The organism is Yersinia vastinensis (genome assembly GCF_902726565.1).
Taxonomy (GTDB): domain Bacteria; phylum Pseudomonadota; class Gammaproteobacteria; order Enterobacterales; family Enterobacteriaceae; genus Yersinia; species Yersinia vastinensis.
Map to the genome: position 1 here is coordinate 57,672 of NZ_CACVAF010000008.1, position 57,671 is coordinate 115,342.

Genomic DNA, 57,671 nt, shown 5'->3' on the forward strand with positions numbered 1-57,671 from the left:
TCGCTTTTGTAAACTCCCACTAAAGGTGTTTTCTTTGTTTTGCTCGCTGCGAGCGAAATCCATACTGTAACTTGCAGATTGGTCATCGCCCATAACACCCGATAATGAGGTCTGATAGCTGGCACCGCTGGCTTTACTGTTGACGGCACCTGCAGAGATATAAGGTGCCTGTGGGCTGCCTCCCAGCGGGAATGAAATAGACATCTGCACCACGGTTTCATTAATGGCGAGTAAATTTGCACCGTTTGCTGCAGGCATGCCGCTACCGGGATCGACAAAGTAGGTTTCATTGCTCCCCCCCGTTTTTTGTTGTGAAACCGCAAGGTTGAAACTGGTATTGCGCCACAGGGTGTTGGCATAGCCTAACTGCAATTGGGTATCCCGTTTGCGGGCATTGCGATAATCCTGTGAAGAGGCAGTTAAATACAGTGAGCCGTAATCATTGAAGTTCTGATTCAGGGATATCTCGGCCCGGCTGCGTTGTTGATAGGTGCCAGAGGTCCAGGCTTTGCCATTGCTGGCGGCCCTTATCCCCAAAACATCACTTAAATCACGATAACCTTCAGTTGAATAGCGGTAACCTGCCACGGATAACGTGGTGTTGGTGGCTTCAAATGTACGGCTAAATGAGGCGCGTGCCATCCAGCCGTGCTGTTCATCATCCGGTAAACGGGCATTTGAATAGGTCGCATCTAGTCCGAAAGCCCCAATATAGTGGGTGAAAACGCCACCAAGCATCATGGCTTGATAGCCAGAGGCCACACGTAGGCCACTATTGGCAGTAATGACGTTGTTAATCCCCCGCTGGTAAGTGAGTTCACTGAACACTTCATGACTACTGAGATCACGGACCTGTCCCGCGGCGAAGTTATAGCGAGAATAGCCGGGACGTAATGACTCAGGAACCGAGGAGAATGGCACTTGAAAGGTACTTATGCTGCCATCGGCTTCCTGAATCTCAACCGTCAAATCACCACCAAAATTGGTGGCAGATAAATCGGTGAACTCAAAAGGCCCCGGTGAAACCGTGCTTTGGTATATTGGCCGGTTATTTTGATATACCGTGACTTTGGCATTGGTTCTGGCAATACCTCGAACGATTGGCGCATAGCCGCGCAGTGACTCAGGTAACATGCGGTCGTCGGTTGCCAGTGTGATACCGCTAAACCCTAAGCTAGAGAAAAATTGGCCAGAGCTGAAGGTTTCACCTACGGTCACTTCACTGCCAATTGTGGGTAGAGCGCGCTGGCTATATAACCGATTAGAAGTCCAACTGGCCCCACGGATCGCGTCATAGCGTAGTGAGCCTTGTTGACGAAAGCGCCACATTCCGGCGTTGATACCGTTGTTCAGGCTAAGATAACTTGAGTTGGTTGCGCGCTTAATTCCATCTTTGTTATAGCCGACATGATATTGGTTTAGGTTGTAATTGCTAAAACCGATAGTTTCGCCAGCGGTAAGATTTCGTGGGTCAACATAGCCGCGCGGTACATTCTTAACAAACAATTGTGGGATGGAGAGATCAAAACGTAGCTTGGCGTAATCGAAGCGATAGTCACTGGCAGGTAGGATGGTTTTGAAATCAAGACAGTTATCGTCGTGATTGGCTTTTTCCAGTGCTTCTTCATTCACGCCTGCTTGCAGAAGTTGTGAAACAGACAGGCAGGGAACTACCGCATTCTCTTTCGTGATAAACAGCAGTTCGACACGATCGACAAATTTGTTGTTCATAAAGAGATCAACGTGGTATTTACCCGCTTCATAACTGTCTTTTTTATTAAAGCGGGAGATAGAACCCAAGCCGAGTGATGAGCCGCGCAACAATGCATCCTCAAACACATATTCGTCTTGATTACTCTCCTCTGCCGCCGACACGATATGGCTGACTAATAGGCCGTGTGTCAGTAGACAGAGAAAACCGGGAGAAAATCTCACCGGCTATCCCTGCGGGCAACCACACTCTGGATTATCATCACGGTGGCATTACAAATGATAATTGTTGGAGATATCGGTGCCATAGTCATTAACTACGTTCAACGTCAGTAATTCGCCTTTTTTGGCTTTGACGCCAGCGGGTAACGCTACGTCAGTCGTCGAATTAGGGGCAAACATCTCACTGGTTGCAAATGAAATTGTCTTCCCATCACTCACCAGTTTGGCATCACGTAGGCTGATATAATAACCCGTAGGATTATGTATCTTGATTTTATCGCCGTTAGCACTGTCGAGCGTGACGCGGATTTTTTCACCCAAGGTATCGACGTTTTCTTTTAATGCCGCGGGGCGATAAAAGACCTTTAGTCGATTATTGACAATCAAAACCAGTTTGTTTTCAGTTTGCGTATCCGCTTTTTTTAATGCGGGGATCTGTAGAAAATTCAGATAGAAGACAGACTCACGATCTTTGGGTAAGTTATGCTCAATGTAGGATAAACGTACCACTTGCCCACTGTGCGCTTCCATACGAAATATCTGCGGTGTCAATGTGAAAGGGACATCACTTTTTGAGGGCGAAGACTGATTATTGCCGTCATCCATCCATAATTGGACCAAGTTTGGATGCTCGTCTTTATTACTGAGTTGGAGCACTTTCTCTCGGGTGCCTTCAAGATAAATGATGCGAGTCCCTGTCATGACGACACTGGCTTTCGCCCATAAGGGTACGCCGCTAAGTAGCAGCAAAGAGCAGGCGATAATTTTGTGGGCGGTCAGTGTCATAGCGCTTACTTATCCTTGGTTTTTCTGGTTTGTCTTGGCTCCGTTACCGGTTGGCCAACTTATTCATGAAACTGTTCGGATTTCACGAATAGTCAGGGGTAGGTGATGGCATATTGGGCTGAAGCAATAACACTCCCCGCCGTCGCGCGACCTTCTTCCGTAATGTATTGTGCTGCTAAGTCCTGTGATGCAGATGTTGCACCAGCGACCAGCGTAATACCGGGTACAGCTACGCTGCCGCCAGACATACGAATTGGCGCACCGTTTGTATCAAGCAACTGAATAGCAACATTCTGGGCGGTGCCAACATTACCCAAATTACCCGCAGACGTGACATTCATCCCTTGAAAAACCGAGCTAATTTTGGTGTCTTGAATGGCAATGTTGCACCCGGTGAGATTGATGGTGAAGTTGGTTTTTCCGGCGACTGAATTCACTTGATTGAGGTTGCTGGTGGAAACGGTAGGTAACAAAACCACAGGAGTATTAGCAGTACCATTGATATCAACCATGCACGTCTGCTCGGCCACTTCACCCTGAAACTTGATAGTGTTATTTGATGTCGCAGCCAACGCTATACCCGGTAAGGTGAGTAGCGCCAACGCCATTAGAACTTTTCCCATGTAATTCTCACTTAAATTTATGTTTTATATTTTCATCAACGGGGACCAGCCGCATTCAACAAAATGAGCGATCATTGGGCTGAATATAATCACCCGTTATTTATATTGACTATCTGGTTTCAGGCCGGTGGTAGTGTAAGGGGAAAGTGGGGGCGACAGAATGAGAGGCGTCTTTGTTTTACACATGAAATTTCCCACAAAATCTGTAGGAACTTACCGTATTAAAATGCAGTGTATTTACAAAGTTCTTTTATTTCAAATGGTTACTGTATATTTAGTTAGCTAATTATATTTATTGTGAAAACCAAGAATATTCGGAAATTACAGAACAAAGGCTGGCAGAAATATCTGACAGCCTTTTAACGAAAAATATTCTACCAATACTATTCTATCGATGGAGGGCTTATTTCTGCATATGAGGCAATTAATTCCACCAATAATTGGTTCACTTCGGTTAGTCGCGCCAGAAAATCAACGCCATGTGAAATCGCAGCATATCTGTCCTGTGCGTGGAGTAGAGATTCAAATTGAATACAACTGCTTACCAGAGTTTGAGCATCAATCAGTTGCACACCACCTTTAATTCGGTGCACCAAGCTGGCCATCTCTTCATAGGCATCGGTAGGCAGCACCTCGGTAGTGAGTCGGGTGTACAGTTGTGTCAATGTGGCGGCATCCTGCACGCTACTTTCTAGCAGAGATTGCAATAACTTGATTTCGGCTTCAGCATTGCCACCGGAAAGAGACTTCAGCTTGTTCTGTGCGGCGATAAAGGGGGACAGCGGTTCATTGTTTGTCTCGGTTAAGGCCCCGTTATCCTGAACGCTATCAGCCTCACTGCCGATAATGTCCTGACGTAGCAAAGTGGCGCGTAACGTATCAATGGTGACGGGTTTAACCATACAATCATTCACCCCAGCATCACTGCTGCGGATATCACTGCCTTCCCGTGCATCGGCGGTACAGCCAATGATGATCATATCTTTCATCGTCGCGCTATTGCGAATATGAGCGGCCAATTCATAGCCATTCATCAACGGCATATTATAATCGGTGATGACCACATCAAAACTATAACGCTGCAATATTTGCCAGGCTTCTGCGCCATTCTCCGCACTCATGACTTGCTCAATGCCGATGAAAGCTAACTGTTGTTGAAGCAATTGGCGGTTGGCAGGCAAGTCATCCACCACTAAAATACGCAAGTTTTTCAATTTATTAAGTTGCGTTTCATCTGCATGCACGATGTTGGCATCTTGTGGTAAATCATCAGCAGTGGCAACTTCGAGCGGTAACGTAATAAACAAGCTGGTGCCTTTACCAAGCTGACTTTCCAAGGTGATTTCGCCCCCCATCTTGTGAATCAGTTGGTGGCAGATCCACAGCCCCAAGCCTGAACCACCGAAGCGTGGCGATTTGCCTTCGTTGGCCTGACTAAAGGGTTGGAATAGCGTGGCCTGCGCGGCAGGGGAGATGCCAATACCGGTATCAGTAATATCAATACTCATTACGCCATGTTTTTCATCTGTCGATTCCCATGTGATATCGACCGAAACGCCACCTTGTTCAGTGAATTTTAGAGCATTGCCCAACAGATTCCCCATGACCTGACGGACCCGCAGCATATCAACCATCAGCAAATCAGGGATTTCCTCATCCAACCAGCCAGAGAATCTGAGATTGCGTTCATCGGCGATAGGCTGATAGATAGTAAACATTCGTTCGATTTCTTGACGGAAATCGACAACAGCCGGGTGAACACTTAGTTGCCCAGCTTCAATTTTGGCGGAATCGATGATGTCATCTAGCAGCAGCATCAGCGATTGAGCCGATTTTGAGACCGTCACTAGTGTATTTTTATCGACAGGTTGATCACTACGTATTTCTAGCTCAAGTAAACCCATAATGGCGTACATTGGCGTACGCAGCTCGTGACTGATGGTGGCCAAGAAAGTGCTCTTGGTTCGGTTAGCACTTTCCGCTTCAACCCTGGCCGCTTCTAATTGGCGTTCGACAGTTTTGCGCTGACTGATATCCAGCCAACCCCCTAATAGGCTGCGCTCGGCGTTATCCAAAGGAATAATCCACAGGAAAACGTCACGCAGCTCGCCGTTGATCTCAATAGATAAATCGACCATCTGTGGCTTTCTGTCTTGCAATACATAGTGACAGTACTTATCTATTTCACGATCCAACTGGCTGGTCATTGGCCAGTGAGCTTGCTCGCTATCTTGATTGAGCATGTCGTTGAGCTTGTATTGGTGTGCATCAGCAAAATGGCTGTTATACACCGCTAACTCGCCATTTGCGGTACGAATAAATACAGCGAACGGCAATGCATTAATGATGGATTCTTGTTGCTGTAAACGGGTGTGCAGTAATTTGGCCTGACGGCGTTTATTGAATACCAAATAGCAAAGATATAAACCGAAGACCAACAATAGGCCTGAGCTTATTTTGAGCGCCAACATGAGCCACTCGTTCTCAGATGACTTGTCATCAAAGCTGACGGGGTTCGGTTTGAATGTACTCCATTCACTGATCAGATTGTCTAATTCTTCCGGAGGAATGGACTCAATGACTTTATCAATAATGGCTTTTAACTCAGGCAGTCGCGGGTTGATGGCAAAGGCCATCATGAGTGGTTCTTCGCCCGCAACCGCAACGGTTTTAATCTTCGGGGTAAAGTTTTGAGCCGATAGATAGTTAGCCGTCATCATATTCTTGATGATGGCGTCAACTTTCCCTTGTTGCAGCCAGCGCACCAGAGTCATGGTGTCGGGGGCATGAACAAACGTGATTTTCTGTGCTAACAGTGGATTACCAATTAGCCCACTGGACGAGCTACCCGCCTGAATACCAACCCGTTTTCCAGCCAAGTCAGCCACATTGTTAATATCAACCCGATCTTCACGTGTCAGAATGCCCCATAAGGACTGCGCCACAGGAGAGGAGTAAAGGTTGCCACCGTACTGACCATTTCGCACCGCCACAATCGGCAGCATATCGACTTTACCGGCGACAAAATCACGTAATCCTTCACCGGTGTCTTTGGTGTACACCGGCTTAAATTTAAGCCCGGTTCGCCGTGAAATAATATCAATCAAGTCGACGGAAAAACCGGCCATCTCCCCAGTTTGACGATCACGGAATATCAGGGGCGCCAAATCAAGTGGGGCGATATAGCTCACTTCTGGATGGCTTTGAATCCAACTGACTTCCTGTTCTGTCAGCAGTAATTTGGCGTCAATATTGTAATGATGTTTGCTGCCAAACCAACGTTGCTGAATATCGCCAGTGGCACGGGTGGGTAATAATTCCAGAATCTGATTAATGTAATCGATCAGTTTTTGGTTTTTTTCCAGCGCCAGGAAAGTATAAGGCGCGGGATGATAAGGGGCAAAGTTGCGAATTTGCAGTGTCAGTAACTGCAATTGGTCAATCAGATAGTTAGCTGAAGTGGCATTAGAGACAAACACATCAGCATTACCATAGGCGACAGCCAGCAATCCTTGCAACTGGTTAGGATAAGCGACGATTTTATCAGCATGATAATTAAATAAAAACTCAGGAGAAAGCGGCTCATTATTAACAATAGCCACTGTTTCCGGGTGGGTACGTTTGGTCGGATCCCAGTTTTTACTGCGCACTTCGACATGCCGGTTAGTAAAGAAAGCATGGGAAGCAATTAGCCCCGGTTGTGCGGGCATTGGGGTACCGGCCATTAAATCAATTTGGCCGTTTTCCAATGCATTTAATACCAAGCCATAATCGCAATACCCAAACATCTGGAAAGAGAGTTGGCTGGCATCACTAATGATTTTCAAATAATCCGCAACAATCCCTTCAATGGAATTATCATCACGATTAACGACAAAAGGGGTGTTAGCATCAATCACCACACCCACTTTCACAGTGCGTCGGCTTGATTGGCGCGTGTCAGTGGATGGGGTAAGTAATAAATCTTCACTGTAGCTATTGGCGATACTGTGCAGTGTCAGGGGCTGACCTGTATCGCATCCCTGACGGCCGGTTATCAAGGCGGCATGAAGCTGTCCGCTCAGTAACAGCAAACAGCACAGTAAAATGCGTAAAGAAAACCAACTTCGTAAAGATAACTCTGTACGCTGCAAATCAGTTCTACCTGAACTACACCAAATTATGGGTATGCGCATAATCTGCAAGTTCAATTACAGAACTTAGCCCTAATTTAGTTAGGATACGCGTTTTATAAGTGCTGACGGTCTTGTTACTGATAAACATTTCATCGGCGATCTGTTTATTCGACAGGCCATTCACAAGGTAGCGTAAGACATTAATTTCACGCTCTGACAACAAACGTGCCCGATTGACAGGATCATGACTGGAAGGCTGGCCTGCTAATTGGGTCAAGGTTTCCGATGGGAAGAAAGAATACCCACGTAATACGTTTTGTGCCGCAAATAGAATTTCACTAATATCTTTATTTTTACTAATGAAACCGTTGGCACCTGCTTGTAATGCCCGAACAGCAAAGACTTGCTCATTCTTGGCAGACAAGAATAATGATTTACCGGTGAATCCACGCTGTTGCAGCTTTTTCAGTAATGAGAAACCATCAAAATTAGGCAACTCAATATCGATAATAACCAGATCAACCGGATTATTTTTTAATGTTTCTAAGGCTTCACTGCCATCAACTGACTCATAAATAGTTGAAAATTCGTTGCTTTGTGATAACAAAGCTCGAATAGCGACACGAATTGCCGGGTGGTCATCAACTATCATCACTGATTTTGTCATGTTATCTCCATAACCGTTATATCTTGGGATTTGCAGAGTTAATTCACTGCTCCTCGCTCGCACCGATCGACTTCAAATGATTACCCAAGACGAGATAAACAAGAACCGCTACTGCCGATGCCCAAAGTACTATTTCGGTGATTTTAATCCGTAATTATAGATTATCAAGAAAAGATTCTTGCTTATGTATAGTTTGCTTAATCAGATTTGTCCCAAAGGCTTTATTCTGTTTAGTGATTTGATTATAAACGAATTAGGATTTTTTTTATTAAAATTAAAATGGATTAATCAGAAAAAGAGAGAAGAAATAGTTAAGTTATAATTCTAAATGTAAATATATACGACATTTCAGGTCTGTGCGTAGGAAACTTCCATCTTTCTGTGTATGAGTTATTCCGGTATGAATATCAGGGGCATAGCCGCTAATTTCATAATAGTGTCATCAGCAATGAGCGAATAAAATTAATAATATTGTATTAAGAATTGTAACTCAATTGACGTTGCGTTATCGGCAGGTAAAGCAAAAAACCCGCTTAGTTTCCTAAGCGGGCTTCTCTAAATATGGCTCCTCTGACTGGACTCGAACCAGTGACATACGGATTAACAGTCCGCCGTTCTACCGACTGAACTACAGAGGAATCGTGTGAACGGGGCGAATAATAGCGGGGTATGCAGAACATGTCAAAGGGGAAACAGTAATTTTGAATCGTTTGCTTAGAGTTTGTGCAACTTATTGAGATTTTTGGTTTTTAGCTCAATATTTCAACCAAAAATAGGCGAGCAGCGGCGTATTTCTGCTGCTCGCCAGCGCATTTACTCTGGTGTATCTGCCAGCACAAACATGCCATACGGATGAATTTGCAGATAATAGCTATCACCCGGAGCGGGTTGTAGCTGTGTGGCATTCACTTGTAGCAATAATGATTGCCCCTGCCAATCGACCAGCACTTCATATTGTGGCCCCATATAGGCCACTTTATTAATGATGCAGCGCTGACTCGGCTCACCTTGTTGGCTCAGAGTAATGGCTTCAGGGCGCACACCCACCGTTGATTGTTGGTAACCCGCTGCAAACCCCTGCGGTCGTGGGATGTGATAACCAAAGATTTCAACACTGTCACTGTTAATCCGCGCGGGGAAGACGTTGGCATCCCCCATAAAGCTGGCCATAAAGTGAGATGCAGGCTGGCGATAAAGCGTTTGCGGCGCACCAATTTGCATGATTTTGCCTTTATTCATCACCAACACAGTATCAGAGACGGCAAAAGCCTCACTTTGGTCGTGGGTCACATACAGCGAGGTAATATTAAATTGCTGCTGCAACTCACGAATTTTATCGCGCATGCTGCGGCGCAGGTTAGCATCCAGATTGCTCAATGGCTCATCAAAGAGTAGCACTTTCGGTTTGAGGATTAATGCTCTTGCCAGTGCCACACGTTGCTGCTGCCCTCCTGATATTTGGTCAACAAAGCGGTCAGCAAACCCTTCTAAATCAACCAATGCCAGTGCTTCCTGCACACGCTCATGAATTTCGTCTTTGGGGCGTCCCAACATTTTCAGGCCATAACCAATGTTTTCGCCAAGCGACATGTGCGGGAACAGAGCATAGGACTGAAATACCATGCAGATATCGCGTTGTTGGATGGATCTGTCAGTAACATCTTCACCGTCAATAAAAATTTGCCCACTGCTGGGTTTTTCTAAACCAGCAACTAGCCGCAATACCGTGGTTTTTCCGCAACCTGATGGCCCAAGCAGCGTGACCATTTCCCCTTTAGGGATAGCCAAACTTAAGTCGTCAATCACAGTGTTAGTTCCAAAGCGCTTGGTCACATGTTTGAGTTCGACAAAATGCTTTTTATCAGGCCCGTTATCTTGATTAGCCCCGTGGTTTTCTATCGACCCATATTGTTCATTAGACATAGTAATCAGCCTTATTAGTGCGCCACTATTGGGCGTTACTGGCTTTCGAGCGGGCAATACGCGCTTCGCCAACCAGATAATCAAACAGGAAGATGATGGCGAGCATCACCACAATAAGAATCGAACCATAAGCAATTGCGATGCCGTATTCGCCATCTTCCACCCGATTTAGGATGTATGAGGTCGCGACGCGTGTATCCGGCGTCACCAAGAAGACGATGGCGCTGACGGTGGTCATAGCGCGCACGAAGCTGTATATCAGGGCCGACAAAATCGCCGGGCGCAGCAAGGGCAATAAGATATAAACCACGGTACGCAAAGATCCCGCTCGTAAACTCAGTGAGGCTTCATCCAACGATTTATCTAATTGCCCCAGTCCGGCAATCCCGGCACGTATTCCTACTGGTACGTTGCGCATTACCATTGAAATAATGACGATAGCGGCAGTACCGGTCAGGTACACCGGAGCACTGTTAAAGGCCAGAATATAGGAGACACCGGCTACCGTCCCAGGCACGGCAAAACAAAGCATGGTGCTGAACTCGATGGTTTTTTTACCCCGGAATTGCTGGCGTACCACGATGTAGGCAATCAGCAGACCAAAGGCGGCAGTAATTGGCGCTGCAATACCGGCATACAGCAGTGTGTCTAGCAGGGAAGGCCATGCACCATCACTGAAACCTTGGCCGAATAACTGGTTAAAGTTGTTCAGTGTCAGGGTGTAATCCACCCCCCAGTTGACGGTGAAGCTGCCGTAGAAAATGCTGCCGTACAGCAACACATTAAAGGCAATCCACACATACAACATCGCTGTAGTCCCCCATACCAGTGAGACCGGTAGTGGCTGGACATCACCCCGAGAGGATTTACCAGAAATGGTGACGTAGGAGCGTTTACCTATCCACATATATTGGATACAGAAGATGAATAGCGAGAACATCAGCAAGATGACACCCAGTGTCGAGGCTGCCGGATAATCAAGTTGTGCGCCGGTAATATAGAAGTAGATTTGCGTGGCGAGCACGTCAAAGTTCCCTCCCAATACCAGCGGGTTACTAAAATCAGCCAATGATTGCACGATGACTATCAAAAATGAGTTCGCCAGTGCCGGTTTTAGTAGCGGCAGGAACACTTGCATAAAGGTCTGCCAGCGGCTGGCGCGCAATGTATAAGAGGCCTCTTCTAATGACGGGTGAATGGTTTTTATTGCGCCGTCGAGGATCATAAATGACATCGGCGTAAAGGCCAGAACCTGTGCTAGCCAGATACCGGTAAAGCCATATAGCCAGTTAGTATTGGTTAACCCAAACCAAGTAACCATTAATTCAGTGACATAACCGGAGCGGCCCATCATCAAGGTAACACCCAGCCCAACCACAAAAGGTGGGGTGACGATAGGTAAAATAGAGAAGATTCGTCCCAGCAGAGCCGATCGCTTGGCAATTCTAGTGGTGTAAATTGCCAGCACCATGCCGAAGAAAGTACAACCAATCCCGACGGCAATGGAGAGTAGGAATGAGTTCCAGATAACTTGCAGGATATGTGCCTGCCCAAGGATCGCCATAAATTGCCATGGCGCAAAAGCCCCACTTTCATCGGTAAATACCGGAATAAAAATAGCAATGCTGGGGAACAGGATAAACACGGTGATCAGCGCAATAATGGTGACCAGTGATCCTAGGACGAAACGATCTCCACCTAGCCATTCAAGCCGGGCCAGTGCCAGCGTAATGACGGCACCTAAAGCGATAAATAGCCCGATGGTGGCAAAACCCAATCCGCGCCCTAACCAGGCTGAGGTGATAACCACAAAAAGAGCACAGAAAAGGGCATAGCCCGCATCGAATAAGTGGCGAGTACGGTGTTCACGCCTCTGTGGAGAAAGTGGCCGAAACAGTAATACTAATGGCAGGGCAAACCACAAAATGCTGATGTTTAAGCCAGACCAACCATAAGCGGCCAGGAGTTCTGACCGGCTCGCTTCAAGCAATCCGTAATCCAGACTGAATGCAGGTAATAAGGCAAAAGCAGCCACGGCGAAAGCCAACCAATAGAAAATGGCATCCCGTGTCTGCGGGAGCCGCAGAGTATGTGTCATGGTGTTCCCTAGATAACCGGCGTCTTTGGCGTTACAGCGGTGTGAGTTTCTTTGCTGTAACGCCAATGACTTTGGGTATAGAAATAGTCGATAAGTTATTAATATTTATACTTAGTTGCTATTTGCCCATCTTGACGTCATTAACCCACTTGGTAATGAGCTTCTTACGCATCTCGGTCGCACCGTAGGTGTCCATGTCGTAGTTAATCAGCTTCAGATCTTCAAGCTTGAGTGAGTTAGGGGAGGTAGCCGCCGTTGTATTGGTCAGAATTTGGTAGGATTGACCTTTCTGCCACGCCAATTCTTGGGCATCTTTTGACAGCACCCAATCAACGAATAATTTGGCATTATCTAGATTACGTGCACCTTTCAGAATGCTGACGCCACCTATTTCATAGCCAGAGCCTTCACAAGGTGAAATCAGTTTCAGTGGTGCGCCTTTCTCTTTTTCCAGTGAGTAATCGTGCAGGAAGCCAATACCGATGGTGGTCTCTCCGCGAGCGGCGTTACGGGCTGGGGCGATGCCGGATTTGGTGTATTGCGACACGTTGGCATTGAGTTTTTTCAGGTAATCAAAGGCAGCATCTTCCCCCCACAATTGTGAGAAAGTCGCCAGCGCCGTATAGGCAGTGCCTGAGCTTTGCGGATCGGCAATCTGGATTTCACCTTTGTAGATTGGGTTGGTCAAATCTTTCCAGCACTTAGGTTCTGGCAAGCCTTTTTCTTTCAGACGGTCGGTATTGACGCCAAGACCCAAAATACCGATATAAACTGCCGAGGAGTAGTTACCTTTGCGTTTTGCCGGATCACGGAATTGCGGCATGATTTGAGACAAATTAGGTGACTGGTAGGCATAGAGTAAATCCATCTCCCCAGCTTGAGATTGTGGATCCAACGTGCCGCCATACCAAACATCAGCCTGCGGGTTCTTTTTCTCGGCATCAACTTTAGCCAATGTGCTGCCGGAGCCATTGCGGATAAAACTGGTTTTAACATCATATTTGTCGCCGAATGCTTTGGCTTCTTCTTCACACATTGCATTGGTCGCGCTGCAATAAATGACCAACCGGCCTTCTGCTTTGGCGACAGTAGTAAAGGCGCTCAGTGCGAGGCCCGCAGCAATCAGTACAGAGAGTGGTGCAAGTTTCATAACATTATCCTTTTTATGCTCTGATGCTCCCCAACATCGAGAGACAAGCAGAGCTGTAGTTGTTGTAGAGAGGTATGACTTACTTTGCTTAAGGTACTTTTAGTCTTTGCTTGTCGGGAGGAAACGCTTTCCCGCGGGTTCGAACCCTAATCGATTAATGCCGGTCATCAGCAAAGGCATTAATAACAATCCTACACAGGCCGCTGCCAGTGTGAGCAGCGCAAAAAAACCTGGCCAACCATAATGTTGCAGCACTTGTGCTAATGGCCACCCGGCCAGTGCTGCACCGAGGTAGGCAAACAACCCAAGAAACCCGGTGACGGTGCCGGCAGCATCTTTATGGGTATATTCGGTGGCCGCCAAGCCAATTAACATCTGTGGCCCGAAGACAAAAAAACCGATACTAAAAAATGTCACTGACAGCAGCGAATAGTTATGAACAGGTGCCAACCATAGGGCGGTCATGGTCAAAAACAATCCCAGAGCGAATAACAAAATCATGGGTGCCCGCTGACCGCGAAACAGCAAATCGGATCCCCAACCCGCAAACAGCGCGCCAAATAATCCCCCCAGCTCAAACAGCGATAAGGTGGCATTGGCACTGAGTAAATTGACCCCGTGGCTCTCCGCCAGCCAAATATTGCCCCAGTCGTTGAGAGCAATACGGATCAGATAGACCAAGACATAAGAGACCCCCAGCAGCCAGATGGTACGGTTGCGCAAAATGGCATCGCGAAAAATGCGTCCCATCGGCATCGGGGGGCTTTGTTGCTCTTGCCACTGGTCCTGCGGATCGCGTCGCCATTGGCCAATGGTCGGTAATCCTTGCTCTTGCGGCTTATCACACAGCTGCCAACACAACCAAATACCAAGAACAATACCTATAGCTCCGGGGACGAGCAGGGCGGCCTGCCAACCATAGTGTGAGGCCAGAAACGCGGACAGTAGCGGAACCGCCGCCCCGCCAATACTGATGGAGGTATTCCAACACCCCCACCAACTGCCTCGCTCATTGCGCGAATACCACGTACTGAGTAATTTGGCGCAAGGAGGCCATCCCCATCCCTGAAAGAACCCGTTGAGTGTCCAAACTACCAACAACGCGGGCAGAGAGTGACACAGGGTAAAAACCACATTCAGTACCCCGGTCATCATCAGGCCGATACCCATAATCCAGCGGGCTTGGGTGCGATCACTGACAATGCCGGAAACAAATTTGGAGCCGCCGTAGGCCAGATAAAACAAGGTGCCGAGTAAACCGATATCCCCTTTATCTAACCCCAACTCCAGTTGCATCACCGGCATGGCGTAGTTGACACTTTTGCGAGTCAGGTAAAATGCCGCATACCCCATCACCATGGCGGCCATTAGGCGCGGTCGCCAGTAGCGATAGCGCGCATTGACCTGTTCTGGCGTCAAAGGCTCAGGGGGTAAAGCCTTTGACGACAAGGATGATGCAGGCATAGATTCCTCCGGTAATTGAATCGAGTGTAGGGAAGGTAAAAGTAAAAGAGATGAGACAAGGTTGTAGATGGCTAGGAATAATGCCTATTTATGCGGGTTTTTGATCCCGTTCTGTGGACAGGCTCACAGAGTCGTGGGGACGGGCATGAGTGGGGAGGTTCACGACCACCCGAGTACCCCGGCGGCGTTGTAATAGCCAGTCGCCGCCAAGTGCTCGCACACGCTCTTCAATACCCCGCAGTCCAAAACTACCGGTAGCGGGTTGTTCTGGCATTCCCATACCATCATCACGAACATCCAGTGTGATGATGTTGTCCGTCAAATGTAGGCTGACCTGAATATTACGGGCATTAGCATGTTTATTAATATTATTGAGCAGCTCTTGTACCAGCCGGTAGAGTGTCAATATCACCACATCCTCAGCAGGGGGGGATGGCAGCGTATAATCCAGTTGGAAGTGAATCCCTTGCTCGGCAAAGGCAAATTCTTCGGCCAAATGGTGCAGTGCTTGATCCAACGGCATTTCATCCAGCACTGGCGGGCGCAATTGACGCAACAACTGTCGGGTAGTCTGGTGAATACGTTGCGATAAATGGCTAATTTGATCCGCGGCCGATTGAGCGGCGGGAGAAGGCGCGCTGCGGTTAACCAACATCGCCTGAATTTGGATGGCCGTAATATTCTGACCAATTTCATCATGTAGCTCACGAGCAATTTCTTTGCGTACATCTTCCTCGGTATGTACTAACCGTTTCATCAGTTTGCGACGGGTTTGTAGCTCTTGTTCTAACTGATTGCGATAACGGTGTAGGTGCTGCGCCAGTTGCTGTTGACGGCTAATGGCTATCCCCAGCGTCATCCCTAATAGGGCCTGAGTCGAGAGGAATAGCTCTAATTCGGCCAGGTCATGAAATGCGCCGCTGGCCTGACGGGTTACCGTGATCATCAGGCTGCCTAAGACTGCCGCCAAAACCCCACCCTGCCAGCCAAATTTGTAGGCCATAAAGACATTGGGCAGGAAGACGAAAATGAGAAGTAACCGCTCCATATTGGGAGCAATCGCCATTTGCACACAGACCCCAATAGCAAAAATCAGCGAGCACCAAATCAGTAGCGACGTGCGCAGTGGCGGGTCAGGCATCTGCTGAGAAAATAAATTACGGATATGCTGCTGTTTTAAGTATTCATAGATTAGATAAGTAAAGGGCACGAGCAGAATGCCACCGGTAAAGGTGGCGAGCAGGGTTTGAGTTAAAGGGAGAGGGAGCCAGAAACCCAACACCAGCCCGTGCAATAGACTATTGCCAGTAACGGCAGTGAGAAGTAATAACAACCGCTGCCAGTAAAGGGTGTAATGGTGCCAAAAGCGCTGGGTCAGCCAGGCAGGCAGCAAACTCAGGAAAGGGGACAGCATAATCAGCGCGGTGGGTTGCAAGGCTTCACTGTGCAGCCAGCCTAATGCGACGCACTCTGTCAGTAATAATATCGACCAATATCGCCGTGGCAGCAGGATCATTAATGCTAATCGCAGGCCCTGCGGCAACAGCAACACGGCATGCAAACCGTCATCACTGAGATAAAAACTAATAGACCACAGCGCCAACCAACTCATGGAGAAAAACATCACCAAAAACAGTGATAGCCCCACTGAGCGCAACTGCCACATCAGTTACCTGCCAATAACTGATGTTGTAGTGCGAAATGCACCAGTTCGACGGTGGTTTCGCAGTTCAACTTACCCAAAATATTAGCGCGATGAACATGCACGGTTTTGTGGCTAAGAGATAATTGCTCTGCGATAGATTTAACACTGATTCCGTTAACCAATAATTGAAAAATTTCTTTTTCACGAGGTGTCAGAACTGCCAGTTGCTGTGGTTGTTGGGGCATATGGCGTAGTGCCCGTAAGGCATCCGCGCACAGATAAAGCCCGCCTCCGCTGACGGTGCGTAGTGCTTGTACTAATTCATCTGGGCCACAACGTTTGGTTAGATAGCCGCTGGCACCGGCGTCCATTGCGCTTTGCACAAATGCAGTGGTGTCATAAATACTCAAAATGATGGCGCGAAAATGCGGGATTTTTTGGCGCAGACGTTTAAGCAGACTTAATCCGCTTTCATCTGGCATCGAAATGTCCATCACAGCAACATGCACATCAATATTGGATAGCTTGTCCCAAGCCTCTGCTGCAGAACCATATTCACCGATAATACGAATATCTTTTTCCAGTGAGAGTAGCTGTGCAAAACCAGAGCGGACGACAATATGGTCATCTATCAAGGCGACGTTAATCATGATTTTTCATTATTACGGAACACAGAAGTGCATGATGCGCATCAATCTTTAGCATGGCAATAATTGTTATCAGAAATGTAAGAGGCTTAACATATGCAAGAAAAAACAGAAGAATAAATAGGCAGTTGTTGCGGGGAAATACCGCGCCCCACGAAGGTGAGTGGAGCGCGAGAGAGGGGGACTTAAGCATTACACCGGTTTTTTGCTGCGATAGATGCGTTGTGGTCGGCCAACCTTGCCATAAATAATCTCGGCCTGTAGGGCTTGATTGGCTGCACAGAACTCCAGATAACGGCGGGCTGTCGTGCGACTTAACCCGAGCACTTGCGCTACATTTTCAGCGGTATATTCATCGGCATTATTACTGAATAGGGTTTGGACTTTATCCAGTGTCATTTGGTCTATTCCCAACGGCAAGGTCACTTTTTGCTCGCCGCGAGCATAAGTATTATACATTTCATCAATTTGGCGCTGGTTAACTTTAGTGCCATCCTGCAATACTTGATGGCGATGGCTGTAACGGGCTAATGATTGCTCTAACCGTTCATAGGCCACTGGTTTTATCAGATAGTCAAAAACACCATATCGGATTGCTTCTGATACAGTTTCGCTGTCGCTGGCCGCAGTCACAAAAATAATGCCGCCAGAGAACCCTTGTAGAGTCATCTCGCGCAATAATTCCAAGCCACTACCATCTGGCAAATAGTTATCCAGCAAAATCAAATCAGGGTGAAAGCGTGCCACCATACTGCGGGCTTGCTGTAAATTGCCCGCCAGCCAAACTTCGCGGCAATAACTGCTTTGCTTGATAAATTCTGCATGCATCTCTGCCAGCGGCGTTTCGTCTTCTACCACTAAAATATTAAGCCATTCCATGGGATCTCCCCGTCTTTGAGATCAATGCGTCTTCGGAATAAAGACTGTAAATAAGGTGCCGCGTGGCGGATTATTTTCTATCGTAATGGTGCCACCACTTTGCTGAACATAGGTTGCGACCAGATACAGGCCAATGCCATGTTCATCGGAATTCTTGGAGCTGATACCACGCTCGAACAGACTGTCTTGCAATTGTGGGTCGATACCGCAACCATGGTCTGCCACCTCTAAAATCAGATCATCGCCCTCATCAGATAGGTAGATTTCAATCTGCTTATCACTGTCTGGGTTTTTTAAGCTGGCCTCAAAGGCGTTATCCAGTAAGTTTCCCATAATGGCGGCCAGTTCATTTTCGCCAATAGTGGAGGGCAGATGGGTTAACTGACAACCTGGGACAAAATTTAAGGTCAACCCCAACTCCCGCGCCCGGTGATACTTGCCAAATAATAACGCCGCGATCTGCCGGTTATTAAAAGCGGTACGTAGCATATCAATTAGCGCCTGATGGGAGGATGATTCGGTTTTCACCATCTCTAGTGCTCGGTCAAACTCTTTCATCTGCAACAACCCACTCATGGTGGACATCCAATTCAGATGCTCGTGGCGGACGGTGCGCAGATTTTCGACATATTGTTGAATCTGACTGAGCTGGGCGCTGAGTGTATGAATATCATCCTGACTACGAAAACTCACCACCCAACCTTGGAACACGCCATCTTCTGACCAAATCCCCGCTCGGTTGGCAATCGCATTCAAACCATTAAAAGTGCACAACTCATCGTGGCGGTTATCACCAGTTTGATCGAGAAAGAAGTGATCAGGTGAAACGACGTCACTGACTTTTCGACCAATCAACTGCTGTGGTGTGGCAGAAATGTGCAGCATTTTACGCGCATTCTGATTGATTGCAGTGATCCTTCCCTCAGGATCAACGGCAAGTAGCCCTTCAAATACGGCACCAAAAAGTGCCTCTTGTTGTCGGAGTACTCGCGCTATTTCTTTGGGTTCCATCCCCATCATTTGTCGACGAATATGATTAGCAAAAAGCCATGACAACAGCAGTAACAGGGCAAGCACAATCAGAAAAGAGTGGGTGAGTGGTAGAAGGTAAACAAGCCGCCAATGGTCGATTTTGCTGATCAGATACCCTAAAGACACCACCCCGATGATTTTCCCCTGCTCATCACGGATAGGTGTTTTAGCGCGCATGGCTTCGCCCATCGAACCTTTACCAAAAATAATGTAACTCTCGCCCCGTTCGAGAGCGCCGGGTTTGGTCCACTGCATCGGGTAGCCAATCATGTCCGGATTTGGGTGATAGAGGCGAATCGAGTGCGTATCGCCGATGACCAGATAATCCAGATCCGAGGTATTTCCCAATCGGCCAACAATTTGCGCCAACTCAGCTTTATCACGATGTTTCACCGCATTAACCACTGAGTCCATCGACGCAATAATTTTGGCCTGATTCATTGCAGTCTTGCTGACCTGATCCAGCAGGTATTGCTCAAAATTGTGACTTAAAAAGCGATCCAATGCGCCAGTAAACAGAATAGAGACGGTTAATAGCAGTAAAAATATGCGCAACGGGAAAGCCATATTTTTCAATCGGCTCCACATTCGGCCACGCCATGTTAATTTTTCTACTGTGCAAGGAATCGACAAACTACTCACCTTAATTAACAAATATTCATCGTACTTGAGATTACCGAGTCACTTGTTGCCTACCTACAGCCCCAAGTTCTTTGGATATTAGAATCTATGGCATTAACATAAGTTAATTTAAGAAATAATTAAATAGCTAAGAGAAATAAAAATATATATTAATAATTAAGAAAATTAAAACCATTAAATAACTTATATTTACTCTCTTATATGTGAAATAGGTCAATTAATCACACTATTTTTATGTTTAGCATGTGCTCGAAAATTAATTCAAATAAAAACTAAATTGGTTTAAATTTATTTTATATTGTTGTTTTTATGTGAATTTATTATTTGAAGGGTGAGTTTATATTATTTTATTTTTCAATCTATTAACTTGTTCTTTATTTGTTATGTAAACGTTATGGCAGAGAGTGACTTATGGATACGGTATTTAATCGAATTAATCGTTCAGACCATCAGAGGATTGCAGAAATAACGCGGTTCTTGCGGGCTAATGATTTAAATATAGATACCACCGTCGAGGTTTTTATTACCGTAAGCCGTAATGAAAAGTTGGTGGCCTGTGGTGGTATAGCTGGCAATATTATCAAATGTGTGGCGATCAGTGAGCAAGTCAGAGGCGAAGGATTAGCTCTAACATTGGCTACTGAGTTGGTCAATTTGGCTTATGAACGCCATCACAGCCATCTGTTTATTTATACCAAAACCAAAAATGAGAGCTTATTTAAAGCCTGTGGTTTTTATCCTATCGCCAGTGTTCCCGGTATTGTCGTATTAATGGAAAACAGTGACTGCCGCTTGCAGCGCTACGCCAAACAATTGAGCCAATTACGCCAACCAGGGCAAAAAATTGGCAGCATCGTAATGAATGCCAACCCTTTTACCCGTGGACACCAATATTTAGTGCGACAAGCCGCGGCGCAGTGTGATTGGCTCCACCTATTTTTGGTCAAGGAAGATAATTCACGTTTCCCTTATGAAGACCGGCTGCAATTAGTGCTTGAAGGGACGCAGGATATTGCCAATCTCACGGTGCATCCCGGTTCGGAATATATGATCTCCCGTGCCACTTTCCCGTGTTATTTCATTAAAGATCAAGGCGTGGCAGATGACTGCTATACCGAAATTGATCTGAAAATATTCCGTCAATATTTAGCACCAGCACTGGGTGTGACTCACCGCTTTGTGGGGACCGAGCCATTTTGCACCGTGACCGCTAAATATAACCATGACATGAGCTTCTGGCTTGAAACGCCATCACTGCCTTATCCCCCAATATCACTGGTGGAAATTGAGCGCCTTAAATACCACAACACCGCTATTTCTGCCTCTTGGGTGCGCAAGTTATTGGCACAGGGAGACGGTGAAACTATTCGTAAACTCGTGCCGCCCGCCACTTGCCAGTATTTGCAACGGTTACTGGCCCAGCGTGCGCAAAAGGCGGTTAACGCAGAGAAAATCGCCACGCCAGCAAAGCATTCAGCCCTGTTTTAGTCGATTAAATTCAGTTGATTAGATATTTCGATGAAAGCAGGGCGCAAAGATAGGGACTGATGAGTTAGTCAGACACCACGAATTTGAAGACAAGTTAATCAGGTGAAAAATGAAAATTATGAGAGAAGCCGTCGCCGGAACATTGGAGTCGAGCGACGTCATGGTGCGCATCGCGCCATTGAATCCACCCGAAATCGACCTACAAATTCACAGCAGTGTGGATAAGCAGTTTGGCGAGGCCATTCGTTACAGCGTTTTGGCGTTGCTGGAGCAGTACCAGATCACCGGAGTGCAACTGATTATTGACGATAAAGGTGCACTGGATTGTGTTTTGCAGGCACGGCTGGAAACCGCACTGCTTAGAGCCTGTGATGAAAAAATTCTGCCATGGAGAGCTTCGCTGTGAAACCTGAACTGAAAAACAGAATGCGCCGCAGCATGTTATTTGTTCCCGGCGCTAATGCTGCCATGGTCAGTAATGCTTTTATTTATCAGGCTGATGCCTTGATGTTTGACTTGGAAGACTCAGTCATCCTGCGCGAAAAAGACGCCGCCCGCCGTTTGGTCTATCACGCTTTGCAACACCCACTTTATCAGGACGTGGAAACCATCGTTCGAGTCAATGCTTTGGACTCTGCCTATGGTCTGGCGGACCTAGAGGCGGTGGTACGCGGAGGGGCCGATATTGTCCGTTTGCCCAAAACGGACAATGCCAAAGATGTGGAAGATATGGCGCGAGAAATTAGTCGTATCGAGGTGGAGTGTGGCCGCGAAGAGGGGAGTACCGGTTTGTTAGCCGCTATTGAGTCCGCTCAGGGGATTACTCAGGCGTTGGCCATTGCGCAGGCATCACCGCGGTTAATGGGGATTGCCTTGGGGGCCGAAGATTATGTTCGCAACTTGCGTACCGAGCGCTCACCAGAGGGCATCGAACTACTGTTTGCGCGTTGTTCAATCTTGCAGGCCGCCCGCGCTGTCGGGATTCAGGCCTTCGATACGGTGTATTCCGATGCCAATAACGAAGCTGGGTTCTTGCAGGAAGCGGCCCTTATCAAACAATTGGGTTTTGATGGCAAATCGCTGATCAACCCGCGCCAAATCGAACTGTTACACAACCTCTATGCCCCGACTGAAAAAGAAGTCCGTCACGCACAGGCGGTGGTTGATGCCGCCGCCGCGGCGGAAGCTGAAGGACGAGGTGTGGTGTCCCTCAACGGCAAGATGGTCGATAGCCCGGTGATTGAACGGGCGCGGTTGGTTTTACAACGTGCGGTCAGCGGTCTGCGTGAGGAATAAGAGATGAATAGGCAACAACGAGTAGAAAGCGTCAGTCATTGTCAGGATAACAGCCCGGCATATCGCCTGTACCAAAATACGTCGAAAGCAAATTTACAGGCGCAAAAGCCCCGTAATCTCAAGATTTGTGATTCTTTAGAAAACGCCATTCGTCGTTCCGGACTGCAAGATGGCATGACTATCTCCTTTCATCATGCTTTCCGGGCCGGTGATTTGACCTTAAATCTGGTGATGAATGCCATTGCCACTATGGGATTTAAAAACCTGCGTTTGGCTTCTAGTTCTCTAAGCGATTGCCACTCACCACTGGTTGAGCATATCCGTAATGGTGTCGTCAGTGAGATATATACCTCCGGTATGCGCGGGCCCTTGGCCGAGGAGATTTCACGCGGGTTATTGGCCAAACCGGTTCAGGTGCATTCTCACGGCGGTCGCGTGAACTTAATTGAGTCGGGCGAGCTGTCTATTGATGTCGCCTTTATTGGTGTCCCGGCTTGTGACGAGTTTGGCAATACAAATGGTTTCAGCGGTAATGCTTGCTGTGGTTCTTTGGGCTATGCCCGTGTGGATGCCGAATACGCTGACCGGGTGGTATTGCTGACAGAAGCGTTGATGGCTTACCCCCATCACCCAGCCAGCATCACGCAAGATCAAGTTGATTTGATTGTTCAAGTGGAACAGGTGGGAGATGCCGACAAGATTGGCGCGGATACTACCCGGATGACCTCCAACCCGCGCGAATTATTGATTGCTCGTCGTGCGGCTGATGTGATTGCGGGGTCTGGCTATTTTGTCGACGGGTTCTCTTTGCAAACCGGCACCGGCGGGGCATCGCTGGCGGTAACCCGATTCCTTGAAGACAAAATGCTGCGGCGCAACATTACTGCTGCATTTGCGCTTGGTGGTATCACCTCAACGATGGTGGAGCTGCACGAAAAAGGGCTAATTACCAAACTGCTCGATGTACAAAGTTTTGATAAACAAGCCGCTTCCTCACTGGCGCGTAATCCACGCCATATTGAAATCAGTGCAAACCAATATGCCAATTTCAGTTCAAAGGGGGCATCCGTTGATCGCTTGGATGTCGTGGTACTCAGTGCGCTGGAAATTGATACCGGTTTCAACGTCAATGTGCTGACTGGCTCAGACGGCGTATTACGCGGGGCTTCTGGTGGACATTGTGATACGGCGGTAGCTGCTCGGTTGTCGATCATTGTAGCCCCGTTGGTGCGCGGGCGTATTCCCACACTGGTCAGTGAAGTGACAACCTGCGTGACACCGGGTTCCAGTATTGACATTTTAGTGACCGATCACGGTATAGCGGTGAATCCAGCACGGCCAGAACTGGCAGAACGCTTACAACAAGCCGGATTGTCAGTAGTGACGATTGACTGGCTCTATCAACGCGCATTGATTCTTACTGGTGCGCCAAAACCTATCAAATTCACGGATCGTGTCGTCGCAGTGGTGCGCTATCGCGATGGTTCTGTGATTGACGTTGTTCATCAGATACAGGAGTAGACGATGAACACACCGTCCCCCGCATTAGCCGCCAACCGGCCTATTAGTTTACCGGAGTTGCTAACCAGCCGTGAGTCCCGCCAGACACGACAACAGGTCTGGCTGGCGCGCCACCAGGTTGCGTTGATTTCATTGACGTTGGTGGCTCCCGGTGCCGTAAAAGATAACCCTTTGACACGCAAACTCTTTGCTTTGGCGTGGCAAGCCATTACTGCACTGAGTGAACAGCAAAATTGGCCAGTGTTACAGCAAGAAGTTTTCCCACTGCCAACCGGTTGTGAGGGGCTGATTGCGGTCGATTTACCGGCTGAACAGGTCAAAGATGCCGCGCTGTTACTCGAGCTAAAGCACCCGCAGGGCAGGTTATGGGATATCGATGTGCTGGATGCGTCAGGGCGAATTTTATCACGCCGCGATGTGGGTCTGGCTCCCCGTCGCTGTTTGCTATGCCACCGCCCGGCCAATGTCTGTGCTCGGGCGCAAACCCACAGTATTGATGAACTACTGGCTCAGATGGAGTTGATGCTTAATGCCGCAACGACAACGCACTGATGACTCTGTGGCTCAACAGCCGCTGCTTTGGTCTGGCCTTGCTGCAATACCGGATTTTACGCAACAGCCTGATTTCATAAAACATTATGGGTCACTGGCTTATCAGGCGATGCTGGCGGAAGTCAACCTGACCCCGAAACCCGGCTTGGTGGATCGTATTAACTGTGGTGCACATAAGGATATGGCGCTGCTCGATTTTTATCACAGTGCCGATGCAATAGCACCGTGGCTGCCACGCTTTATAGAGCATGGCATCCATCACTGTGATGTGCACGGGCAGATGGCACTTAACGGTTTGCGGCCATTAGGAAAGGCCTGTGAAAACAGTATGTTCAATGCCACCGGAGGTGTTAATACCCATAAAGGCAGTGTTTTTTCTCTGGGGTTAGTCTGTTGTGCTCTTGGCCGGCTAAAAGCACGTATTGAACCTATAAATGCTGAAGCCATTTGTCAGGAAGTGGCCAATTTATGTTGTGGGCTGACTGAGCGCGAACTGCGGCAATCTAATCCACAGCAAACTGCAGGCCAGCGCCTGTATTACCATCATGGTTTGACGGGCGCGCGTGGTGAGGCTGAATCCGGTTTCGCCACCGTGCTAACCCACGCTTTACCCGCGTACCAGCGTTTACTCGCAAAGGGTGCGCAACCCGACCACGCCTTATTGCATACCTTGCTGATTTTGATGTCTGTCAATCGAGATACCAATGTGGTTTCCCGTGGCGGTATGGCGGGGTTGCAATGGCTACAACACCAGGCGAACGAGATTCTGTCTTCACTCTCACCGGCAGGGATGCGTGAGCCTCTCAGCCTGTGGCGGGTGCGAATATTTGACGCCCAATGTATCGCCCGCAACCTCAGCCCTGGCGGCAGTGCTGATCTGCTGATCCTGACTTGGTTTCTGGCGCAGTTTCCTCATCCACTCCCTCCCCAAAATAATAATGGTGCTATAGGAGTACCTCTATGTTGAAGTCGCAAGAGAAGTTATGGAAAGCGCTCGCGCCTTTTGTGGTGTTAGCCATTCTGCTATTGATCCCAACCCCAGAAGGGATGCCACCACAAGCTTGGCGCTATTTTGCGATTTTTGTCGCCATGATTGTTGGGATGATTTTAGAACCCATTCCGGCCACCGCAATAAGTTTTATCGCGGTGACGATTTGCGTGTTGAGCTCTGACTGGGTGCTATTCAGTGCCGCTGAAGTGGCTGATGCCAGCTTTAACGGGGGCAAAGAGTCACTGAAATGGGGGCTAGCCGGATTCTCCAGTACCACCGTCTGGCTCGTCTTCGGGGCATTTATTTTTGCGCTCGGCTATGAGGCCACCGGTCTGGGGCGTCGGATTGCGTTGTTCATGGTGAAATTCATGGGTAAACGCACGCTAACACTGGGTTATGCCATTGTTATAATTGATATTCTGTTAGCGCCATTCACACCGTCAAATACCGCGCGTACTGGGGGCACAGTATTTCCGGTTGTGAAAAACTTGCCCCCTCTGTTTGATTCTTTCCCCAATGATCCGTCTTCACGGCGTATCGGCGGCTATCTGATGTGGATGATGGTGATTGGGACCAGCATCAGTTCTTCCATGTTTGTGACTGGCGCGGCGCCTAACGTGCTGGGTATTGAGTTTGTGAATAAAATTGCTGGTGTCCATATCGGTTGGATGCAGTGGTTTTTGGCATTCCTGCCCGTGGGGCTAATTTTGCTGATCGTCGCACCTTGGCTCTCGTATGTACTGTATAAACCCGGCGTCACCAAAAGTGATGAAGTATCAGCATGGGCGCAAACGGCACTCACTGAGATGGGAGGGCTGACTCGAAAGGAAGGCATCCTGATTGGCTTGGTGCTGCTGAGTTTGTGTTTATGGGTATTTGGTGGCAAGTTCATTGATGCGACCGCAGTTGGCTTGTTGGCGGTATCCTTGATGTTGGCTCTGCATGTAGTGTCATGGCGGGATATCACCAAATACTCCAGTGCTTGGAACACATTAGTCAATCTGGCTACGTTGGTTGTGATGGCTAATGGGTTGACTCGTTCTGGCTTTATTGATTGGTTTGCTACCACTATGAGTACCCATCTTGATGGATTCTCACCCAATATGACGGTAGTGGCATTGGTATTGGTTTTCTATTTCTCTCACTACCTGTTCGCCAGCTTGTCGGCCCATACGGCGACTATGCTGCCGGTCATTTTGGCGGTAGGTAAAGGGTTGAGTGGGGTGCCGATGGAGCATTTATCCATGCTGCTAGTGCTCTCCATTGGGATCATGGGGGTTCTTACACCTTACGCCACCGGCCCTGGGGTGATTATCTATGGTTGTGGCTATGTGAAATCGAAAGATTACTGGCGGCTGGGGGGCATCATGGGGGTGTTCTACATCGCCATGCTGCTGCTGGTGGGGTGGCCAATCATGAGTCTATGGTATTGAGTTGAAAGTTATTTTTTAATCATTATACGGCGGGCCAATTAGCGGCCCGCCTTCAATTATTGCGTTATCAGCCGTTATGAACGCCAAAGACTCTTGGCAACCACAGCGAAATTTCTGGAATATAGGTGACCAACATTAGCACCAGAAGCAGCGCACCGTAAAACGGCAGCATTGCTTTCACCACTTGCTCGATTTTCTGTTTACTCACCGCACTGGCAACAAACAACACCGATCCGACCGGTGGTGTAATCAAGCCAATACCCAGATTAATCAGCATAATCATACCGAAATGCACTGGATCAATACCTAATGAGTTCGTGACCGGCATCAAGACTGGCGTCAGGATCAAAATCAGTGGTGCCATGTCCATTAGGGTGCCAATCAGCAGCAACATAATATTGATGCACATTAGAATGACGTATTTGTTATCTGAAACTGAGGTAAAGAAATCAGTGATGCGTTCCGGTAATTGCATATAGGTCATAATGGCACCGAAACTGGCCGCAAAACCGATCAAAATCATTACGATAGTGACGGTTTTTACTGTGCGGTACATCAGTTTTGGCAATTCTGACCATTTGTAATCACGATAGATAAACATGGTGACAAAAAACGACCATAAACAGGCAATAGCGGCGGATTCTGTCGCGGTAAATATCCCAGAAAGGATGCCGCCCATGATGATGACGACGGTCATCAGCCCCCACAGAGTATCCACGAATATTTTGAGCGCTTGGCGGAAGGGTACCCGCTCACCTTTGGGGTAACCGCGCTTATAGGCAAAGCCGACGCACATCAGCATCAAGGTGAAACTGAGCAGCAGGCCCGGCAAAATACCGGCAATAAACAGTGCCGCGATAGAAACCGTACCGCCAGTTGCCAGTGAGTAAATCACGGAGTTATGGCTAGGAGGCGTCAATATGGCTTGCACCGAGCCACTGGCTGTCACGGCGGCAGCAAAATCACGCGGATAACCTTTTTTATCCATTTCCGGGATCATGACTGAGCCGATTGAAGCTGTATCTGCAACCGATGACCCTGAAATTGCGCCAAAGAATGTTGAGGCAACAATATTCACCAGTGATAGGCCGCCGCGAATAAAACCAACAAAGATATAGGCAAAACTTACCAAGCGTCGCGCGATCCCACCTTCGGCCATAATGGCGCCAGCCAAAATAAAGAATGGGATAGCCAATAACGAAAATTTGTTTACACCACTGGTAATTTGGATCATGACCGCTTCGAGTGGCAAATCAATCCAAAATGCACCAGCAATGGCGCTCAACCCCACGGCATAGGCAACCGGGACGCCAATGGCTAACAAAATTGCCAGAGTAAAAACTAAAATAAATGCATCCATAAGGCAAAAGTCCCCAAATTATGAATTGCCAATCATGACGACCGGGCGGTGGGTCTGCGGGCCAAAAAACAGGCGCTCGATAATAAAGCACAGCGTAATTGCGGAGCCGATAGGCAGAGGAATATAAGTTTGCCCAGCCGTCAGTAATGGAAATTCAGCCACCGGTTGTGACCAAAGCTCACTGCACAAAATGTAGCTGTAAACAAAGATAAATAGGCTTATTGCTGTCATCAGCAAATCAACCAATATCAAGCAGACTTTTTTACCCGCCTCTGAAAGACGGTCAGTGACCATGCTGACAGCAATATGTGAACCGGAGCGATAACTGGCCGCTGCGCCCACAAACGTAAACGTGACCATGCACAAAATAGCGACGGGTTCAGGCCAAGATAAGCCATCATTGAGAACATAACGGGCGAATATTCCTATAGGAATAACCGCAACCATGATTATTAAAGCAATACCAGCTACCCAGATTGACAGGCGATACAAAACATCCATCGTTGATAGATAAAAGCGAGCCATAGCGGAGACCTCAGTTCACCCTTTGCCCTTGGTGCCGCAGCATCAAGAACAAAGGGTATATATGTCAGCGACATTAAATAATTAATACCGCCAGAATAGTGTTATTCGACAGCGCTGATTTGTTTTATGAGGTCTTGATAATCTTTGCCAAACTCATCGCGGACTGGCTGGGTGGCTTTGTAATAATAATCATGATCAATCTCATGATATTGCACACCGCCAGCTTTCATTTTGTCATGTGACTGCTGGACGTAGGCTTGCCACAATACGCGCTGTTCAGCCTGTACTTCTTTAGCCAGTTTTAAAATCGTTTGCTGATCTTCGGGCGATAACTTATCCCACTTGGTTTTAGAATAAAGGAACAATTCGGGAATAATAAAATGACCACTCAACGTGTAGTTTTTAACGACCGGCAGGTAATTATGGGCAACAAAAGTTGGCTCGTTATTTTCGGTGCCGTCAATAACGCCAGTTTGCATACCACTGAACACTTCACTCACCCCCATGCTCAGGGAGTTTGCGCCCATTGCTTTTAACGTTGCCAATGCAATTGGACTCCCCTGAACACGAATTTTCATGCCTTTAAGGTCTTCCGGCTTAACGACTGGTTGCTTGGTTATCAGGTTACGAGTCCCGGCATCCATCCAGCCAAGGAACACCAATTTTGAATCTTTGTTGTTAGTAATTTTGTCCCCAATTTCTTGACCAATCTTGCCATCAAGGACTTTATGTAAGTGATCTTCGTCGCGGAACATATAAGGCAGGGTAAAGACACTGATCTCTGGCAAAATAGAGGCAACAGGTGTCATGGATACACGAATAATATCAATAGCCCCCATTTGTGCCTGTTCGATCATTTGTTTTTCATCACCTAACACGCCCCCAGGGAAAGTTTTGATTTCCAAGCGCCCATCAGTTGCAGCTTTAAGCTTGTCCCCCATATTTTTAACGGCGACAACATTGGGATAATCTTTAGGGTGAACATCGGCGGCTTTAATTTGTTGTGCTGAGGCCATTTGGCTAAATAAGATGGCAGAAATAGCCAGGCATAGTGTTGGCAAAGGCTTAGGGAATTTCATTCGGTCGTCTCCAGAAGTCACTATACCCATCCTACTTGTCGCTGCAGTACTGTTTATCTGCAACTTCAATTACTTTGGGTATAAAAATAGATAAAAAGGCATCATTTCTAATAGTGGAATCGTTATATCAATGTATATAAAAGGGTTATTCCTTTATCCCTATGTCATTCAACCTAGCGGTTTATATTCGCTATTAAATTGACCATTATCACAGAAAAAGAAATGTCAGGAACCGCGTTTCAATAATTGTGAAGTGGCATTTCATGAAGGGGTAAAACCCAACAAGATCCTGTGCCAGGACGTGACTTGGCAAGCTATCAGAAGAGAGGGCATGTTACTGATAACGTTTCCTGCCAAAAGAACAAGGTGCAGATATTGTGGCGACGTGGGTTAACAACTACTATAAAAGTCTATGAATCAATATGATTAGGATTATGTGTGACGTCGGTATTTATCCGTAACTTTACCTTTGCCGCACTGCCAGCTAGCGGTTTGAATGGGCAGCCACTGTTTCACGGGCTTTTGGCGAAATGTGATTTTGATGTCAATGAATATAGGGATGAACTTTTTGCCGTATATGGCATTGCGTTTCCTGGTAGCTTACAAAAAGCGGTTGTTAAGCGCAGAGCAGAATATCTGGCTGGGCGCTTTGTCGCTCGACAAGTGCTGAATATGCTGGAAGTGCGTGACTTTTTGCTGACAAATGGAATAGACCGTGCGCCACAGTGGCCAGTGGGGTTAATTGGCAGTATTAGCCATAATAACCAACGCGCTTTATGTACTGCACAAGTTATTACGCCGCGGGTTGACGCCTCAGAGTCAAATTCACACCATCATGGTATTGGTTTGGATATTGAAAGTTTAATTCCTGCCGAAAGAGCCAAAAATCTGTGGCCGGGTATTCTTAGTGAAGATGAATATCACCATTTTCAAAAGGATCCATTTCCCTTCGAAAAATTATTAACGTTAGCTTTCTCTGCTAAAGAGAGCTTATTTAAAGCTATTTTCCCACAGTTAGGACGTTATTTTGATTTTCTTGATGCACGGCTACTGAGCTATTCGCTGGATACTGGCCGTTTTGAGTTACAGTTATTACGGCAATTGAGTGATGAATTCCCTGAAGGGCGTCGTTTTACGGGATGTTTTGTACTCAATGATAGTGATGTTCAAACATTTATTGCTTACTAATCTTGATGTTAGCACCCCTATAATAAGTTGTAATCTTTTTAAATTGGAAAATTTGATAGGGATAGACTAAATATTTAGCTACCAGCCATATTTATTGATAGGACATCATGAAATATATAGTGTTATTGGTTGTTATCTTATGTGTAACCTATGTCCATTTTCGCGGGAAAGTTCGTTATAAGTTTTGGCGTCAACTTTCAGACCATTCGACATTTGTTTCACCAATCAATGTCTTCATGTACTTATTTTCTCGAGTACCGACAACACCTTATCTGAAGCAGGATCTTTTCCCTGAACTCGCTGTTTTACGCGAGAATTGGTTAAAAATTAGGGAGGAGGGAAAGGCATTAATGGATATCCAACAAATAAAAGCATCGGATAAATATAATGATGCAGGTTTTAATTCTTTTTTTAAAACGGGTTGGAAACGATTTTATTTAAAATGGTATGAAGATAGCCATCCATCGGCAATGACGTTGTGCCCCTATACCACTTCATTATTACGAGAGTTACCGTCGGTGAAAGCCGCGATGTTTGCCGAACTGCCTGATGGCAGCCGTCTACCTCGTCACCGAGATCCCTATGCCGGTTCCTTACGTTACCACTTGGGGTTAATGACACCGAATGACGATCGCTGCTTTATTGATGTGGATGGTACGCTCTACAGTTGGCGCGATGGCGAAGGAATATTGTTTGATGAGACCTATATCCATTATGCAGAGAACGAGAGTGGGCAGAACCGGCTGATTTTGTTTTGCGATATTGAGCGACCAATGCGCTATCGTTGGGCGCAATGGGTTAACCACTGGGTGGGGAGAAACCTAATGACAGCCGCCACTGCACCCAATGAAGAAGGGGATCGCACTGGAGGGGTTAATAAGGCATTTAAATATATCTATGCGGTGCGTAAAGTGGGGAAGCGGCTAAAAGCCTGGAACCGTAGAATTTATTATTTGATTAAATGGCTATTATTTGGCGGTATTGCAGCATTGATTTTTTATGCGTTGTAGTTTTTACGCTCTGTTATCGCAGTCAGGAAAGAAACCCGGTAATGAAATAGCAAAAAGCCCGCTTAAGGAAACTTAAGCGGGCTTCTCTAATATGGCTCCTCTGACTGGACTCGAACCAGTGACATACGGATTAACAGTCCGCCGTTCTACCGACTGAACTACAGAGGAATCGTGTGAACGGGGCGCATGATATCTAGCATGCCTGATACTGTCAACGCTAAATTGGTGTATTTGGGCTGACTGCTCAGCATCTGAACAAATACTCGGTATCTTTCACGTTATTGCCGTGTTGGTGACACGCCGCAGATTGAAATCTTTTGGGCCTTATTGGTTATTTTCCCAACGTTTTAATCGGGTAAGAGGATCTTGACGATAGAAAGCACAGAAATGCTGATAAACAGCAGGGAAGCGGCTTTCCAATAACTCTGGTGCACTGAAAAAATATTCTGACAATACCGCAAAACACTCCGCCGGATCACTGGCGGCATATGCATCCATGCTGGCAGCATCGACGCCCACCATGTCAATCTCATCTTGAATATTATCCATCGCGCGATGCAAATCATATTCCCATGCGGCAACATCACGCATAGCAATCGGAGGGACACCATTGGCATTGCCGCCGTTGCGCATATCCAGTTTATGCGCTGCTTCGTGGATAACAAGATTAAAACCGGATAAATCGAATGAATCCTGAATATCTTGCCAATTCAGAACAATAGGACCTTGCTCCCAACTCTGACCAGACTGCACTGTTTGGCCCGTATGCACCAAACCAACATCATCTTGCCAGTCTTCATCAACCACAAAGGGGGATGGATAAATCAACACTTCATGAAAGCCATCCAACCACTTTGCGCCTAATTCCATCACAGGCAAGGCGAATAATAGTGTCAGACGAGCTTGCATTAATGAGGTTAATACCAACCCTTGTAAGGGGACCAGTCGTTTTTGTTGCAACAAATGACTCGCAACAGAGACCAACCGCTGTTGTTCCTGCTCATTTAAAGGTGCCAGCAGGGGAATATCCAGCGCTTCACGCCACTGTGCAAGCATCTCCGCTTGCGGTTGATTTGCTTTCCACAGCCACTTAATCATCAGGTTGCTCACAAAGTGATAATTTGAACGTCTAAAGCAGAGAGGTGTTGTTGTAAACATGCCGTAAAAAGGGGCATAAACGCAACCGTTTCATGGAGAGATACCTAAGCGGCTGAATGGGGTGCCCCGAACATAGCCTTTTAGAAAGGGAAAATCCTCCAGCGCTCTTCAATTATTCAAGCACTTATAGAAAAAAATTTCAGCGATCCTTATCACACTAAGCCTGTTAATCAGGTAGGCATAAGGCTTTCTGATATTAGGTATATATTTAAATATGGGAGCAAGTTGAGATTCATTTTACTTGTTAAAAATGCAGGAGAAAACCATTCGTGGCTTAAGAGTGTCAATCATGATATCGACGGCGGTATTGATGCTAATGCCTGTTGTGCACGCCGATGGGCGTAAAACTGACCCTATCGTAGCGGCGCAACACCATTTTGAGCAGATTCAGTCCTATCAAGTCAGGGTGCACTCTCAGTCTGCATCGGGCGACTCAACGGCAATTCGTTACAGCTACCTTAAGCCGGGATACGTTCGTATGGATTTTGCTGAACCCCACAGCGGCGCAACATTAGTTTATAACCCAGACAGCGGTAAAGTGCGTTTATGGCCATTTGGCGTAGGGACGCTGCCTGTTCTGAGCCTTTTACCGAGCAATAGCTTGATACGTGATAAAAGCGGCCACCGGGTTGATCAGTCTGATATAGGTAGATTGTTGCACAATATTAATAGCTTACAACAAGGTGGCCACACCATCATTGTCGGCGAAGAGAAGTTAGCACAACAATCTGTTTTGCATTTATCGGTCATTGGTTCTGCAAGAGCCACCATAGAGAATGTACATCGCTATGATATTTGGTTGGAAAACAGCCAAGGTTTTCCAGTCAAAGTGATCAGCTATGATGCCGATGACCAACTACTGGAAACCGTCGTGATGGATGCCATGGTAGTCAACGTACATTTTCCTGCGCATTTTTTTATCCCTTAGTACGGAGTTCAGTATGGCTGAGTATCAGTTTTCTACTCTCTGGCGAGTTAATGCCCCGCTTCAAGTTGTATGGGATGTCCTTTACCACCCCGATAGGTGGCCAGATTGGTGGAAAAGTTTGGAACAGGTCACTGAGATAGAAAAAGGTGATATACAGGGTATCGGTGCGCTGCATCGCTATACTTGGAAAGGTGTTTTGCCCTACCGAATCACGTTTGATATTCATGTCATCACGATTAGTCCTTTGCACTTATTGGAGGGGCAGGCCAGTGGTGAGGTTGAAGGGATAGGGCTGTGGACATTATTTTATGATGGTACAAATACTATAGTCCGTTACGACTGGCAAATTAGAACAAATACACGCTGGATGAATTATCTAGCCCCCATTGCGGCACCATTATTTCGCTGGAATCATGACCGCATCATGCGTGAAGGTGCTCAAGGGCTGGCTCGTATATTAGGCGCCAAGGTTGATATCGGTTGAGTGTTAGCAACTTACTTGCAAATAATATCAGGCCACTGAGCAGAGTATCGGTGGCTTGAATTTTTATTACCTACGAAAGTACAGGCACTATTTTAAATAAAGACGTTGGTTTTTCATTATCAAAAGTATTCCCCCCTAAATAGTGCTCGATTGATCTAGACTTAATCACTATGATTGCAGCGCTCAAAAAGCTACAGATCGTCAGGCAAGCGAAGCGAACTGATAATGATTCCCTTTTAGCACTTGTATAATATGAGGTTTTTTGTTTTTTTTTATCACTATTAATGTTAAAAATGATGCAACTTCTCTCTAGTGAAAATATTTTTCACTTTTAGAACGTAAATAATGTGTAAATGTCATTTTTTGATAAATTCTCACTTGGTTTTTTCTTGACGTGGCGCAAAATTGACTGTTTTTTAGTGACTTTATTGTTGCCATATATAAGAAAAATCCTACTACGCTGTTTTATATTGTTTTTTTGTTTGATGCTTATTCGATTTTATAAATCGATGACTTTCTGAATTTCTCATTTCCTGTATGATTATTCCTACACATATAAGGATATTTCTCACAGGTGAATTCCCTCCTTCTTTTACATCCGCTGACGATTCCTATTATTTAACCAAATAGTAATGATTCTGAATTTTTAGCTTAATTGACAATATCTAAAATGATGAAATAATGGTCATAACGAAATCGGACTTCATTAATTATGATATAAATCCTAATTAAACCTATCGGTATAAATATATTTAAAGTTACGGGGAAACATACATGAAAATTAAAACTAGCAACGTATTAATTGCTGCTATCGCTGGTGTGTTTATTGCACAATCTGCTTTTGCAGCCGACGGTACTATTACTATTAATGGTCAAATCACTGACACCACTTGTGGCGTTTCTGTCAATAATGGCACCAACGATGGAACAGTAATATTGCCTACTATTTCTGCAAGTGCATTGAGCTCTATTAACTCTGTTGCTGGTACGACACCTTTCAATATTGTGTTGTCTAGTTGTACTGGAGCATCAATGAGTAATGCCTATGCTTATTTTGAACCGGGTGCTTTGGTGGACACCGCGACAGGCCGTTTGAACAGTAATGGTACATCAACCGGTGTTCAGGTTCGTTTATTAGACAAAGGTATCTCACCCATTGTGGTCGGAAGTTCCGGTCAGGGTAGTGTGGTCGAGGATATTACTGGTGGTGGTGCAACATTAACCTATTACGCACAGTATTATGCTAACAACGCATCAGTTAACGCAGGTACAGTAACGACGCAAGTTGACTATACTATTGTTTATGACTAATTAAAGCTTGTGGCATAGCGGAGCTGAAGGCGAATTGGTGTTTATTTCCAACGTTTTCAGCGACAACATGGGAGCTTAATGCTCCCTGTTTCATTCGCTCTATAATTGGAAACTTTATGCGTAAAACACTTTTCATGGCATTTGCTCTTGTCACATCATTGATAACCGCAACAGCGGCTCATGCTGAAGTGATCATCAAAGGTACGCGTGTTATTTACAATGAAAAACAGCGTGAGGCTGTGGTTCAGGTTTCCAATACCGGTAATATGCCAGTTCTTCTTCAAGCCTGGATTGATAATGGCGATGCGAATGCACGCCCCGAGACAATCAAGGTACCTTTTAGTGTTACCCCCCCTGTAATACGTTTAGATCCTAAACGGGATCAGACCATTCGTCTGTTTCGTACAGGCAGTGGATTAGCGGCAGATCGGGAAACTCTCTTTTGGTTTAATTTGTTAGAAATTCCACCGAAACCTACCAAAAGCGCTACCGGTGAGGATAACAAGCTGCAATTGGCTTTTCGTACCAGAATTAAATTGTTTTATCGCCCGGCAGAATTAACGATGCCATCAGAACAAGCGATTAAGCATTTGACCTTCTCTAAAAAGGGCAATCAGCTGGTAATAAAAAATGCGTCACCGTATTACATTACCTTTAGAAAAATTGAGTTACGTGCTTCAAAAGACAGCCCAGTTCTGGCTAACTTGAGTAAAATAAATAATAAAATGGTGGCACCTTTTGCTGAACTGAGTTTGCCAATGACAGCTCAAGGATCGATTAATAATACGACACAAGTGTTTTATTCTATTATCAATGATCAAGGCGGCGAAACGCAGAGTACGCAAAAGTTGGTGCAGTAGAATTATAAAACATAAATACAATTAATATTTACTTTTTCCCATTCAGGGTACGCACTCATTTAATGGCCTCGACATAATGCTTAGTTATTACATGTGTTATCAAAAACGCGAGCGCCCGAAATATCTATCGGTATTATCTCTTGCTATTTATAGCTTGGGTGGTGTGCTATTTAGCCTATCCGCTGTAGCGGAAGATCCTGAGCATGTTGAATTTAGTGATTCTTTCCTCCGTTTCTCTGTCGATGCTGCTCGTTACAGTGAAGGTAACCCCGTAGCTCCTGGTGAGCGCAGCATTGATATCTACTTAAATGAGCAATGGATTGGTCGTCAGTCCGTGCGTTTCGAATTACCGTCACCAGAATCGAAAGTTGCCTCTCCGTGTTATGACTTAACATTATTTGATGAATTAGGGATTGATACCAGCGCAGTGTCATCAGATGTTCTAAAGCAGCTAGAAACCACCGGCGCTTGCTCTTCACTGAGCACGATTTTGGAGGGGGGCAATGCTATTTTTGATGAGAATACACAGCGTCTGGATATTCAAGTTCCTCAAGCCTTTTTAATCCGCCAGGCTCGTGGCTATGTTAATCCTAAATATTGGGATGATGGTGTCACTGCGGCAACCTTAAGATATGACTATACCGCCTATCGCAGTAATCAAACTGATATCAGCAGCCAGACATACCAATATCTTGGGTTGTTGGGCGGTTTTAATTGGCAAAGTTGGCGTTTGTATTATCGAAGTGCATTAAATCGTAGTGACAGTCAGGGGTTTGATTATCAGAATCTGGCCACTTATGCAGAGCGTGCGGTGCCTTCCTTACACAGCAAAATGACGATTGGTGATTCAAACACGGATGGTCAAGTGTTTGACAGCATCAGCTATCGCGGTATTGAGCTCGCCTCGGATGACCGTATGTTTGCAGACTCTCAGCGCGGCTATGCGCCGGCAGTGCGAGGTATTGCCCGAACCAATGCCCGAGTGGTCGTACGCCAACAGGGTCAATCTATTTATGAGACCACGGTTCCTCCAGGACCGTTTACTATCGATGATCTCTACCCTACCGGGCAGGGTGGCAATTTAAGTGTGACTATCACCGAAGCTGATGGTAGTGAACAGTCTTTTACAGTGCCATTTGCTTCAATTGCCGAATTGCTGCGTCCGGGAACCACACGCTATTCCTTGATGGCCGGCGAGTATCGTGACAATTCGATGGCAGAAACCCCAACTCTATTTATGGGGACGTTACGCCACGGTTTATCTAATTTAATCACCGGCAATGGTGGCGTTGTTGCGGCTGAAGGCTATCTCTCCGCGTCTGCTGGGTTGGCATTCAATACTCCGGTAGGCGCGCTGGCGTTTAGTGTGACGCAAGCACAAACCCGATTGCCCGGTGAAAGTGACCAGAATGGTCAGAGTCTGGGGATAACCTATGCCAATTCGTTACCGGAAACCAATACCAGCCTGACCATTGCCAGTTATCACTATTCCAGCGACGGTTTTTACACACCGTCAGAAGCCATGCGAATGCGCGACTATTTACAACATGGTGAGGTGAGCAGAAGAACCATCAATTCAGGCTTGCCAACCGATAGCACAGACTATGATGACAGTTTTAAATATCGCCGTCGTAATCAGGCGCAAGTCAGCATTACCCAAGGTTTACCTGAAGGCTATGGTTCATTTTATGCCAACGCCAATGCACAGGATTATTGGGGCGGGCAGCGGCGCGATATGAGTTTTCAGCTCGGCTATAATAATAGCTATAAGTCACTGAGCTATAACGTAGCCCTTAACCGTTTGCGTAATATGTCGAGTGGGGAATGGGATAACCAATTAAGTGTCTCTTTCTCTATTCCACTGGGAACCCGTAGTGGAGCCTCGCGTTTGAGCACCAGTTACACCAGTACGCGTGAAAGTAGTTCAGTACAAACCGGGGTTTCAGGTTCTGCGGGCAGTGATAATCAATTCAACTATGGGGTTTCGGTCGCGAATAATCATACTGATGAGAATGGCAGCTATAACACTCTGGGTGTGAATGGGAATTGGTTGGCTCCTAAAGCGACAATTGGCGGCAGTTATTCAAAAAGTCATGATTACGATCAGGTTAGTGCAAGCCTTTCTGGTGGTGTGGTTGCTTACCGCGGAGGTGTGGTGTTTGCGTCATCTCTGGGGGATACCGTTGGGATTGTTGAGGCACCCGATGCGGTGGGAGCACGGGTAACTAACTATTCCGGCATGCGCCTTGATAGCCGTGGTCGGGCGGTTGTGCCTTATTTAAGTCCTTACCGGCAAAATGATGTCGAGATTGATCCAAAAGGTTTATCTGCCGATGTGGAGTTTAAAACAACCAGTCAACGAGTGGCTCCAACCGCAGGTGCGGTGGCGTTGTTGAAATTTGAGACCTCAAGCGGTTATTCAATTTTGTTGACCGGGCATCTGGCGGATAACACGCCACTGCCGTTTGGTGCGGAAGTCAAAGATGCTCAAGGTATCGGCGTTGGCTATATCGCTCAAGGCGGACAAGCGCTGGTTCGGGTCAATGAGCAAGCCGGCCACTTACGTGTGGTTTGGGGTGAAGGTGTGGGTGAAAGCTGTGGTTTTGATTATCAATTACCCGGCAGCACAGTGGCTCAGGGTGAATTCCGGCAGTTGGCGGTGATATGCAAATAAACGCCTATCGGAATACAGGGATACGATAATGATGCGACGTGATGTTTTACACTTTTTATCGGCACTCGGTACTGGGATTATCAGAGAGAAATATCGGCTCTTGGGGGGGCTATTACTGCTGGTTTATGCCGGAGTCGCCAGTGCTGAGGGGAGCTATGCTAGCTGTGCGCGTAACAGCGGCTATTATCAGTATTTCGATACCACGTCTTTGGAAATAGGCAAAGACAGTGTTGTGGGCAGTGTGATTGGCCCTTGGATCAATTCAAATAATTCGACTGCTTGGAATTGTACGCCAAACAGTAACTACCAACAGCCAATAACCTTTAGTGTGCAAGGCTACCCACCTTATGTGGTTGATAGCAGCATCAGTACCGATGGACAAACTTATACTGTTTATAATTCTGGCAAAGCAGGCTTGGGATATATTGCCCGTTGGCGTTTCACGTTGAACGGTAAAACTACCAATTGGCAGCCACTGACCATTGCTACCGGGGGGCAGCAGACACACCCTGAGTCGATTGCCATCAATTACAATGCGGGGGTTAAGTTCTATCTAGGGTTAGATGTTCAGATACGTTTCGTTAAAACTGCCAACACACTGACCAATGGTGCGATCCCGTTGTTTGACCCAACCTACATGCGCCATGTACAAACCTATAATAACGGTACGCCTGCACCGGGCGATCTCACGTATATGATCACTCAATTTAAATCTGGCAGTTCAATCATAGCCAATGGTGGCACGTGCACCACCCCTAATGTGACGGTCAACTTGCCGGAGGCTTCAGTGCGTGATTTTAATGGCATGGGGTCCATTGCGGGGCGGAAAGCATTTAATCTGGCGTTCAACCAATGTCCAGCAGGGTTAGCCAGCATTGGATATAGCTTCGCCGCGACCACGCAAGTGCTTGATGCCACGAATGGTGTCGTGGCACCGAATGCCAGCTCCACCGCCAGTGGCGTGGGTATCCAGTTACTGCGTGGAAATGGCGCGCCGGTGACATTTGGGACGGTTTACCTGCTGGATAATTACGATGCTACATTAAAGGCCAACTACACCGTGCCCTTGCAAGCAGGGCTGTTTCAAACCGGTAGCACCGTGGGCGCAGGCAGTGCTAATAGCAACATCACTTTTACGCTGAATTATAAGTAGGGCCTCTATGTCAGCTTTTAATTGTTGGGGTTTACGCCTGAAAAGTAGAGGATTAAGGGGCTTGATGCTGGCGAGTATCATGGTCCTATTAATTCAAACTCCGATAGCACAGGCCGAGATCTATCTGGGCGTAACGCGTTTGATAGTCAATGCGAAAGATAAAGAGGCGACACTAAGAGTGGTCAATGAAGGTCGCTCTCCAGTGTTGTTACAGATATGGGTTGATACCGGGGAAAGTGAAGCGGCACCTGAGAAAATCACAACACCTTTTATTGTTGCGCCGCCCATTTTGCGTCTGGATGGCAAACGTTCGCAACGCCTGAGAGTGTTGTTTACTGGCAGCGGGGCACCTCTGCCCAGTGATCGCGAATCGGTATTTTGGTTGAATGTGCTGGAAGTTCCGCAAAAGGTGAATAACAACGCGACGAGTCAGATGCAAATGGCATTCAGAACGCGCATCAAATTATTCTATCGACCAGCACAATTACAAGGTATAAGTACGGTCAATATTCAGGATAAACTGAATTTTCGCTTGATAAAACAAGGGAATAAATCATCCGTGCTTGTGAGTAACCCCACACCTTTCCATCAGACGTTGCTCGAAATATCGTTGGGGCGAGATAAAAATCAGGCGGTGGCCACTGTGATACCCGAAAACGGCATGATAGACCCCAAAGGACAGGACAGTTTTGTGCTGGAGCAGACAAAAGGAGCTGTCACCACCGGAATGAAGGTGTTTTACTCCGTGCTGGATGACTTCGGTACCGTCATGACTGGTGAGCAGACATTGCAGCCTTAACATCCTGAATATTCAAAAATAAACATCTTTTTTGATCCGTTTTTACGGTGATAGTCTTCGGGTGTTTTCTAAATGAATAACCAAGAAAATTCCTATAAATCAATAAAGTAGATCCCTTTTTGTCTCATTTTTTATTGGTCTCTTTGCCCACAAATGATACCTTTCTAGCATCATTTGGTGCGGAATAATTCGAATCCCTCCTCACCAGACAATGGCTGATTATTTCAGCGTTAATACACAGGTGCATTTATGACGCTTTATGATATTAAACCGCGATTTCAGGCGCTGTTGCGCCCGTGTTTGGTTTGGTTATATCAGCGAGGGATTACAGCTAATCAGGTCACATCATTTACCCTGATAGCTTCATTGGGGGTTGGCTGCTTAATGATGTTATATCCCTCGCGGATAATATTTGCCCTACTGCCAGTGTTTTTGTTTATCCGCATGGCACTGAATGCCATCGACGGCATGCTGGCTCGGGAATTTAACCAACAGTCGTCATTGGGGGCTTTATTGAATGAAATCGGCGACGTTGTCTCCGATATTGCGTTATATCTGCCATTCGCTTTACTGCCTTTGGCTCGCCCAGAACTGGTCATATTGGCAGTGTTTTTAGCCTTACTGAGTGAGTTTTGTGGCGTGATGGCGCAAACCTTGGAGCGGCCAAGGGGGTATCAGGGGCCGATGGGGAAAAGCGACCGTGCATTGTTGTTCGGGGCTTATGGGTTGGCTATTGCCGTATGGCCGGGGTCATTGGCGTATTCCGGGTGGTTATTTGCTTTTGCATCGCTGTTATTGCTGTGGACCTGCGTGAATCGCTGCCGGGCCGCGCTAAAGCCAGAGGCATAATATGAACACAACGCTTGCTATCAGCTTGTCCGTTATTTTTGCTCTCTTGGCACTTGCCAGTGCCATTATGCTGGTATTGATATGGCGCTATCCGCAAAAGGACTGGTTGGAATTACGCCAACGCATCACTAGTTGGTGGCTGATCATCATTGTTTTTGCTGTGGCGATGGTTAGCCCGAAATGGCTGTCGTTGGTTATCTTTGGCTTCATTAGTTTTCTGGCCCTCAAAGAGTTCCTGACACTTATTTCAACCCGCCGTTCTGACAATATTCCTCTGCTATGGATGTATCTCGCTATCCCTATTCATTATTTATGGATTGGCATGGGCTGGTACGGCATGTTCGTTATTTTTATTCCGATCTATGCCTTTTTATTCCTGCCGGTGCGTATGGTGCTGATTGGTGATACCAAGGGCTTCCTGCATGCGGCGGCGAACATGCATTGGGGCTTGATGACCACAGTTTTTGCTCTAAGTCATGTGGCATTTTTGATGGTCTTGCCTGGCGGCATTGGTGGGCAAGGAGCACTGTTAGTGGTCTTCTTGGTGGCGCTAACTGAACTCAATGATATTGCTCAATACTTATGGGGAAAGTCATTAGGCCGCATTAAAGTTACTCCGAGAGTTAGTCCAAATAAGACGTTGGCGGGTTTATTGGGTGGTGTGGCAACGACCATGCTTTTAGCGGGGATTTTGGGGCCTTTATTAACCCCGATGAACTTTACTTTCTCACTGTTGACCGGATTACTGATTGGTTTTACCGGATTTTGCGGTGATGTGGTGATGTCGGCGGTTAAACGAGATCTTGGGGTGAAAGATTCAGGCAAATTACTCCCCGGTCATGGCGGCATTCTCGACCGGCTTGACTCTCTAATCTACACCGCGCCACTGTTCTTTCATTTTATTCGCTATTTTTATTATTGAGGGCTGGCCGTGAACCGACTGTTGCGCTGGATTTTTACGTTGTGTGTCGCGTATCCGGTGGTACTGGTATGGCTGGGTGTGTCTGTTTGGCAGCGAAAACAGCTACCGCTCAAAGGGCCGGCCATTGTGGTGGCAAATCATAATAGCCATTTGGATATCTTGACGCTGTTTACCTTATTCCCCTTATCAACCCTGTCGCAGGTTCACCCCGTCGCGGCCGCCGACTACTTCCTGCGTAACCGTGCTATCGCTTGGTTTGCAACCAAAGTGATTGGCATTATTCCGGTAGCCCGGGGTGGGGCAGGCAAGGGCAGTGACCCGCTGGCAGGCTGCATTGACGCGCTGTCTAATAATAAAATTGTGATCTTGTTCCCTGAGGGGACACGCGGCGAGCCGGAAAAATTCTCCGCGTTCAAATCGGGTTTGTGGTATTTGAGCCGCCAATTTCCCACTACGCCAATCACTGCGGTGTATATGCATGGGCTGGGGCGAGCGATGGGTAAAGGGCAACGAATCCCGGTGCCCTTTTTTATTGATATCTATGTTGATAAACCTTTCTATTTTCATGATGACAAACAGACATTCCGAGCTGAATTACAGCAGCGGTTTCTCACCCTGCAACAACGCGCAACAAGGAAAATTCCGTGACTCAAGGACATCGTATTGCTCAGGAACTCACCTTTACGACTAGTGATAATGTTCCGCTCTTCTACCGCTGTTGGCCAGCGCAAAATAGCCCGACCAAGCGGGTAATTGTGTTGTTTCACCGTGGTCATGAGCATTCAGGGCGTTTGCAGCACATTGTTGATGAGTTGATGCTGCCTGATGTGACATTTTATGCTTGGGATGCCAGAGGACATGGCAAATCACCGGGAGATCGTGGTTACAGCCCCAGCTTGGCGCGGTCAGTGCAAGATGTTGATGAGTTTGTCCGCTTTGCCGCAGTAGAAAGCCAAGTGTCAATGCACGATATTATGGTGGTAGCACAAAGTGTGGGAGCAGTGCTGGTCTCGACGTGGGTGCATGACTATGCGCCGAAAATTCGCGGAATGATTCTGGCTTCACCAGCATTTAAAGTAAAATTGTATGTGCCATTTGCTCGGCCAGGGTTGACTCTGATGCACCGTTTTCGCGGTCTGTTTTACGTCAAGTCCTATGTTAAAGGCAAATTTTTGACCCACGATGCCCAGCGTGTCGCCAGCTTTGATAGCGATCCGCTGGTTAGCCGACCCATTGCGGTTAACATCCTGCTAGATCTCTACCGCGCCGCCGAGCGAATTGTACAAGACGCCGCTGCTATCACATTACCAACCCAATTACTGATTTCCGGGGATGATTTTGTGGTTCATCGCGCACCGCAACAGAGATTTTATCAACGCCTTCGCAGCCCGGTAAAAGAGCAGCACATATTGCCTGGCTTCTATCACGACACTTTGGGTGAAAAAGATCGTCAATTGGCCTTTGATAAAATGCGCATTTTTATTGAGCGCCTGTATACCGAAACGCTGCCCACTCACCATTACCGTTATGAAGACCGCTGGAGTGCCAGTGCGGATAGCTATCGCGCATTACAAGTGCCGCTAAAATCCTATTCAGCTGAAGGGTTGTATTACCGCACATTACGTTATGGCATGAAGACGCTAGGTAGCAGCGCCACTGGCGTCCGGTTAGGGTTCGAGACTGGTTTTGACTCTGGTAGTACGCTGGATTATGTCTATCGTAACCAGCCGGAGGGCAAGAATACTCTCGGAAAATATATCGACCAACAATATCTCAATAGCATTGGCTGGCGGGGTATTCGTATGCGTAAAGTTCACTTGCAGCAAACCATACAAATGGCGCTTATGCGGTTACGTGAACAAGGGATGCCACTGCGCATTGTCGATATTGCTGCAGGCCATGGTCGCTATGTGTTGGATGCTCTCACGAATCAGCCTGATGTTGAGCAAATTTTGCTACGTGATTACAGCGAACTGAATGTTGAAAAAGGGCAGGCAATGATTGCCCAGCGTAATTTGACTGAGATTGCCCGTTTTGAAAAAGGTGATGCTTTTGATCGGGATGATCTGGCGAGTTTGACACCCAATCCAACCCTCGCCATTGTTTCTGGTTTATATGAGCTATTCCCGCAAAATGAGATGATTGAGGCGTCATTGGCTGGACTGGCCGCGGCAGTTCCTCCCGGAGGTGTGCTGGTCTACACCGGGCAACCATGGCATCCACAGCTTAAAATGATTGCGCGCGCATTGACCAGCCATCAAGGGGGGCAGCCGTGGGTGATGCGGGTGCGTAGTCAAGGGGAGATGGATGCTCTTGTCGAACAGGCCGGCTTTGATAAATGTCATCAACTGATTGATGAATGGGGTATTTTTACCGTGTCATTAGCGGTTCGTCGTGCCCATGACTGAGGTTAACGGTGTGGCTCGCCGTCGGCAAGTCTGGCGGCGAGCTGTGCTATGGCTGTTGTTACTGGGGCCGCTATTCTTTATCAGTTACGGCCAGACCAACCATTTCACGGCCAGCCGCATTGGGGTAGGCAGTGTAGTGTTTGGGTGGGAGCACTATATTCCTTTTTTGCCTTGGACAATAGTGCCCTATTGGAGCATTGATCTGCTCTATGGCTTGTCATTGTTCATCTGTACTTCGCTACGAGAGCAAACTCGTCATGCATGGCGTTTGGTGATGGCATCGTTGGTGGCTTGCCTCGGTTTTCTGTTATTTCCACTTAAGTTCAGTTTTGTACGGCCCATCACTGACGGACCCTTCGGTTGGTTGTTTCAACAGTTGGAACTGTTTGATTTACCATACAATCAGGCCCCTTCATTGCATATTATGCTGGCTTGGTTGTTATGGTTGCGCTTCTGGCCACACTGCCAAGGGATTTTACGTTGGTTAATGAGTGGTTGGTTTGTCTTGATTGCAATATCCGTTTTGACCACTTGGCAGCATCATGTGATTGATATTGTTACCGGGTTAGCCGTGGGCGTGGTTGTCAGCTATCTGATCCCAATAAATAGCAGTTGGTGCTGGCAACGCCCGTGCCATTCATCACTGAAATTAGCACGTTGGTATGGCGGTGGTGCGTTACTGGTGGGCGGGGCTGCATTGTGGCTGGGAAATGGCTGGTCAATATTGGGGTGGCCCGCGTTGGCGTTACTTGCGGTGGCCGTTGGGTATCGCAGTTGCGGGGCCGGGGTATTTCAAAAGCAGGAAAATGGCAGAATTTCACCGTCTGCCTACTTGCTACTATGGCCTTATCGGCTGGGGGCGTGGCTCTCGATGTATGGGTTCACTCGCCAATTACCTTCAGCAATAGAAGTCGCAGGGGGGGTATTTATCGGCAGTTACCCACGAGCACCTCTATTGCAGGCCAGCGTGTTGGATGTCACAGCGGAATTTAGCCGTAGCCGGCATAGCTTGAATCGACCCTATAAGTGCTGCCCGCTGATGGATTTGGTGGTGCCGAGCCAAGAGCAACTTGCACAGGCAGTCGATGCTCTTCATCAACTTCATCAACAGCATGGTACGGTTTTGGTCCATTGTGCGCTCGGTATGTCACGCAGTGCATTGGTGATTGCGGCATGGTTACTGGACAATAAATGGGCAGCGACGCCACTGGCGGCGGCAGAGTTGCTGCAACAAGTTCGCCCGCAAGTGGTATTGCAGCCACGGCATCTGCAGGCGCTTGCCCTATGGCAAAAAAGGAATATAGCATGCTAAATCATCCTGTAGCAGGGCAGGTTTTGACCATTCATCTTGCCAGTTGGCGCTATTTGGCTGCGCTGACGCTACCCCCCATTATATTTGCTTTATGGGGGGCGGAGAGTTGGGTTGCTGCACTGTTATTGCTGCTTGCGGGCGTAACGCATTACTATTGCTGGCGTTTATGGCTAGATGAGCGTCTTTTTGCTTTGTTGTATACCTGCGAGCCACAAACAGAACATATTGATGCTGCATTACAGCAACTTTGGGGTGAAAAATTAGCAGCAGGCCGCGCACTTGATTCACGCTGGAGGGGAGCGACTAAACTGTTGCGTCGTGCCATAGGCAGCGCTCTATTATTGTGGTTGGTGATGGTGAGTGCGCCGTTGATTGATTTGGTTTTGGCTAGGTGACTTGGCGATACAAAAAGAGACGGCACTATGACGTACCGTCTCATGTTATTGATTCAGTGAACTGAACAGGTTAGTTGTCTTTTTTCTTACCAAAAATCTTCAGTAAGGCGCCCACAGCACAACCAATCACCACACCCAGAATAACCCATTCAGTAAATGACATAATCAAACCCTTTCATTTGTTTGGCCTGATTATATAAATTATTCTCGGCTTGTCCATGTCCGGTCACCTTTACAATTTCGCCAGCATCTCTCGGGTGACAAGGACAATACCATTTTCCGAACGATAGAAACGGCGCGCATCTTCAGTTGCGTTTTCACCAATGACCATTCCTTCAGGAAGGGTGCTGGCGCGATCAATAACACAGCGTTTCAATCGACAAGAGCGCCCTACATTGACGTCGGGCAGCAATACGCAGGAATCAATATTGCAAAATGAGTTCACACGAACTCTGGAAAACAACACGGAGTTGACCACTACGGATCCGGAGATAAAACAGCCACCAGAAACTAATGTATTCATGGTCATGCCGTGGCTGCCAGAACGGTCCTGAACAAATTTTGCCGGTGGTAATGGCTCGGCATAGGTACGTATCGGCCAATGAGAGTCATACATATCCAGTTCAGGGGTCACAGCCGCTTGATCGAGGTTTGCTTGCCAATAGGCATCTAATGTTCCGACATCACGCCAATAATCAGGGGCATCTGGCGAAGTAGAAACACAGGATAGCGAGAAGGGATGCGCCCAAACATGACCTTGTTCGGTGATTTTTGGCAAAATATCTTTGCCGAAATCGTGACTGCTGCTCTCATCAGCATGATCAATCTCAAGCAGGCCAAACAGGAATTCTGCATTAAACACATAAATCCCCATACTGGCCAGACTGCGGTCCGGTTTACCCGGTAGAGTTGGTGGGTCTTCGGGTTTTTCCCAGAACATTTTCACTTGTAAATCTTCGGAGACCTCCATTACACCGAAAGCCGTCGCTTCTTCCTTAGGGACTTCAATACAAGCCACCGTGCAGGCTGCGCCGCTTTCGACGTGATCCAGCAACATGCGCGAGTAATCCATCTTATAAATATGATCCCCTGCCAAAATCACGACATATTCAGCACGATAGCGGCGGATGATATCTAGATTTTGAAACACGGCATCTGCCGTGCCGGTATACCAATGTTCCCGCCCTTGACGCTGTTGTGCGGGTAATAAATCAACAAATTCATTCATCTCTTCACTGAGAAATGACCAACCATGCTGAATATGTTGTACCAAGGTATGGGATTGATATTGCGTTATCACACCAATACGGCGAATGCCTGAATTAAGGCAATTAGATAATGCGAAGTCGATAATGCGGTATTTCCCGCCGAAGTGAACGGCTGGTTTTGCTCGGACAGACGTAAGGTCTTTAAGGCGTGAGCCGCGGCCACCTGCAAGAATCAGGGCCACAGCTTTGTTGGGAAGTTGTCTGGCCGACATGACTCTGTCGATATCGCCTGCTTTCCGCATGTCAGACTCCTTATGATTTATTAATGTAATGACTGCCGGATTATGGGCTATCTCCATCAGCCCTAATACGCGAGATTTTGACCGGGAGTAAAACGGTCTGTGGCCTCCTTAAGTATAAACATTGTTAATTACATAATCGGCTAATTATCATTCTAACAATGAGAAGCGAATCATATTTAGCGCGTTCCAACACAAATTTTTTCGCCGCAGTCAGTATCAGTAGGCTAGGGCTGTTTATCGTTTTGTACATTGTGAGGTGAGGTATCGTCGACCATACTCGATAGGGCAAAAAATATTCGTAGTTTTAATAAGGATATAAAATTATGACAGTCGCAAAAAAGAGTTTGCGGTTATCCGCACTCACTTTGGTACTCGGTAGCTTTACTCTCAGTGCTGCACCGGTTGTCGCACCACCCACCGGTTACACTTTGGAGCGCGTAGTCATTTTGAGCCGTCACGGTGTTCGCTCTCCGACAAAACAAACACAGCTAATGAATGATGTTACCCCTGATAAGTGGCCGCAATGGCCTGTAAAAGCAGGGTATTTAACCCCCCGAGGCGCAGAATTGGTGACACTGATGGGGGGCTTTTATGGCGATTATTTCCGTCATCAAGGGTTGCTACCTATGGGGTGTCCAGCGGATGGGGCCATTTATGCACAAGCAGATGTTGACCAGCGCACTCGCTTAACGGGACAAGCCTTTTTAGATGGGATCGCGCCGGGGTGTGGCCTCACAGTACATTATCAGGCTGATTTGAAGAAAATTGACCCGCTATTTCATCCTGTTGAGGCCGGAGTCTGTCAGTTAGATTCAACCCAAACTCATAAAGCGGTTGAGGAGCGGTTGGGGGGGCCACTAAACACGTTGAGTCAGCGTTACGCGAAACCTTTTGCTCAGATGGGGGAGATATTGAATTTTTCTGCATCCCCTTACTGTCAGTCGCTACAACAAACAGGAAAAACTTGTGATTTCGCCACTTTCGCCGCTAATGAAATCACGGTAAATAAGGCAGGGACCAAAGTCTCACTGAGTGGCCCTTTGGCATTGTCATCAACGTTGGGTGAAATATTCCTGTTACAAAACTCACAAGCCATGCCTGATGTTGCCTGGCATAGACTCAATGGGGCAGAGAATTGGGCTTCACTATTATCGCTACATAATGTGCAATTTGATTTAATGGCTAAGACGCCTTACATCGCACGCCATAAAGGAACGCCGTTGCTGCAACAAATTGAGACAGCATTGCTGTTACAACGTGATGCTCAAGGGCAAAAACTGCCGTTATCACCACAAACTAAAGTACTTTTCCTCGGGGGACATGATACCAATATTGCTAATATTGCCGGAATGTTGGGGGCGAATTGGCAATTGCCGCAGCAACCTGATAATACTCCGCCAGGAGGGGGATTGGTATTTGAGCTATGGCAGAATCCTGATAATCATCAGCGTTATGTCGCGGTGAAAATGTTCTACCAAACGATGGATCAGTTAAGGCGTGCTGAAAAGTTAGACCTAAAAAATAATCCTGCAGGTATTGTTCCAATCACGGTTGAAGAGTGTGAAAATACGGGTGATAACAAACTGTGTCAACTTGAGACCTTCCAAAAGAAAGTGGCTAAAATGATTGAGCCAGCTTGCCATATTTAACGTAAACTTATCCGGTGAGTATAATACCTACCGGATAAGTTAATCATTTCTGAACGTGTTATATATACAGCGTTATGGTTGTTGAGTTTAGTTATTAATTGAATTCTAATAGATGTTTGTACTATATAAATGGTAACGGCCGGAGTTGCCTAGAAAATATAGGCTTACTCCGGCATATAAGTACCGAGACTAATAAAGTGAGGTTTTAATTTACCAAAATGCTATGTGCAATAAACAATTAACCGAGTCTGACTAAATCGAACGGAACATAGCGCTCACCCGTTTGCTGTAACTCTACAACTGGCGCTCGCTCTGCTTGTACTGGCCCCAGGCCTTCCGCATGGATAGCTTTTGCTACGTCAATCTCCCCAGTTTGCGCAACCATGACACGTTTGCCTGGGATAATTTGGTTTCTGTTTCTGTCATAGACTTTAACCATATTAACCTCCAATAGTTATCCGATAAGGTTTAACAACTATCGGGTGAATAATCCGCCCATAAAATCAAACCAGTATCTAAGATATATACCTATAGCCGAAAAAGTGGATAGCTAAATAATTGCCCGATATAGGCTACACTCGATGAGGTCAATTTCTTTGCCTCAGGTCAAACTATTATAGAGTTGGTTTCTACTGCGGTAAAAATGATATTTATTTTTTTCTCTGTGATCAAGTCTGAAAAGCATTTTTTTATAGTTAGTTTTCGGTCTATATCATAGGGCCTATAGCTGTGATAAATCCGTTAATAAGCCGGATTTATCACAGTCTGTATCGATAGAAAGCGCTGACTTATATCAGTGCCTTCTGTGTTAGTGATTCTAATATTTTTAGTGGCGATTGCTGGGGGTCTTTCATACCGTCAACCGGTAGTAGGAATGTCTGTTCCAACATATATTGCCCCCCCATTGCCGCGTGAGGTGTTTGATCTGAAAAGCAGATCCAACTACTGCCTGATGGGAAGTCAATGGCTTGCTGCCGGCCATTTTTTTGATAATCCAAGTCGGCTTTCATTTTATCGTGCAGTTGGAGCATCAGATGGTCGTAGTGGCTACGACGGCGTTTGGTGATACCGACTTTATGTTGCAGCCAACTGCTAATGGGGGAATAACTGCCAAGTTGTGGCAAATAGCGACTGGCGAGTTGTGTAAAGTCTTCCCCGACGCGCCATGAGCGGGGTTCACCATGAGGATTGATATTGGTGAAGATTCGCATGATTCGCTCACCATAATTAGGCCGCGAAGGGAAAGCATCAACATGTAAACGACTATCATCTTTGCGCCATGATGTTTTATCACGCCAGGCGGTGACAGGATGTAAGCGCAGGCTGTTGGTCGGGCTGTGCAGGGCCGCGGTGTACTCTGGGAGGAGCTGGTTTACTAGGCTAAGACAATTTTGGTAATAGCGCTCAAGTAGCTGGCGGGTTAAGGCCATTTTACTTTCATCGGTGACGCCGGTCAGTGTCCCCTCCAACGGCTTAAAGCTAATGTTTTTGCGTTTAACATCAACGAGTGCCGGGTCAAGCAACAGTTTTTCCTGTTCACTCAACTCGAAAGTTAGATGAGGTAAAAACAGCACTTTACCTTGTTCCAGTGCATCAATGGCATTGGTACTTTCAATTTCACGGTGATCCCAACGGCTGTATGGGAGCGTAAGAATCGATGAATCTGACGTATGACTTTGATTATGGTTGCTCATCAATTATCCGCTTTTAAATATTATGCATCTCAATCATAACTTTTTATTATAGATAATGTGAGGGCTATGGCACAGATTTCAGATTTTGCTTGCCTTAGACAACTGCATTAAAGGGGGGTGTCGCCTTAAAATTGGGGTCGATTTGACAATTGAAGTCTGGATTTCTGCGTGTTCTGACCAGCGATCAATGATTGCATCTAATTGTTCCATTGAGTGGATATATAAACGGCTAACAAAGCAATCGTCGCCAGCAACTTTGTCACATTCAACACACTCAAGAGTCTCCTGAATCATTTTTTCCGTTACGTACAGCATTCCTGCTATAGGTTTGACACGAACAATAGCCTGCAGACCATAACCGAAAGCCCGTTGGTCCAAGTCTAATGTATAGCTGCGAATGATATTACGGTCTTCAAGACGTCGTAGACGTTCAGATGTACTGGGAGAGGAGAGACAGACTTGTTGAGATAGGTCTTTCAGGGATATCCGAGCATTCTCAGCTAAAATGGCAATCAATTTTTCGTCAATTTTATCCATACCCACCACACCTCTTATTATTAGGTACAATGGCGTTATTATAGGCATCATTTTGATTTATTAACGATATTTTCCTTGCAAAAAGATGATGTTGATTGAATAAAAAATAGATTGACGATTGAGTGTTAAGCCGATGAAGAGCAGGCATAATCTCAATAACAGTCATGATGACCCCATCATCTGAAAAGATATCGTAGCTAAAATATAAACTCATACCCTCTAGAATGACTAGGGTATGAGTTTGTCTATAGGAGGATTAATGCCTAATTGCAGAGGTGCTGGCTAACGACGAGGTCTCATTCAGGCTATTGGTTCGCATAGATTTTTTTTGCAAATAGGCTAAATCATAAACATCGTAAAAGTCTATTTCACCTTTATTACTGATAATGTTTTTAAAGCGGAGCTTGAAATCATCACTGATGTTTTTGCTATTTAATATCTCATCAATCGCTTGAGTCGATAATGCACGGCTAAAGAACCATTCGCCGTTATAACAAACACGTAAATCAAGAATACCAATATCTTCAAACTTGAATACAGGTTTGATCTCCATCATAAGAATTGCGGACATCAATACGAAGAACAGAGTAAAGGCAATCATATAGCCAGTACCAAAATAAGGCGTCAAATACATCAAAATCAATACAAAAAAGTATGATATCAACATAGCCAAACAGAGGTAGGGGTGTTTGTAGACAAAGTCGCTGTTAAATTTTAACCGGCCATCTCTATTTTCTTTCTGATTTATTCTTGTGATGTCATCGATTAATATTTTTTTAATTATGTCCATAATTATGACCTTGTGATTAATAACTCATAAAAACCAAACCATAATGGTTTGTTATAGATTAGCATGAAAAGTTAAATTTTAAGCATATCAATTCGATGAATTAGTTTGCAAAACTGTTATAGCTAGCGGGCTCAGTGGATATATTATTTATTAATCAGGTGAAAGCAATCACTTGAGTGCCGATTTCACCTGATTAAGCCTTTGCAATACCGATAATGAGAGATATGAACAGGGCTAAATGGTCAGGACAATTTTACCAATATGTGTACTGCTTTCCATCAACTCATGGGCTTTTGCTGCACCTTCTAATGGGAACGTCTGGAATATCTGTGGTTTCATCTTGTTCTTACCCAGCAATGGCCAAACTTGCTGTTCCAGCTCTTTGGCGATGACCGCTTTCTCAGCAACACTGCGCGAGCGTAATGTGGAGCCGATGTGGGTCAGACGTTTTAACAGCATCAGCATAAGGTTAAGATCTTTGGCATTGCCATTCTGGATACCAATTTGAACGATGCGGCCATTCATCGCAGCAGCTTCATAGTTACGAGAGACATAATCTCCAGCAATTAAATCAACAATAACATCAACGCCTTTTCCGGCAGTGGCTCGTTTGGTTTCAGCGACAAAGTCTTCTGTGTGGTAATTAATGGCGATATCTGCACCTAATGCTAAACATGCTTGACGTTTTTCTTCTGAACCCACGGTGACAATAATCGTTTTTGCGCCGAATGCTTTGCTCAATAAAATTGCTGTAGTCCCTATACCCGAAGATCCTCCGTGAATTAATACTGTTTCACCAGCAGTAAAGTGGCCGCGTTGGAATAGATTACTCCATACAGTAAAGAATGTTTCTGGCAGTGATGCGGCTTCAATATCAGTAAGAGCTGTAGGGATAGGTAAGGCATTACTTTCATGTATGACACAGTATTGGGCATAACCACCACCTGCGATAAGTCCGCACACTTTGTCCCCAATCTTAAATCGACTAACATCAGCGGCAATCGCAACCACAATACCAGCAACCTCTAAACCAGGAATATCTGATGCACCGGGCGGTGGGGCATATTGCCCACGGCGCTGCATGACATCAGGGCGATTTACGCCCGCAGCAGACACCTTAACCAGAATTTCACCTGCGGCTGGCAGTGGTGTTGGCCGTGTAACCGGGGCTAATACCTCTGGCCCGCCAGGCTGAGTAATTTCAATTGCGACCATGTTAGCTGGGATAGGATTCAGCAATGTCATAATATTCCTTTTGTAACATGAAGGGACTTAGTCAGATGTTATACTAATGATTAGTCACTATATTAGTCTCGTAATAGAAATAGTTCATGGCGAGAATGTGCTTATATGATAACGAAATTGTAAGTATTTGAAGGTATTGTTGGCGCAGAAAAAAACCGGGCTTAGTTGCCCGGTTTAAACAGCAAAGGTTTTACCACTCCCAGCGCATTCCGGCATTGATTTGCCAGTTAGTGTTGATATCTCCCCCAGAGGATTTTTCCACATCAAGGTAGAAACGGGAGTTATTATCTTTTGTTAACTGGATATTGGTACCAATGCCGTAAGTCATCCAGCTATCGTCCCCATCTTGTTTGGTGACCAGCACAGCATCTTTACCCTTAACGGTAACGCTGCGATTGCCGGCAAACTCATGCAGTAAATCAGCTTTCAGATAAATATCACTGTTACTATTGTCCTCAAACCGATGACCGATACGAACCCCGGCACGACCAATAACACTATTAATATTATCCTGATTGACTTCTAGCCCACTGCTGGTGGTGTAGTTAGTTTTATTCAGGTAGGTATAAACCAACTGACCTTGAGGTTCGATGAAATTTCCGTTATCTAGTGAGAATTCACGACCATATTCAGCACTTGCACTCCAAGACCAGTTACTTCCATCACCGTACCCACCTGTACCCAGAGTATTTTGGTAGTCAATGTGGTTTTTCAGGTGACTATATTTCAAGACCAAGTCGATATAGTCTTGTTTCTCTAAACGGTTCCACGAGCCGTAAATAGCCCCGCCGTAGCTTTTATTATCACCTGAACCGTAATTAAATTCTGACTTACCATTCAGATAATGAGCAGCAATACCTTTGGTCCAGACTCCATTCTCATATTCATCTTTATTGTCATAACCTAACTGATAGAAGTGATACTGGTTCTTAAAGTAACTTCCATGTTTATTTTCCATCTCGCCACCTTTATAACGCAGCCAAAGTCCATTTTCTTGCTGGTCACTTCTTAATTCACCGAGTCGTTTATTGAGGCTATCAATTTCAAGGCGAGCCGTCGCTGTAGCATAGTTAACCCCGGCATTTGCCATCACAACTTCGCTAGGTGCACTCAATTGCTTATCAACGCCTGTAATATACCAGTTGGTGCCATATTGGCTTGTAGGGTCACCATCTTTAATGTCCGAACGAATTATAGGTTTATAATCATAAACATATTCGTTAGTGATATCGACCTGCTCATAAGGCTTAAAAGATACATTATTGGCAGCATCGGCTATCCAAATATCTTCACTTAAATCTGCAAGTTTGTTGATATTCAGTGCTTCAATATAGTGAGAGCCACCGGTGCTGCTGCTGACAACCTCAATAAAGTCGCTACCATTCTTAAACTGTTCATCCGTTTTGCTGGTATTTACATCAATAAGGAAAATACCATCCTGCCCTTTCAAGTCATAAATCTTGATACCCTCATTCTGGCTTTTATTCGTATGTAAATTAAAGCCATGTAAGTTAACCACACCGTCTTTTTGTAGATTTAGTGCACTGATCTCGGCATTTAATTCATCGGGGATCCAATGGGCTTTATTCATTAAAGTTACATCCAATGCTCCGACCCACGAGTTAGATGTCGTATCATAGAAGTTCACTTCATGCCCATGCCAATAAGAGCCCGTACCATTGAATACAGCAGTAATACTACCCCCACCGTTAGTGATATTATCGCCAAGATCCATATTGCCCATCACGTTGAGTTTATGTTGACCCGTTTGGTTAACGATTACTTGGCCCCCATACTTAGCGCTAATTGCATCACTTTTAGCCCCACCATCAGGGTAAGTATTATTATGTTCTAATACCTCCAAGAAATTTTTAGTGTAGGTATTTATATAAACATCACCGTTATTAGCAGTAATAATTGTACCATCGCCTTCTGCATATAGACCATTGTTTGCCGCGGTTGCTGTACCTGTTCCATTGGTATCCATTTCCACCAGGGAATCGATGTAAATTTTACCGTTAATTGTGATATTTGAACCGTCAGAGGCTAACAGTGCAGTGCTATTATTATGGCCATTGCTAATAGTCAGACTATTTATATAACTAAAGTTGTTTAATGAAATGCTATTGTTTTTTTTGGTCGTGAGACCATAGAAAGCATTATAATAATTAGGATTGGATATGTTATTACCATGTATATTGATGGAATAGTCCCCTATATTATAACTTTTACCATCACTTTCCGATTTTGCGAAGTAAACTACGAGAGGCTGATTAGGGTTATCGATAGTGACGTTGGCGTTATAGTTGCCATCATTATAAATCACATCAGATAGATTAAATAATTTTGGATCGATTTTTGTCGAGGTATAAAGTAAATTATAGTTCCCGGCAATACTGCACCCAGACCACATTATATTGCTAATGAGGATAGGTAAGATTGATGCTCTAAAAGTTTTAGATTTATATTTGCGTGAGTACACGTTTATAGACTCCAGAATTAAAAAGAATATAAAGTAAGCATGTGGTCACTATTAATAAAATCCACTGCACCTAAAATTCAGCTGGTAGTTTAATTTTAGGTGAATTAATAACTAAATATTGCACGCGATATTATTTTGTAAAAAAACTTCATCATGTCAATCATGATAATAGCGGAAATACATAACTTTACGTTTGTATCTAACTTTTTGTTATAAGTATGATTGGTATTAATTTTTTTTATTTTATGTTTGTCTATTTTATTGTTACTTATGATGATTGTTTTTTAAGTTAAAGTCTTTGGGGGTTTGTTATTGCACTGTAATGACGATTTACATGGTGGTTCATATAACTATGAACACTATAAATAGTGTTTGTAGGTTTGGTGATTATGCCGTTAATTGATTTTTACAAATATTATTAAATAATTTATTTATTATATGAAATTAATAACAAGCTTGAGTTTT

47 protein-coding genes and 2 tRNA genes (1 of these 49 only partly in view) are annotated in these 57,671 nt (G+C 46.1%); 23 read left to right on the forward strand and 26 right to left on the reverse strand.

Going from position 1 to position 57,671, the window contains the following annotated elements; translation table 11 throughout:
- From HUZ92_RS13300 to dpiB, 14 genes are all read right to left on the reverse strand, one after another.
- Nucleotides 1-1,935 carry the 5' portion of a fimbria/pilus outer membrane usher protein gene (locus HUZ92_RS13300; RefSeq protein WP_145579725.1) on the reverse strand. Its footprint begins 657 nt before the window's first position, so the window shows 1,935 of its 2,592 coding nt (coding positions 1-1,935); it begins with the start codon at nucleotides 1,933-1,935; its stop codon lies beyond the left edge, outside the window.
- 48 nt (nucleotides 1,936-1,983) lie between these two features.
- Nucleotides 1,984-2,718: a fimbrial biogenesis chaperone gene (locus HUZ92_RS13305; RefSeq protein WP_050101870.1), complete on the reverse strand. Its 735-nt coding sequence runs from the start codon at nucleotides 2,716-2,718 to the stop codon at nucleotides 1,984-1,986.
- A gap of 92 nt (nucleotides 2,719-2,810) precedes the next feature.
- Nucleotides 2,811-3,341 carry a fimbrial protein gene (locus HUZ92_RS13310; RefSeq protein ID WP_050101869.1) on the reverse strand — a complete coding sequence of 177 codons (531 nt, stop codon included), beginning with the start codon at nucleotides 3,339-3,341 and terminating at the stop codon, nucleotides 2,811-2,813.
- Between the two features lie 383 nt (nucleotides 3,342-3,724).
- Entirely contained in the window at nucleotides 3,725-7,411 is a 3,687-nt protein-coding gene (locus HUZ92_RS13315; protein ID WP_235896995.1) for an ATP-binding protein, read from the reverse strand.
- Nucleotides 7,412-7,490: 79 nt separating this feature from the next.
- Nucleotides 7,491-8,123 (reverse strand): response regulator transcription factor, encoded by a 633-nt coding sequence (locus HUZ92_RS13320; protein ID WP_004391176.1) that lies wholly within the window; start codon nucleotides 8,121-8,123, stop codon nucleotides 7,491-7,493.
- A 562-nt stretch (nucleotides 8,124-8,685) separates the two neighbouring features.
- A tRNA-Asn gene (locus tag HUZ92_RS13325) sits at nucleotides 8,686-8,761 on the reverse strand.
- Nucleotides 8,762-8,936: 175 nt separating this feature from the next.
- A complete protein-coding gene (gene fbpC / locus HUZ92_RS13330) occupies nucleotides 8,937-10,046 on the reverse strand; it encodes a ferric ABC transporter ATP-binding protein (protein WP_050101868.1) in 1,110 nt (369 codons plus the stop codon).
- A gap of 25 nt (nucleotides 10,047-10,071) precedes the next feature.
- On the reverse strand, nucleotides 10,072-12,144 hold the full coding sequence (locus HUZ92_RS13335; protein WP_145579727.1) for an ABC transporter permease: 2,073 nt from the start codon (nucleotides 12,142-12,144) through the stop codon (nucleotides 10,072-10,074).
- A gap of 118 nt (nucleotides 12,145-12,262) precedes the next feature.
- A complete protein-coding gene (locus HUZ92_RS13340) occupies nucleotides 12,263-13,294 on the reverse strand; it encodes an ABC transporter substrate-binding protein (RefSeq protein ID WP_050101866.1) in 1,032 nt (343 codons plus the stop codon).
- A gap of 99 nt (nucleotides 13,295-13,393) precedes the next feature.
- On the reverse strand, nucleotides 13,394-14,758 hold the full coding sequence (gene uhpC, locus HUZ92_RS13345) for an MFS transporter family glucose-6-phosphate receptor UhpC (protein WP_050101865.1): 1,365 nt from the start codon (nucleotides 14,756-14,758) through the stop codon (nucleotides 13,394-13,396).
- A gap of 88 nt (nucleotides 14,759-14,846) precedes the next feature.
- Nucleotides 14,847-16,424, reverse strand: a complete 1,578-nt coding sequence (locus HUZ92_RS13350; RefSeq protein ID WP_128451050.1) for an MASE1 domain-containing sensor histidine kinase — start codon at nucleotides 16,422-16,424, stop codon at nucleotides 14,847-14,849.
- Nucleotides 16,424-17,053: a response regulator transcription factor gene (locus tag HUZ92_RS13355; protein WP_050101863.1), complete on the reverse strand. Its 630-nt coding sequence runs from the start codon at nucleotides 17,051-17,053 to the stop codon at nucleotides 16,424-16,426. The genes HUZ92_RS13350 and HUZ92_RS13355 overlap by 1 nt, the downstream gene beginning before the upstream one ends.
- 189 nt (nucleotides 17,054-17,242) lie before the next feature.
- Nucleotides 17,243-17,929 (reverse strand): two-component response regulator DpiA, encoded by a 687-nt coding sequence (dpiA, locus tag HUZ92_RS13360; RefSeq protein ID WP_050101861.1) that lies wholly within the window; start codon nucleotides 17,927-17,929, stop codon nucleotides 17,243-17,245.
- A 21-nt stretch (nucleotides 17,930-17,950) separates the two neighbouring features.
- Nucleotides 17,951-19,594: a sensor histidine kinase DpiB gene (gene dpiB / locus HUZ92_RS13365; protein WP_445286146.1), complete on the reverse strand. Its 1,644-nt coding sequence runs from the start codon at nucleotides 19,592-19,594 to the stop codon at nucleotides 17,951-17,953.
- A 420-nt stretch (nucleotides 19,595-20,014) separates the two neighbouring features.
- Here dpiB and citC point away from each other — a divergent pair, with 420 nt between their 5' ends.
- The 7 genes from citC (at nucleotide 20,015) to HUZ92_RS13400 (ending at nucleotide 26,884) form a co-directional block, all read left to right on the forward strand.
- Entirely contained in the window at nucleotides 20,015-21,091 is a 1,077-nt protein-coding gene (citC, locus tag HUZ92_RS13370) for a [citrate (pro-3S)-lyase] ligase (RefSeq protein WP_050101859.1), read from the forward strand.
- 109 nt (nucleotides 21,092-21,200) lie between these two features.
- Nucleotides 21,201-21,497 (forward strand): citrate lyase acyl carrier protein, encoded by a 297-nt coding sequence (gene citD / locus HUZ92_RS13375; protein ID WP_050101858.1) that lies wholly within the window; start codon nucleotides 21,201-21,203, stop codon nucleotides 21,495-21,497.
- Entirely contained in the window at nucleotides 21,479-22,387 is a 909-nt protein-coding gene (locus HUZ92_RS13380; protein ID WP_072086783.1) for an aldolase/citrate lyase family protein, read from the forward strand. Before citD ends, HUZ92_RS13380 begins: the two co-directional genes overlap by 19 nt.
- 3 nt (nucleotides 22,388-22,390) lie before the next feature.
- Nucleotides 22,391-23,908 (forward strand): citrate lyase subunit alpha, encoded by a 1,518-nt coding sequence (citF, locus tag HUZ92_RS13385; protein ID WP_145579728.1) that lies wholly within the window; start codon nucleotides 22,391-22,393, stop codon nucleotides 23,906-23,908.
- A gap of 3 nt (nucleotides 23,909-23,911) precedes the next feature.
- On the forward strand, nucleotides 23,912-24,460 hold the full coding sequence (gene citX / locus HUZ92_RS13390) for a citrate lyase holo-[acyl-carrier protein] synthase (protein WP_050101852.1): 549 nt from the start codon (nucleotides 23,912-23,914) through the stop codon (nucleotides 24,458-24,460).
- Nucleotides 24,438-25,427: a triphosphoribosyl-dephospho-CoA synthase CitG gene (citG, locus tag HUZ92_RS13395; RefSeq protein ID WP_128451049.1), complete on the forward strand. Its 990-nt coding sequence runs from the start codon at nucleotides 24,438-24,440 to the stop codon at nucleotides 25,425-25,427. Before citX ends, citG begins: the two co-directional genes overlap by 23 nt.
- The gene (locus tag HUZ92_RS13400; protein WP_050101850.1) at nucleotides 25,421-26,884 is read left to right on the forward strand and encodes an anion permease; all 1,464 of its coding nucleotides are present in this window, start codon (nucleotides 25,421-25,423) and stop codon (nucleotides 26,882-26,884) included. Before citG ends, HUZ92_RS13400 begins: the two co-directional genes overlap by 7 nt.
- 67 nt (nucleotides 26,885-26,951) lie before the next feature.
- On the opposite strand, the gene HUZ92_RS13405 is transcribed toward HUZ92_RS13400, so the two are convergent.
- From HUZ92_RS13405 to HUZ92_RS13415, 3 genes are all read right to left on the reverse strand, one after another.
- Nucleotides 26,952-28,244 carry a TRAP transporter large permease gene (locus tag HUZ92_RS13405; RefSeq protein WP_050101849.1) on the reverse strand — a complete coding sequence of 431 codons (1,293 nt, stop codon included), beginning with the start codon at nucleotides 28,242-28,244 and terminating at the stop codon, nucleotides 26,952-26,954.
- An 18-nt stretch (nucleotides 28,245-28,262) separates the two neighbouring features.
- Nucleotides 28,263-28,769 carry a TRAP transporter small permease gene (locus tag HUZ92_RS13410; protein ID WP_050101847.1) on the reverse strand — a complete coding sequence of 169 codons (507 nt, stop codon included), beginning with the start codon at nucleotides 28,767-28,769 and terminating at the stop codon, nucleotides 28,263-28,265.
- Between the two features lie 101 nt (nucleotides 28,770-28,870).
- On the reverse strand, nucleotides 28,871-29,848 hold the full coding sequence (locus HUZ92_RS13415) for a TRAP transporter substrate-binding protein (RefSeq protein WP_050101845.1): 978 nt from the start codon (nucleotides 29,846-29,848) through the stop codon (nucleotides 28,871-28,873).
- A gap of 438 nt (nucleotides 29,849-30,286) precedes the next feature.
- Between HUZ92_RS13415 and HUZ92_RS13420 the strand changes: the two genes are divergently transcribed.
- Both HUZ92_RS13420 and lpxO read left to right on the forward strand, forming a co-directional pair.
- A complete protein-coding gene (locus HUZ92_RS13420) occupies nucleotides 30,287-31,036 on the forward strand; it encodes a 4'-phosphopantetheinyl transferase family protein (protein WP_050140780.1) in 750 nt (249 codons plus the stop codon).
- A 107-nt stretch (nucleotides 31,037-31,143) separates the two neighbouring features.
- Nucleotides 31,144-32,046, forward strand: a complete 903-nt coding sequence (lpxO, locus tag HUZ92_RS13425) for a lipid A hydroxylase LpxO (protein WP_050295501.1) — start codon at nucleotides 31,144-31,146, stop codon at nucleotides 32,044-32,046.
- Nucleotides 32,047-32,138: 92 nt separating this feature from the next.
- On the opposite strand, the gene HUZ92_RS13430 is transcribed toward lpxO, so the two are convergent.
- Nucleotides 32,139-32,214: transfer RNA gene (locus HUZ92_RS13430), tRNA-Asn, on the reverse strand.
- 156 nt (nucleotides 32,215-32,370) lie between these two features.
- Nucleotides 32,371-33,144, reverse strand: coding sequence for a DgsA anti-repressor MtfA (mtfA, locus tag HUZ92_RS13435; RefSeq protein ID WP_050098403.1), 774 nt, complete (start codon nucleotides 33,142-33,144; stop codon nucleotides 32,371-32,373).
- A gap of 370 nt (nucleotides 33,145-33,514) precedes the next feature.
- Between mtfA and HUZ92_RS13440 the strand changes: the two genes are divergently transcribed.
- The 13 genes from HUZ92_RS13440 (at nucleotide 33,515) to HUZ92_RS13500 (ending at nucleotide 47,299) form a co-directional block, all read left to right on the forward strand.
- Nucleotides 33,515-34,132, forward strand: coding sequence for a LolA family protein (locus HUZ92_RS13440; RefSeq protein WP_050098640.1), 618 nt, complete (start codon nucleotides 33,515-33,517; stop codon nucleotides 34,130-34,132).
- Between the two features lie 13 nt (nucleotides 34,133-34,145).
- Nucleotides 34,146-34,616 carry an SRPBCC family protein gene (locus tag HUZ92_RS13445; protein WP_050140782.1) on the forward strand — a complete coding sequence of 157 codons (471 nt, stop codon included), beginning with the start codon at nucleotides 34,146-34,148 and terminating at the stop codon, nucleotides 34,614-34,616.
- 774 nt (nucleotides 34,617-35,390) lie between these two features.
- Nucleotides 35,391-35,927: a fimbrial protein gene (locus tag HUZ92_RS13450; RefSeq protein WP_050098401.1), complete on the forward strand. Its 537-nt coding sequence runs from the start codon at nucleotides 35,391-35,393 to the stop codon at nucleotides 35,925-35,927.
- 116 nt (nucleotides 35,928-36,043) lie between these two features.
- Nucleotides 36,044-36,787: a fimbrial biogenesis chaperone gene (locus HUZ92_RS13455; protein ID WP_050098400.1), complete on the forward strand. Its 744-nt coding sequence runs from the start codon at nucleotides 36,044-36,046 to the stop codon at nucleotides 36,785-36,787.
- A 76-nt stretch (nucleotides 36,788-36,863) separates the two neighbouring features.
- The gene (locus tag HUZ92_RS13460) at nucleotides 36,864-39,461 is read left to right on the forward strand and encodes a fimbria/pilus outer membrane usher protein (RefSeq protein ID WP_145579729.1); all 2,598 of its coding nucleotides are present in this window, start codon (nucleotides 36,864-36,866) and stop codon (nucleotides 39,459-39,461) included.
- 28 nt (nucleotides 39,462-39,489) lie between these two features.
- Nucleotides 39,490-40,614 (forward strand): fimbrial protein, encoded by a 1,125-nt coding sequence (locus HUZ92_RS13465; protein ID WP_050140784.1) that lies wholly within the window; start codon nucleotides 39,490-39,492, stop codon nucleotides 40,612-40,614.
- 79 nt (nucleotides 40,615-40,693) lie between these two features.
- Complete coding sequence (locus tag HUZ92_RS13470; RefSeq protein ID WP_174846836.1) at nucleotides 40,694-41,413, forward strand: fimbrial biogenesis chaperone; 720 nt, start codon at nucleotides 40,694-40,696, stop codon at nucleotides 41,411-41,413.
- 249 nt (nucleotides 41,414-41,662) lie between these two features.
- Complete coding sequence (locus HUZ92_RS13475) at nucleotides 41,663-42,262, forward strand: CDP-alcohol phosphatidyltransferase family protein (RefSeq protein WP_050140786.1); 600 nt, start codon at nucleotides 41,663-41,665, stop codon at nucleotides 42,260-42,262.
- A gap of 1 nt (nucleotide 42,263) precedes the next feature.
- Nucleotides 42,264-43,184: a phosphatidate cytidylyltransferase gene (locus HUZ92_RS13480; protein WP_050295508.1), complete on the forward strand. Its 921-nt coding sequence runs from the start codon at nucleotides 42,264-42,266 to the stop codon at nucleotides 43,182-43,184.
- Between the two features lie 9 nt (nucleotides 43,185-43,193).
- Nucleotides 43,194-43,832: a lysophospholipid acyltransferase family protein gene (locus HUZ92_RS13485; protein ID WP_128451044.1), complete on the forward strand. Its 639-nt coding sequence runs from the start codon at nucleotides 43,194-43,196 to the stop codon at nucleotides 43,830-43,832.
- Nucleotides 43,829-45,592 carry a bifunctional alpha/beta hydrolase/class I SAM-dependent methyltransferase gene (locus tag HUZ92_RS13490; protein ID WP_050098393.1) on the forward strand — a complete coding sequence of 588 codons (1,764 nt, stop codon included), beginning with the start codon at nucleotides 43,829-43,831 and terminating at the stop codon, nucleotides 45,590-45,592. The genes HUZ92_RS13485 and HUZ92_RS13490 overlap by 4 nt, the downstream gene beginning before the upstream one ends.
- A complete protein-coding gene (locus tag HUZ92_RS13495; protein ID WP_145579731.1) occupies nucleotides 45,585-46,904 on the forward strand; it encodes a phosphatase PAP2/dual specificity phosphatase family protein in 1,320 nt (439 codons plus the stop codon). The genes HUZ92_RS13490 and HUZ92_RS13495 overlap by 8 nt, the downstream gene beginning before the upstream one ends.
- Nucleotides 46,898-47,299, forward strand: a complete 402-nt coding sequence (locus HUZ92_RS13500; protein ID WP_050098391.1) for a hypothetical protein — start codon at nucleotides 46,898-46,900, stop codon at nucleotides 47,297-47,299. Before HUZ92_RS13495 ends, HUZ92_RS13500 begins: the two co-directional genes overlap by 7 nt.
- A gap of 232 nt (nucleotides 47,300-47,531) precedes the next feature.
- Here HUZ92_RS13500 and glgC read toward each other — a convergent pair whose 3' ends face one another.
- Nucleotides 47,532-48,809 carry a glucose-1-phosphate adenylyltransferase gene (glgC, locus tag HUZ92_RS13505; RefSeq protein ID WP_050098390.1) on the reverse strand — a complete coding sequence of 426 codons (1,278 nt, stop codon included), beginning with the start codon at nucleotides 48,807-48,809 and terminating at the stop codon, nucleotides 47,532-47,534.
- Nucleotides 48,810-49,132: 323 nt separating this feature from the next.
- On the opposite strand from glgC, the gene HUZ92_RS13510 reads away from it, so the two are divergent.
- Nucleotides 49,133-50,458 (forward strand): AppA family phytase/histidine-type acid phosphatase, encoded by a 1,326-nt coding sequence (locus HUZ92_RS13510; protein ID WP_145579732.1) that lies wholly within the window; start codon nucleotides 49,133-49,135, stop codon nucleotides 50,456-50,458.
- 238 nt (nucleotides 50,459-50,696) lie between these two features.
- Here HUZ92_RS13510 and ydfZ read toward each other — a convergent pair whose 3' ends face one another.
- The 6 genes from ydfZ to HUZ92_RS13540 form a co-directional block, all read right to left on the reverse strand.
- Nucleotides 50,697-50,897, reverse strand: a complete 201-nt coding sequence (ydfZ, locus tag HUZ92_RS13515; RefSeq protein ID WP_050140791.1) for a putative selenium delivery protein YdfZ — start codon at nucleotides 50,895-50,897, stop codon at nucleotides 50,697-50,699.
- Nucleotides 50,898-51,246: 349 nt separating this feature from the next.
- Nucleotides 51,247-52,152: a Kdo hydroxylase family protein gene (locus HUZ92_RS21100; RefSeq protein ID WP_174846837.1), complete on the reverse strand. Its 906-nt coding sequence runs from the start codon at nucleotides 52,150-52,152 to the stop codon at nucleotides 51,247-51,249.
- Nucleotides 52,153-52,230: 78 nt separating this feature from the next.
- A complete protein-coding gene (locus tag HUZ92_RS13525; RefSeq protein WP_050140858.1) occupies nucleotides 52,231-52,689 on the reverse strand; it encodes an Lrp/AsnC family transcriptional regulator in 459 nt (152 codons plus the stop codon).
- Nucleotides 52,690-52,945: 256 nt separating this feature from the next.
- On the reverse strand, nucleotides 52,946-53,479 hold the full coding sequence (locus HUZ92_RS13530; protein ID WP_050098386.1) for a YlaC family protein: 534 nt from the start codon (nucleotides 53,477-53,479) through the stop codon (nucleotides 52,946-52,948).
- A 234-nt stretch (nucleotides 53,480-53,713) separates the two neighbouring features.
- A complete protein-coding gene (locus HUZ92_RS13535) occupies nucleotides 53,714-54,724 on the reverse strand; it encodes an NAD(P)H-quinone oxidoreductase (RefSeq protein ID WP_050098385.1) in 1,011 nt (336 codons plus the stop codon).
- Nucleotides 54,725-54,914: 190 nt separating this feature from the next.
- Complete coding sequence (locus HUZ92_RS13540; protein ID WP_145579733.1) at nucleotides 54,915-57,206, reverse strand: autotransporter family protein; 2,292 nt, start codon at nucleotides 57,204-57,206, stop codon at nucleotides 54,915-54,917.
- Between the last annotated feature and the right edge of the window lie 465 nt (nucleotides 57,207-57,671).

Bases quoted from the DNA above. Each gene is read 5' to 3' on its own strand.
- citG (WP_128451049.1), top strand. From the start codon at position 24,438: ATGCCGCAACGACAACGCACTGATGACTCTGTGGCTCAACAGCCGCTG.
- HUZ92_RS13535 (WP_050098385.1), bottom strand. From the start codon at position 54,724: ATGACATTGCTGAATCCTATCCCAGCTAACATGGTCGCAATTGAAATT.
- citC (WP_050101859.1), top strand. From the start codon at position 20,015: ATGGATACGGTATTTAATCGAATTAATCGTTCAGACCATCAGAGGATT.
- ydfZ (WP_050140791.1), bottom strand. From the start codon at position 50,897: ATGGTTAAAGTCTATGACAGAAACAGAAACCAAATTATCCCAGGCAAA.
- HUZ92_RS13475 (WP_050140786.1), top strand. From the start codon at position 41,663: ATGACGCTTTATGATATTAAACCGCGATTTCAGGCGCTGTTGCGCCCG.
- HUZ92_RS13340 (WP_050101866.1), bottom strand. From the start codon at position 13,294: ATGAAACTTGCACCACTCTCTGTACTGATTGCTGCGGGCCTCGCACTG.
- HUZ92_RS13305 (WP_050101870.1), bottom strand. From the start codon at position 2,718: ATGACACTGACCGCCCACAAAATTATCGCCTGCTCTTTGCTGCTACTT.
- HUZ92_RS13455 (WP_050098400.1), top strand. From the start codon at position 36,044: ATGCGTAAAACACTTTTCATGGCATTTGCTCTTGTCACATCATTGATA.
- lpxO (WP_050295501.1), top strand. From the start codon at position 31,144: ATGAAATATATAGTGTTATTGGTTGTTATCTTATGTGTAACCTATGTC.
- HUZ92_RS13400 (WP_050101850.1), top strand. From the start codon at position 25,421: ATGTTGAAGTCGCAAGAGAAGTTATGGAAAGCGCTCGCGCCTTTTGTG.
- HUZ92_RS13350 (WP_128451050.1), bottom strand. From the start codon at position 16,424: ATGTGGCAGTTGCGCTCAGTGGGGCTATCACTGTTTTTGGTGATGTTT.
- uhpC (WP_050101865.1), bottom strand. From the start codon at position 14,758: ATGCCTGCATCATCCTTGTCGTCAAAGGCTTTACCCCCTGAGCCTTTG.
- citF (WP_145579728.1), top strand. From the start codon at position 22,391: ATGAATAGGCAACAACGAGTAGAAAGCGTCAGTCATTGTCAGGATAAC.
- HUZ92_RS13480 (WP_050295508.1), top strand. From the start codon at position 42,264: ATGAACACAACGCTTGCTATCAGCTTGTCCGTTATTTTTGCTCTCTTG.
- glgC (WP_050098390.1), bottom strand. From the start codon at position 48,809: ATGCGGAAAGCAGGCGATATCGACAGAGTCATGTCGGCCAGACAACTT.
- HUZ92_RS13405 (WP_050101849.1), bottom strand. From the start codon at position 28,244: ATGGATGCATTTATTTTAGTTTTTACTCTGGCAATTTTGTTAGCCATT.
- HUZ92_RS13445 (WP_050140782.1), top strand. From the start codon at position 34,146: ATGGCTGAGTATCAGTTTTCTACTCTCTGGCGAGTTAATGCCCCGCTT.
- HUZ92_RS13415 (WP_050101845.1), bottom strand. From the start codon at position 29,848: ATGAAATTCCCTAAGCCTTTGCCAACACTATGCCTGGCTATTTCTGCC.
- HUZ92_RS13470 (WP_174846836.1), top strand. From the start codon at position 40,694: ATGGTCCTATTAATTCAAACTCCGATAGCACAGGCCGAGATCTATCTG.
- HUZ92_RS13410 (WP_050101847.1), bottom strand. From the start codon at position 28,769: ATGGCTCGCTTTTATCTATCAACGATGGATGTTTTGTATCGCCTGTCA.
- HUZ92_RS13310 (WP_050101869.1), bottom strand. From the start codon at position 3,341: ATGGGAAAAGTTCTAATGGCGTTGGCGCTACTCACCTTACCGGGTATA.
- HUZ92_RS13495 (WP_145579731.1), top strand. From the start codon at position 45,585: ATGACTGAGGTTAACGGTGTGGCTCGCCGTCGGCAAGTCTGGCGGCGA.
- HUZ92_RS13530 (WP_050098386.1), bottom strand. From the start codon at position 53,479: ATGGACATAATTAAAAAAATATTAATCGATGACATCACAAGAATAAAT.
- HUZ92_RS21100 (WP_174846837.1), bottom strand. From the start codon at position 52,152: ATGAGCAACCATAATCAAAGTCATACGTCAGATTCATCGATTCTTACG.
- citX (WP_050101852.1), top strand. From the start codon at position 23,912: ATGAACACACCGTCCCCCGCATTAGCCGCCAACCGGCCTATTAGTTTA.
- citD (WP_050101858.1), top strand. From the start codon at position 21,201: ATGAAAATTATGAGAGAAGCCGTCGCCGGAACATTGGAGTCGAGCGAC.
- mtfA (WP_050098403.1), bottom strand. From the start codon at position 33,144: ATGATTAAGTGGCTGTGGAAAGCAAATCAACCGCAAGCGGAGATGCTT.
- HUZ92_RS13510 (WP_145579732.1), top strand. From the start codon at position 49,133: ATGACAGTCGCAAAAAAGAGTTTGCGGTTATCCGCACTCACTTTGGTA.
- fbpC (WP_050101868.1), bottom strand. From the start codon at position 10,046: ATGTCTAATGAACAATATGGGTCGATAGAAAACCACGGGGCTAATCAA.
- HUZ92_RS13335 (WP_145579727.1), bottom strand. From the start codon at position 12,144: ATGACACATACTCTGCGGCTCCCGCAGACACGGGATGCCATTTTCTAT.
- HUZ92_RS13355 (WP_050101863.1), bottom strand. From the start codon at position 17,053: ATGATTAACGTCGCCTTGATAGATGACCATATTGTCGTCCGCTCTGGT.
- HUZ92_RS13440 (WP_050098640.1), top strand. From the start codon at position 33,515: ATGCTAATGCCTGTTGTGCACGCCGATGGGCGTAAAACTGACCCTATC.
- HUZ92_RS13525 (WP_050140858.1), bottom strand. From the start codon at position 52,689: ATGGATAAAATTGACGAAAAATTGATTGCCATTTTAGCTGAGAATGCT.
- HUZ92_RS13500 (WP_050098391.1), top strand. From the start codon at position 46,898: ATGCTAAATCATCCTGTAGCAGGGCAGGTTTTGACCATTCATCTTGCC.
- dpiA (WP_050101861.1), bottom strand. From the start codon at position 17,929: ATGGAATGGCTTAATATTTTAGTGGTAGAAGACGAAACGCCGCTGGCA.
- HUZ92_RS13320 (WP_004391176.1), bottom strand. From the start codon at position 8,123: ATGACAAAATCAGTGATGATAGTTGATGACCACCCGGCAATTCGTGTC.
- HUZ92_RS13465 (WP_050140784.1), top strand. From the start codon at position 39,490: ATGATGCGACGTGATGTTTTACACTTTTTATCGGCACTCGGTACTGGG.
- HUZ92_RS13450 (WP_050098401.1), top strand. From the start codon at position 35,391: ATGAAAATTAAAACTAGCAACGTATTAATTGCTGCTATCGCTGGTGTG.
- HUZ92_RS13380 (WP_072086783.1), top strand. From the start codon at position 21,479: ATGGAGAGCTTCGCTGTGAAACCTGAACTGAAAAACAGAATGCGCCGC.
- HUZ92_RS13460 (WP_145579729.1), top strand. From the start codon at position 36,864: ATGCTTAGTTATTACATGTGTTATCAAAAACGCGAGCGCCCGAAATAT.